Consider the following 57,671-nt stretch of genomic DNA (forward strand, 5'->3'; position numbering starts at 1 on the left):
GCGCGTCTGCCCAGATCGTCTCGATGCGAGCGACATCGGCGCGCACGTCGTCGGAAACCTCAAGGGCCTGCTTCTTTCGGCGGACGTTCATCGGGCAGGCGCTGCGCAAGGCGCGAAAGCCCGACAGCATCTCGCAGGCATAACTGCGCGCCCGCGCGCGGTCCTGTTGGTCTGCCGGCCACAGGCCAGCCTCCGGAAACAGCTCGGCGGCATATTCGATGATCGCCAGCGACTCCCAGATCCTGACATCACCGTGCACGAGGAGCGGCACACGTCCGGTTGGCGAGATTTCCCGCAGCTTCGGATTCCCGGCGGCAAAATCGAAGGGAATGACGACGTCCTCGAAAGGGATGCCGCAGGCCTCGAACGCCAGCCAGGGCCGCAACGACCAGGACGAATAGTTCTTGTTGCCGACGTAAAGGGTAAGTCCGGTCATTCAATTTCCTCGATTGCTGGTCGTTCCGAGAAAACGATAAGCTCCTCGAAATGGTTCATGTCCTCGAACGAGCAGAAGGCTGGGGGATCGAGTTCGACCACGGACGCTCGCTCCCTGAGATAGGCCAATTGCTCCATCAGCATCTCCTGCCATCGCGGAAGCACCGCATCGTCGAGCCAGTCGATGATATAGGCAAAGGTGATGTGGAACGCGTAGTCGTCATGGTCCGGGTGGCGATATCCGAACACCTCGGCCAGGGCATCGCGCCAGGCCCTGAGCCGCAACCGATCAGCGGCGCTATCACCCTCGAGCACGAGACCGACCGGCGTGACGCCCGTAATGCGCGCCCGGAACGGCTCCCGTGGCCAAAAATGCTTCAGCCGTGCACGGTAGTGCTCAGTCATGACGTCGATTGGCGTGTCGAGGGCCATATCGCCCGGCCAGTAGGGCAGCCGACGCCGATACTCGATGATGCCCTGGAAGATCGTCATGTGCAGGCTGGAAGGATGGGTGAAAGCAAACTGCCCGGCCTCGGGCATCGCCATCAAACGCTCGCGCACTGCCAGCAGAGAGGCTTGCGAAGGTGTTCCTGCCGTGACGTGGCAGACCACCGTGTTGCCCGGCTCCCGCAGAAAGCGACCATCCGTGGTGTAGCGGGTTCCGAGATGCTTTGGCGGGGCATGGTCCGCATTGCGGCCAAAGGCGAGAAGCGAGGGGGATATCGAGGACATGAAGCGATCGGGCCTTTCGAGTGGAGAGAGGCCCAGATGGCAGAACTCTACAACGTCAGGATGACATCCGCCGGCAGTGGCTTCCAATGAAAAGGCCTGATCTCAATCATAAAGGCAGGTGATGTATCCGCCCGATCGGCTGGCCCGTCGCTCGATCAGCGATGCCAGGCGCTTCAGTCCGCGCCCCGGTTTTCCGGCGTTGCGCTCTTTCGGGTTGGGCAGCGACACCGCGAGAAGCGCGGCCTGGCGCCTCGAAAGCTTGGCGGCGGAAACACCGAAATGGTGGCGGGCAGCGGCCTCGATGCCGTAGATGCCATCGCCCCATTCGGCGACATTCAGGTAGATTTCCATCATTCGCCGTTTGCTCCAGACGAAGTCGGCAACGATGGCGAGCGGCAGTTCCATCCCCTTGCGCACGAAGGAGCGGCCGTTCCAGAGGAAGAGGTTCTTCACCGTCTGCATCGGGATGGTGCTGGCACCGCGCGTCGATTCTCCGTCGAGCGCGTCCTCGACCACGCCGCGCATCTGCCCCCAGTCGACGCCGTCGTGGATGCAGAACTGGCCATCCTCCGACATCATCACGGATTGCACCAGCACCGGCGCGATCTGGTCGAACTCGACCCACTGCCGATCATAGCCACGCAAAAGCACGAGGTCGCGCAGCATCAGCGTCGAAACCGGGCGAATGAAATCGATGAGATAGAGCGCAATCAGCGCATAGGGCAGAAGCAACAGGCCAAGAACGGCGAGAACGATGCGACGGCGATGCATGCGCCACGTCCAACGGAGGGACGACCAGCGACTGGCGGGCATATCGCCCTCCTCACGCGCCTCGGGAACGATGTCCACGGCCTGACTGTCCACCTCTCTGTCCATCCGTTTCTCTTAGTGCATGGGTTGGCAAAGTTGAACGGGCTTTCTGGCAAAAGGCAAGGCACTCACAGCTCTGTCCTCGACAAAGCGCACCGCCGCGACACGAAAGCCCGTTGAAAGCGCCTTTCGCCCATGCCAAAGAGCGCTCATGAGACAGGAAACACCGACCTTCGAGACCCAACTGAAACGCAACGCGCTTGCGATCGAGACACTGCTCGGACGCCTTTTGGGTTTGAGCATTGAATCCGACGAGATCGGGCGCCCGGAAAATCTGCTCGGTGCGATGCGTCACGGCGTGCTCAATGGCGGCAAGCGGCTGCGGCCGTTTCTGGTGATCGAATGCGCCAGCCTCTTGGGCGGCAGCTTCGATGCGGCGCTCCGTGTCGGTGCGGCGCTCGAATGCGTCCACTGCTACTCTCTGGTCCATGACGACCTGCCGGCGATGGACGACGACGACATCCGGCGCGGTCAGCCGACCGTGCACAAGGCTTTCGATGAGGCCACCGCCATTCTCGCCGGCGACAGCCTGCTGACCTTCGCCTTCGACATCATCGCATCGCCCGAAACGCCGCTTGCCGATGCGCAGAAGACCGCGCTCGTGCTTGCGTTGGCGCGCGCTGCCGGCCATGGCGGCATGGCGGGTGGGCAGGCGCTCGACCTTGCGGCGGAGAAATCCGCTCCCGATGAAGCCGGCATCGTCACCCTGCAGGCGATGAAGACCGGCGCGCTTCTGCGTTTTGCCTGCGAGGCTGGCGCAATCGTCGCCGGCGCCAGCCCAAGCGACCGCCAGCGCCTGCGCAGCTTCGGCGAGAAGATCGGCCTCGCCTTTCAGCTTGCCGACGACCTGCTCGACCTGACGGCCGACGCAGAGACCATGGGCAAGGCAACCGGCAAGGACGCAGCGCGCGGCAAGGGCACGCTCGTCGCCCTCCACGGACAGGCCTGGGCCGAAAGCCGGCTGGAACAACTGGTGGCGGAGGCCGAAACGCTGCTCGAACCCTACGGCGAGCATTCGTCGATCCTAGCCGAAACCGCCCGTTTCATCGCCAATCGCAGGAATTGAACCGTGAGCAAATACTGGTCGCCCATCGTCTCGACGCTCAAGCCCTATGTGCCGGGCGAACAGCCGCGCATCGCCAACCTCGTCAAGCTCAACACCAACGAGAGCCCCTACGGCCCGTCGGACACGGTTCTGAGCGCGGTCACCGCGGCAGCCAACAGCGATCTCAGGCTTTATCCGGACCCACTTGCGCTTCGCCTGCGTGAAACGATCGCCGCACGGCACGGGCTCACCGCCGGCGAGGTTTTTGTCGGCAATGGCTCGGACGAGGTACTAGCGCATATCTTTGCCGGGCTCTTGAAGCACGACGCCCCGCTGCTCTACCCCGACATCTCCTACAGCTTCTACTCGACCTACGCCCGGCTGTTTGCGACCGATGCCGTCGAAGTGCCGCTCGACGCGCAGTTCCGCATCGACCTTGCCGACTACGACCGGCCCTGCGGCGCCATCATCCTGCCCAATCCCAATGCCCCGACCGGCATCGGCTTGCCGCTCGCCGAAATCGAGCGGCTTGTTGCCGCCCACCCGGATCAGCCCGTCGTCATCGACGAGGCCTATATCGACTTCGGCGGCCAGTCGGCGATCGCGCTGGTGCCGAAATACGAGAACCTGCTGGTCGTCCAGACCTTCTCCAAGTCCCGCGCGCTCGCCGGCCTGCGCGTTGGTTTCGCCATCGGCCAACGGCCGCTGATCGAGGCGCTGGAGCGGGTGAAGGACAGCTTCAACTCCTACCCGCTTGGCCGCCCGGCCCAGGCCGGAGCGACCGCTGCGATCGAGGACGAAGCCTGGTTCGAAACGACGCGCGAGAAGATCATGGCTTCGCGTCAGCGCCTCACCGATCAGCTCACCGAGCGCGGCTTCGAGGTCCTGCCGTCGGAGGCGAACTTCGTCTTCGCCCGTCATCCCGGCCATTCCGGCGAGACGCTGATGCAGGCGCTGCGCGAACGCGCCGTGCTGGTGCGCCATTTCGCCAAACCGCGGATTTCTGATTTCCTGCGCATCACCATCGGCACCGATGCCGAATGCGCCCGGCTGATCGAAGCACTCGACGACATTCTCTGAGACTTGGATCTGCCACTTGGCGGCGAAAGACACGTTCGCTAAGCTCCGGCGATCCACACTGGAGCGCTGTCCATGTTCGACCTTTCGCCTTACCTTTCGCAACTCGCAGTCGCCTGGACGGCCTATCTGATTGCGACCGCATCGCCAGGTCCGGCCGTACTGGCAATCATCACCACGTCGATCAGCCAGGGGCGCAAGGCCGGCCTTGCGCTTGCCTTCGGCGTGCTCTCGGGCAGCTACACCTGGGCCATGCTGACGGCATCCGGCCTGTCGGCGCTCATCAGTGCCTACGGGCAGGCGCTGATCGTCCTGAAGATCGCCGGCGCCTGCTACCTGTTCTGGCTCGCCTTTAACGCGCTGCGCGCCGCGATGCGCGGTCACACGCCAGCAACGGCGATGCCGGGCCAGCCACAGGCCTCGCTGAAGAAGCTCTATCTCAAGGGCCTCGGCATCCACCTGACCAATCCCAAGGCCATTTTCTCCTGGATCATGTTGGTCTCGCTCGGCATGCCCGCCGGCGCACCGACCGCCGTCACCGCTGCCTTCATCGGCGGATGCATGGTGCTCGGTCTCGTGACGTTCTGCGGCTTTGCGATCGTGTTCTCGCTACCGCCGGTGCACCGCGGCTATCTCAAGTCGCGACGCATCATCGAGAGCCTGATGGCAGGCTTCTTCGCTTTTGCGGGATTGAGGCTGCTGACGACGCGGCTTTGACCTATTCGGCCGCGGCCTGACCCTGGCCGTAACGCTTCTCGATGTAATCGGAAACCAGCGTCTCGAAATCGCCGGCGATGTTTGGGCCGCGCAGCGTCATCGCCTTCTGGCCGTCGATGAAGACGGGTGCGGCCGGCGTTTCGCCGGTACCGGGCAGCGATATGCCGATATCGGCATGTTTGCTTTCGCCGGGGCCGTTGACGATGCAGCCCATGACCGCGACCTTGAGGCCTTCGACCCCCGGATACTTCTCGCGCCAGACCGGCATGTTGCGGCGGATGTCGTCCTGGATCTTCTGGGCGAGTTCCTGAAACACCGTCGAGGTCGTGCGCCCGCATCCGGGACAAGCGGCAACAACAGGAATGAACTGGCGAAAGCCCATGACCTGCAGCAGTTCCTGCGCCACCTGCACCTCGCGGGTGCGGTCGCCGCCGGGCTCTGGCGTCAGCGAAATGCGGATCGTGTCGCCGATGCCCTGCTGCATGAGAATGCCGAGCGAGGCGGACGAGGCGACGATACCCTTGGTGCCCATGCCGGCTTCGGTAAGGCCGAGATGCAGGGCGTGGTCCGAACGCGCCGACAGCATGGCATAGACGGCGATCAGGTCCTGGACGCCAGAAACCTTGGCCGAGAGAATGATGCGGTTGCGAGCAAGGCCGATGTCTTCGGCAAGCTCGGCCGAAAGCAGCGCCGACTGCACGATCGTCTCGCGCGTCACTTGCTGGGCGGTCAGCGGAAAACCATTTGCCTGGTTCTCGTCCATCAGCCGCGTCAGCAGTTCCTGATCGAGCGAGCCCCAGTTGACGCCGATGCGCACCGGCTTGTCGTAGCGGATCGCCATCTCGACGATCTCGGCGAACTGCTTGTCCTTCTTGTCCTTGAAACCGACATTGCCAGGATTGATGCGGTACTTCGCCAGTGCCTCGGCGCAGGCCGGATGGTCGGCAAGCAGCTTGTGGCCGATATAGTGGAAATCGCCGACTAGCGGCACGTCGAGGCCGAGGCGCTCGAGCCGATCGCGGATCTTCGGCACGGCAGCCGCACTTTCGTCACGGTCGACGGTAATGCGCACCAGTTCCGAGCCGGCCTTGTGAAGCGCCGCCACCTGCGCCACCGTTCCGTCGATATCGGCGGTGTCGGTATTGGTCATCGACTGGACGACCACCGGCGCACCGCCGCCCACTATGACACCGCCGACATCGACGGCGACGGACGCGCGGCGGGGCTGCGGATCAAAATCGAAGGCGGCAGACATGAAGGCCTCTTGGTCCCCCAGGTCACGCCTCGTGACCTGGTCTCATCGTTTCAGCGCGGGATGCGGACGGAAAACCGCATGGGCTTTTCCCCGTCACGCTCCTGCTTTTCGTCCATCAGGTGGATGAGGAAAGCATCGTTGTCAACGGCGACATCATGCCCTGACGGCGATTTGATGGCAGGCGCCAACCTCACTGGCCCTTTCCGTGGTCCGCATGAACAGCATGATGCGACAGCATCAGCACCACGATGAACAGCACCGGCACCGAGGCGAAGATGATCGCAAAGCCGGTGTGCTCGGCGACGAAGCCGATCAGCGACGGCGCAAACAGCATGCCCGAATAGCCCATGAAGGTCGCGACCGACAGGCCGATGCCCGGCTGCAGGCCCGGCATGTTGCCGGCGGCCGAAAACGCGATCGGCACCATGTTGGAAATGCCGATGCCGGCGATCGCAAAACCGAGGATGGCGAGGTAGGCATTCGGCGCAAGGCCCGCGAGCACCATGCCGACAAGCGCTGTCACCGTGCAGATACGCAACGTGCGCTTGGCGCCGAAGCGATCGCGAACATGGTCGCCGGCAAAACGCATCGTCGCCATGGTCGCCGAGAAGGCGGCAAAACCGAAGCCCGACAGTTCGACGGAGGCGCCGAGTTCGTTGCGCAGGTAGAGAGCACCCCAATCGAGCACGGTTCCTTCCGGCACCATCGAAAACAGCGCCATGATGCCGATCAGCCAGGGAAGCGGCGTCATCGGCAGGCGCAGTTTCTCCTTGGTCGCCGTCGGATGCGGCTTGTCGGCAATGATCATCGGCCAGGCAATGGCGATGACCGCAAGCGAAAGCACCGTCACGACCATGACATGCGGCAGGACGCCGAAGCGCGCCATCAGGAAGCCGCCGATGCCGGCACCGATCAGGCCGCCGAGGCTCCAATAGGCATGGCAGGAGGACATGATGGCGCGGCGCATCGATTTTTCGACCTCGACCGCATTGGCGTTCATCGCCACGTCCATCGCGCCGACGAAGCCGCCGAGCAGGAACATGCCGACGGCTGCCGCCCAGACATTCGGCAGCAGCGTCAGAAGCAGAAGCAGTGGCGACAGCAGGATGGCGGTGACCTTGACGACCTTCTGCGAGCCGACCCGGGCTATGAAGCCGCCGGCAATCGGCATCAGCACCAGCGAGCCGATGCCGAACATCAGGATGAGCAGGCCGAGTACGCTTTCGCTGATACCCAGACGATCCTTGAATTCGGGGATTTTGGGGGCCCAGCTTCCCGTGACGAAACCGTTCATCAGGAACAGCAGCGACACGGCAAGCCGGTTGCGGGTCATGTAACCCTGCCGAACGGCGGTGGAAGCGGAACGTTGGTCCATGGATCTATGCCTCTATGCCGGAAGCCGCCGGCTCAAATGGTGATTTCGATCAGATTGCCGTCGGGGTCGCGAAGCACCGCCTCATAGAAGCCGTCGCCCGTCCACCGCGCCGGCGATACCAGGATGCCCTCAGCCTCGGCCCGGGCCGCCATCGCTTCGACCGCCGCTTCGCTGCCGAGCGACAGGGCGACATGCGCCAGTCCCGTGCGCTCGACGCCCTCAGGCTCGGCCGGAGCCACCCAGGGCCCTTCCATGATCTCGATCGCCGGCCCGTCGCCCAGGCTCAGAAAACGGGAGCGAAATCCCGGTCGGCGCCGGCTCTCATAGACCTCACCGACACTGGCGCCCAAAAAACTCGACCAGAAGGTCGCGACTGCCTCCAGATCCCTGGTCCAAAGAGCCACATGGGCGATGCTCATCGGTCGCTTGCCTCCGCCATGACAATGGTCGTTCCTGATGTTTCGAAGGTGGCAACGTGGTGCGCGGGCGCGTCGGCCTCCAGCACCAGCGTCGTAACTTGGTCTATGCCGACGACCGCATGGGACGCGGCCGTGCCGAGCTTGTCGTTGGTGACGGCCACGAGCAGCGCGCGACTGCGCGATGCAACCAGCCGCTTGAACTCGGCATCCTCGAAATAGATTGCCGTCAGGCCGGCAGCGGCATCGGCGCCGCAGGTGCCGAGAATGCAAAGATCGGGCCGCAGCTGCTCGACATCCCGTTGCGCCCGCGCGCCGACGGCGGCACCGACGGCACGGTTGAGCGGACCGCCGACGAGAATGAGGTCGATGCCCGGTTTCTCCATCAGCGCGGCTGCGATCAACGGCGTGTTGGTAACGATCGTCGCCTTCAAGTCCGGATCGATCAGCTGGGCGATCGCCAGATTGGCCGAGCCGGCGTCGAGGAACACCGTGCTGTCAGCCACGATGAAGCCGACTGCAGCGCGCGCAAGCGCAGCCTTGCGTTCCGGCGCCATGGCTACGCGCTGGCTCAAGGATAGTGAACTCGGCGCAAGCGGCAACGCGCCGCCATAGACACGCTCGCACAGGCCGGCTGCCGCCATCTCGCGCAAGTCGCGCCGGATCGTGTCTTCGGAGACCCGGAACTCGGCGGCAAGGTCGGCGGCAAGCACCCGGCCGTCGGCCTTCAACCGTTCCTGGATCAGTGTTTTTCGTTCGCGAAGAAGAAGTTCCGTGGACATTTCGCCAACCGTGCATAAACGTGCATGAATCGATGTAAATGTGCATAGCGAATTTTGAAAGCGATTTCAACCGCGATCCGGCGACAAAATCGAAAACGGCCAGATTTGGCGACAAGCGCGCATTTTGGATGACAATTCTCCCGATCCGGGGAAAAATCTTCATCAAAACGCTCAGGAATTGGAGTTTTATGCGCTCAAGCCGCGGATTTTTTGTGCGATTCTCCACTCAATCCGGACGACGGGCCGGAACACAAAAGATGGAAAGACACGATGAAACTCCTCCCCACGCTCTTCGCCGCCGCCCTCCTGCAGGTTGCCGCCCTCGTGCCCGCACAGGCCGGTGAGAACCTCGACCAGATCAAGTCCGCCGGCGTCCTGAAGATCGGCACCGAAGGCACCTACGCGCCCTTCACCTACCACGACAAATCCGGCGCGCTCGTCGGCTTCGACGTCGAGATCGGCCAGGCGGTTGCCGAGAAGCTGGGCGTCAAGGCCGAGTTCCTGGAAGGCAAGTGGGATGGACTGATCGCGGGCCTCGATGCCAACCGCTACGACGCGGTCATCAACCAGGTCGGCATCACCGAGGAGCGCAAGAAGAAGTACGACTTCTCCGAGCCCTATATCGCCTCCAAGGCCGTACTGATCGTCAAGGGCGACGATGCCGAGATCAAGGGCTTTGCCGATCTCAAGGGCAAGAAGTCCGCTCAGTCGCTGACGAGCAACTTCGGCAAGCTGGCGCAGGCTTCCGGCGCCGAGCTGGTCGGCACCGACGGCTTCGACCAGTCGATCCAGCTCGTGCTCACCGGCCGCGCCGACGCGACCATCAACGACAGCCTCTCCTTCCTCGACTTCAAGAAGCAGAAGCCGGACGCCAACGTGAAGATCGCCGCCGAACAGGCAGACGCCGACTATTCCGGCATCATCATCCGCAAGGGCGAGCCGGAACTTCTCGAAGCCGTCAACAAGGCGCTGGTCGACATCAAGGCCGACGGCACCTACGAGAAGATCTCGCAGAAGTACTTCGGCGCCGACGTCTCGAAGTAACAGCCGTCTGAGATGAAGGCCGGCTTCTCCCCCGGCCTTTCTCGCTACAACGCCGCGCGTCAGACATGACGCGCAAAGGACGCTGTAACACTTCAAACTTGCGGCATAACCCCCGCCTTAAACCGATTTCGATTTAAGGCGTCATGCAGTATGAAAAGCGATCCGCTCCGGCCGCCGGAGCGGATCGCGCTTTTTCGAAAGGCCTGCCCCTTGCCCACCTGGCTCCAACTCATGCTGGATTCGCTGCCGTCCCTGCTGTGGGCCGGGCTGACATTCACCATCCCGCTGACGCTGCTGTCGTTCATTCTCGGCCTGGCGCTGGGGCTGGCGACGGCGATCGCCCGTCTGTTCGGGCCGGCGCCGGTCGTCGCGGTCGCCCGGTTTTATGTCTGGGTCATCCGCGGCACGCCGTTGCTCGTCCAGCTCTTCGTGATCTTTTATGGCCTGCCGAGCATGGGCATCCTGCTCGACGCTTTCCCGGCAGCGCTGATCGGCTTCACGCTCAATGTCGGCGCCTACACCTCGGAAATCATTCGCGCAGTGATCTCGTCCGTGCCGCGCGGCCAATGGGAAGCCGCCTACTCCATCGGCATGAGCTGGAGCCAGGCGATGCGGCGCACGATCCTGCCGCAGGCCGCACGCGTTGCCGTGCCGCCGCTGTCGAACACCTTCATTTCGCTGGTGAAGGACACCTCACTTGCCGCGGCGATCACCGTGCCCGAGCTTTTCCAGACGGCGCAGCGCATCGTTGCCACCACTTACGAGCCGCTGATCCTCTATATCGAGGCGGCCCTGATCTATCTTGCCATGAGTTCAGTGCTCTCCGCCCTGCAAGTGCGGCTGGAGCGCCGTTTCGCCCGCTACGGCGGCTTCCTGGAGGCCCGGACATGATCGAGCTTTCCCACATCGAAAAACGCTTCGGCGACAATCTCGTGCTGAGGGACATCTCCGTGACGCTGGCGGAAGGCACGGTGACCGCGCTGGTCGGCCCCTCCGGTGGCGGCAAGAGCACGCTGCTGCGCTGCATCAACCTCTTGGAGATACCGACATCGGGCTCGATCCGGCTCGGCGACGAGAAGTTGGACTTCCTGCCCGGGCGCAAGACCGGCTGGCAGGCGATCCAGCGCCTGCGCCGCCAGACCGGCATGGTGTTCCAGAATTTTCAGCTTTTCCCGCACCAGACCGCCCTTGGCAATGTCATGGAAGGCCTTGTCACCGTCTTGAAATGGCCGGCCGACAGGGCGCGCGCACGCGCCATGGAGCTGCTTGAAAAGGTCGGCATGGCCCACAAGGCGGACGCCTGGCCGGCAACGCTCTCCGGCGGCCAGCAGCAGCGTGTGGCGATCGCCCGCGCACTGGCGCCGTCGCCACGCGTCCTTCTCTGCGACGAGCCGACCTCGGCGCTCGATCCGGAACTGGCCGAAGAAGTGGTCGAAGTGCTGAGCCGGCTCGCCCGCGAAGGCACAACCATGGTGATGGCGACGCATGACCTCCGGCTCGCCTCCCGCGTCGCCGACAAGGTGGTCTTCCTCGACGGCGGCGTAATCGTCGAAAGCGGCGCCCCTAAAGCGATCTTCTCGGCGCCCGAGCGCGAACGCACCAAGAAGTTCATCGCCTCGCTGAGCGCGCCGCACAGCTACGACATCTGAGCGGTGTTCAGGGGGCCTCTTCGCTGCGGCCGCTGCGGGGCACGGCAGAGATGGAGGGCAAGTTCTCCCCTGTCACTCTCCGCCGCTCTTTTCGTCATCTCGCGCCCTCTTCTCTGTCGTCATCCTCGGGCTTGATCCGAGGACCCACGCCCCAGGCGAAAACCTTCATCGCGCTCTGAGAAGCATTGAATGATGGCAGCGTACATCTGCGGACTCATCGGATCCGCGGGTCAAGCCCGAGGATGACGGAAAAGCGGATGTCGGGGGAGCGGTTATCCTTCCCAATAAAAAACGGCCGGATTCGCATCCGGCCGTTTGCATCAAAGGGTTCTCTACAATCAGGCGCCAAAGACGATCAGCAGGTCCTTGGCATCGATCTGGTCGCCGGCACGCACCAGAACTTCGGCAATCGTGCCGTCCTTCTCCGCGTGCAGGGCGGTTTCCATCTTCATCGCTTCGATCGACAGCAGCACGTCGCCGGCCTTGACCGCCTGGCCCGCGTGCACCGCGACCGTCGAGATCACACCCGGCATCGGCGCGCCGAGCTGCGTGGCGTTACCGGCCTCGGCCTTGCGGCGAATGGCGCTGGAAGCGCCGCGGTTGCGATCGGGAACCTTGATCGGGCGCGGCTGGCCGTTGAGTTCGAAGAACACCTTGACCATGCCCTTCTCATCGATCTCGCCCTGGGTCTGGTTGAGGATGACGAGCGTCTTGCCCTTTTCGAGGTCGGCGAACAGCTCCTCGCCCGGCGCCATACCGTAGAAATAGGCCGGCGTCGGCAGCACGCTGACGGGACCATAGGTTTCGGCCGCCAGCGCGTAGTCGGTGAAGACCTTGGGATACATCAGGTAGGAGGCGAACTCGTAGTCGTTGACCTCGCGCTCCAACTTCTCTTCGATGACTTTACGCTCCGCATCGAGGTCGGCGGCTTCAAGCAGCGAACCGGGGCGCACCACATAGGCCTTCTCACCCTTCAGCGCCTTCTTCTGCAGGCCTTCGGGCCAGCCGCCCGGGGGCTGGCCGAGATCGCCCTTCAGCATCGACACGACCGATTCCGGGAAGGCGATGTCCTTGGCAGGGTTCTCGACATCGGCAACGGTCAGGTCCTGGCTGACCATCATCAGCGCCATGTCGCCGACCACCTTCGAGGACGGCGTCACCTTGACGATATCGCCGAACATCTGGTTGGCGTCGGCATAGGCCTGCGCCACCTCGTGCCAGCGGGTTTCGAGACCAAGCGAACGGGCCTGCTCCTTGAGGTTGGTGAACTGGCCGCCCGGCATTTCGTGCAGATAGACTTCCGATGCCGGTCCCTTGAGATCGCTTTCGAAGGCGGCGTACTGGTGGCGCACCGCTTCCCAATAGAACGAGATGCGGCGGATCCACTCGGGATCGAGACCCGGATCGCGCTCGGAGCCGCGCAAGGCTTCGACGATCGAACCGAGGCAGGGCTGCGAGGTGTTGCCGGAGAGCGAATCCATCGCCGCATCGACGACGTCGACACCGGCGTCGACGGCCGCCAGCACGGTTGCAGCGGCAATGCCCGATGTGTCGTGGGTGTGGAAGTGGATCGGCAGATCGGTCGCCTCACGCAGCGCCTTGAACAGCACGCGCGCTGCAGCCGGCTTCAATAGGCCGGCCATGTCCTTGACCGCGATGATGTGCGCGCCGGCTTTTTCAAGCTCGGCAGCAAGCGCCGTGTAATACTTGAGGTCGTATTTCGGTCGGGCGGCATTGAGGATATCGCCGGTATAGCAGATCGCCGCTTCGCAGATCTTGTTCTCTTCGGCGACCGCCTCCATCGACACGCGCATGTTGTCGACCCAGTTGAGGCAATCGAACACGCGGAAGACGTCGATGCCGCCCCGCGCCGCCTGACGCACGAAGTATTTGACGACATTGTCAGGGTAGTTCTTGTAGCCGACGCCGTTGGCGCCGCGCAAAAGCATCTGCAAGAGCAGGTTTGGCGCATCCTCGCGGATGCGTGCCAGCCGGTCCCACGGGTCCTCGGTGAGGAAGCGCATCGAAACATCGAAGGTCGCGCCCCCCCAGCATTCGAGCGAGAACAGGTTGGGCAGGGCCCGCGCATAGGTGCCGGCGACACGGGCGATGTCGTAGGTGCGCATGCGGGTGGCCAGCAGCGACTGGTGGCCGTCACGCATCGTCGTGTCGGTGACAAGCACCTGGGGCTGCGCCCGCACCCATTCGGCGAATTTCTTCGGGCCGAGCTGGTCGAGCATCTGCTTGGTGCCCGGCTTGATCTCGCCGCCGATGAAAGGCACGACGGGAGCGGCGATCTCGTCCGACGGGCGCGGACGACCCTTGGCCTCCGGATGACCGTTGACGGTGACGTCGGCCAGGTAGGTCAGGAGCTTGGTCGCGCGGTCCTGACGGCGCACCTGCTGGAAAAGCTCCGGCGTCGTGTCGATGAAGCGCGTGGTGTAGGTGTTGTCGTGGAATTTCGGGTGGCTGATGATCGCTTCGAGGAAGGTCAGGTTCGTCGCCACGCCGCGGATGCGGAATTCGCGCAGCGCCCGGATCATCCGCTGGATCGCCTCGTCGGGGTTCGGCGCCCAGGCAGTCACCTTTTCGAGCAGCGGATCGTAGTAGCGGGTGATGACCGCGCCCGAATAGGCCGTGCCGCCATCAAGCCGGATGCCGAAGCCGGTTGCACCGCGATAGGCGGTGATGCGGCCATAGTCAGGAATGAAGTTCTGCTCCGGATCTTCCGTGGTGATGCGGCACTGCAGCGCGTGGCCGTTGAGGCGGATGTTGTCCTGCGAGGGCACGCCCGATTCCGGCGTGCCGATGGCATAACCGTCGAGAATGTGGATTTGCGCCTTGACGATGTCGATGCCGGTGACGACCTCGGTCACCGTGTGCTCGACCTGGATGCGCGGGTTGACCTCGATGAAGTAGAATTTGCCGCTGTCTGCATCCATCAGATATTCGACGGTACCGGCGCCGATATAGTTCGTCGCCTCGGCAATGCGCTTGGAATAGGCGGCAAGCTCTTCGCGCTGGCTGGCGCTGAGATAGGGCGCCGGCGCACGCTCGACGACCTTCTGGTTGCGCCGCTGGATGGAGCAGTCGCGCTCGAACAGATGCACGACGTTGCCGTGGGTATCGCCGAGCACCTGGCTTTCGACGTGTCGGGCGCGCTCGACCAGCTTTTCGAGGTAGACCTCGTCCTTGCCGAATGCGGCCTTGGCTTCGCGCTTGGCTTCCGTCACCTCGCGGGCGAGATCCTTCGGATCGCGGATCGCGCGCATGCCGCGCCCGCCGCCGCCCCAGGAGGCCTTGAGCATCACGGGATAGCCGATCGCCTCGGCCATCTTCGCCACTTCCGCCATGTCTTCGGGAAGCGGTTCGGTTGCCGGCACGACCGGTACGCCGATCGAGATCGCCAGGTTGCGCGCGGCGACCTTGTTGCCGAGCTGGCGCATGGTTTCCGGCTTCGGGCCGATGAAGGTGATGCCCGCCTCCGCACAGGCCTCGGCGAATTCCGGGCTTTCGGACAGGAGGCCGTAGCCCGGGTGGATGGCGTCGGCGCCGGAAAGCTTGGCGACGCGGATCACCTCCTCGATCGACAGATAACTCTCGATCGGCCCGAGATCCCGCGACAGATGCGGGCCGCGCCCGACCTGATAACTTTCGTCCGCCTTGAACCGGTGCAGCGCCAGTTTGTCCTCTTCAGCCCATATCGCGACCGTTTTCAGACCTAGTTCATTGGCCGCGCGAAACACGCGGATTGCAATTTCGGAACGGTTGGCAACAAGGATCTTAGAGATGGGCAAGTCGGACTCCTCAAGACTTGAAACGCGGGAAATGCTGCACCCGCGAAATGAAGTATTAGCGGGTCGCGGAATGAAGCGCAATTTCAGAGTCGAACGGAAATCCGAGAGAAAAGGATCAGGAAATAAGCCCCAGACGGAAGGCGATCGCCACGACGTGGTGACGGTTCTTGCCCTTCAGTTTCTCCTGGATGCCATTCATGTACCAATCGACCGTGTGACTGGAGATGTCGAGCACCTTGCTGATGTCGTTCGAGGTCATGCCGTCGGCGAGATAGTTGAGCGCTTCCATTTCGCGTCGCGTCATCTGCACTTCGACACGCGATGCGAGTTCGGCCGAAATCTCCGGGTCGGTCAGTTCCAGCAGCTTCCAGAACAGACGCTTCGCAATCTGATCGAACAGGCTGACCTCGATGGGGCTGAGATCAACGACGCGGCCGCCGACCGTAAGATTGCCCAGCAGGCCGCGGCGGCCATGCACCGGAAAGATGTAACCGTCATAGAGACCGTGGTTGCGGGCCTCGATCATCATGCTTTCCATGCGCTTGCGATGCGGGTCGGAGCGGAAGGCAAACAGCGTGTCGCGCCAGCGGAAACCGCGCTGGGCATGGCCGAGGTAGCGGATGGTCGGATCGATCACCACATACTTCTTGCGGATGTAGATTTGCGGCCAGCCTTCCGGCCAGCGACCGGCGAGCAGCAGCCTCAACGGGTTTTCGTGAGGCTTCGGCTGCCGGACGACGCCGTAGAAGTCGAAGCCGCAGCGGTCGAGCAACCGTTCGAATTCCGGGACGATTTCTTCGCGTGTCTTCATCTCTTCGATCAGCGCAAGAAATTGCACAAGCAGCGTGATATTCATGGATCACCTTCCAGGTAGAACACGTGTGCGAGGGCCGGAAACCGGACATGAATGAACCGTTCAGGGGCCATTCATGTTGCACCCGCGATAATTCGACATACCACGCCCGGTCTTGTGCGAAAATCGCGAGAAATCGGAATTGGACGGAAAAGATAGCAGACTATGAATACTCTCGCCAAGCCCGACGAAGGGCAAACGGGGTTTTGCTGTCGAAACCGCCTCAAGCTCTTGATTTCGCTCAGATATCGCTAATGACCGTCCCAGAGCGGCCTTGACGGCCGGCAAATTGGGCCTCTTGCCCGACTGCCGGAAGTGTTGAGGCGTGACGCATTTGCCGCCCGAATGTTTGGTGCGGCGCAAAATCCGGTACCCGGAAGGGGTGAGACAGTGTCATTGTTCCAAGTGTATGCAAGAGCGCTTCAGTATCTTGCGGTTCACAAGTTCCGTGTCTCGGCGATCGTGCTCGCCAACGTCGTGCTCGCCGTCATCACGATTGCGGAGCCGATCCTGTTTGGTCGCATCATAGACGCCATTTCCTCCAAAGGCGAAGTAACGCCGATGCTGCTGATGTGGGCAGGCCTGGGTGTCTTCAACACCGTCGCCTTCGTCCTCGTCGCCCGCGAAGCGGATCGGCTGGCCCATGGCCGCCGCGCCACGCTGCTGACGGAAGCCTTCGGCCGCATCGTTTCGATGCCGCTCTCCTGGCACAGCCAGCGCGGCACGTCGAACGCTCTGCATACGCTGCTTCGCGCCTGCGAAACGCTGTTCGGTCTCTGGCTCGAATTCATGCGCCAGCACCTGGCAACGGCCGTTGCACTCGTCCTGCTCATTCCGACCGCCTTTGCGATGGATGTGCGCCTGTCGCTGGTGCTCGTCGTCCTCGGCGTCTCCTATGTCCTGGTCAGCAAGGCAGTGATGAGCCGTACCAAGGAGGGCCAGGCCTCGGTCGAGAACCACTACCACACGGTTTTCTCCCACGTCTCCGACGCCATCAGCAACGTATCGGTCGTTCATAGCTACAACCGCATCGAAGCCGAAACGCGCGAACTGAAGAAGTTCACCGAACGCCTGATCTCCGCCCAGTTCCCGGTCCTGGACTGGTGGGCGCTGGCAAGTGCGCTCAACCGCGTCGCCTCGACCATCTCGATGATGACGATCCTCGTCATCGGTACCGTGCTCGTCCAGCGCGGCGAACTTGGCGTCGGCGAAGTCATCGCCTTCATCGGCTTTGCCAACCTGCTGATTGGCCGTCTCGACCAGATGAAGGCCTTCGTCACGCAGATCTTCGAAGCCCGCGCCAAGCTTGAAGACTTCTTCCAGCTCGAAGACTCGGTGCGCGAACGCGAAGAGCCGGCCGGCGCGATGGACCTGGGTGCGGTCAAGGGCGAAGTGGAATTCCGCGACGTGTCCTTCGACTTCGCCAACACCACGCAGGGCGTGCGCAACGTGTCCTTCACGGCCAAGGCCGGCCAGACGATCGCGATCGTCGGCCCGACCGGCGCCGGCAAGACCACGCTCGTCAACCTGCTGCAGCGCGTTCACGAACCGCGTGATGGCCAGATTCTGATCGACGGCGTCGATATCGCCAAGGTAACGCGCAAGTCGCTGCGCCGCTCGATCGCCACCGTCTTCCAGGACGCTGGCCTGATGAACCGCTCGATCTGCGAGAATATCCGGCTTGGCCGTGACGACGCGTCCCTCGACGAAGTGATGGCCGCCGCCGAAGCGGCTGCCGCCAGCGACTTCATCGAAAGCCGCAACAGTGGCTACGACACCGTCGTCGGCGAACGCGGCAACCGCTTGTCGGGCGGCGAGCGCCAGCGCGTTGCGATCGCCCGCGCAATCCTCAAGAACGCACCGATCCTGGTGCTCGACGAGGCGACAAGCGCGCTCGACGTCGAGACCGAGGCTCGGGTGAAGGATGCGATCGACGCGCTCCGCAAGGACCGCACCACCTTCATCATCGCCCACCGCCTGTCGACGGTGCGCGAGGCCGATCTGGTGATCTTCATGGATCAGGGCCGGATCGTCGAGATGGGCGGCTTCAACGAGCTCAGCCAGAGCAACGGCCGCTTCGCCGCCCTGCTTCGCGCCAGCGGCATACTCACGGACGAAGACGTCCGCATGAGCCACACGGCGGCCTGAGCCGACGCCCTATAGATCATGCAATGCCAAAAGCCCCGGATCGTCTCCGGGGCTTTTTTCGTTCATGTCGCGCACATCGACTTGGCACTTGCAACTCCATTCACGCGGTGATCAGCGTACGCTGAAAGCCGCTGCAACCAGTCGCAATGGGCGTCTCGCAGTCTCGCTATGATCGGCCGACGCTTCTATCTGTCGCAAGACGCGGCCAACATCCTTGTAAGGGGAAGGTCCCAATTGACCATTTTGTTCGATGGCGTGGTGATGGCCGATTACCATCAGTTCTATCTCGCAGACACGTCCCGCGCCGCCGACCTCCCATCAAGCTGGAGAGGCGAGGCCTTCAATGTCCGACTGCTTGCAGGCGGCGGCGCGCTGGTCGTCCTGGCCGTTCGAAACATGGATGTTGCGCTTGTGGTGGAGCTTCGCGAACACATGCCGGAGGTCGACGTCGAAAAAACGGATCATGGGCGAAATCGTCATAGCCGGGCTAACTGACTATCTTCCGCAGGCTGCACGTGTTCGCGTTCCTGCAGGGTCTCTGGATGCCATGGTCGTATCGACTGGACTTCGCACCCTGAGCGAAGACAGCCTCGATGGTGATGATCGTTACACCGTCTATCTTTGGCCCTGCTCGGCAGGCGGGATTACCGTCCTTCGCCAATGGCAAGGCGATTGAATTTATGGAAGCGCACAAGCTCCCGAATTCCCTTCGGCCCGGCCGGCCCTCCGGCATTTGGATTGGTAGCGCAATCGTGACCCAAACCTCTCGCCGTGGTCTGGTTTCGATCACACCGCTCGCATCGGCTTGGTGCTGACGATGCCCCTCAACCATTCCAGATAGTAGCCGTAGACGAAGTGCAGGCCGATACCGACGATCACGAAGAGTGTGCCGGCGATCGGGTTCCGGCCGGTCACGAACAGCAGCACCTGGCCGGCCATCGCCAGGATGGTGCCGAAGATGAAGATCGGCAGGGAGTGGCGGCCGACCATTGCCAGCGGGTGGTCGGCATCGAGCCGGGCGAGGCGATTGACGGCGGGAATGACCGCCACGAGATAGGCAATCGCGAGGACATGCGTCAGCCGCGTCAGTGACAGGAAGGTCTTGTCGAAACCGGTCAGTACCGCCGGAAGGCCGAAGGACAGGTCGATGTTCCACCAGGAGAACAGAACCCACAGCGCCGAAACGACGAGATAGATCGCGGCGATCGCGATCAGCAGCGGCCTGCGCGGCAGGACTGCGCCCTGGCGGATCGCAGTCATCGAGACGATGCCGATGACAAAGAGGAACTGCCAGGACCACGGATTGAGAAACCAGTAGCCCTCGTCGAGGAAGTTGGAGGGCACCAGCTTGAACACCCCGGCCACAAGCCAGAGCAGCGCGGAAAATGTCAGCAGCAGCCGGCTGCTGATACCGTTCAGCCAGAGGATGCCGGGCAGCATCAGGAACAGCACGGCATACATCGACAGGATGTTGTTGTAGCCGAGCTGGTGCCCGAGCAGGACCATCGCGACGATGCCTTGCTCGGTCTGCTCGACGAAGGGGCGGATGTTGATCTCGCTGATCAGGTCCTGCCTGCCGAAATAGAGCGCGCCGCCGGCAAAGATCGCCAGTGTGACGATACTGGTCATGATATGGGCGACATAGAGCGCCAGCGCCCGCCGCCAGATCTTGAGCGTCAGCGCCAGGCGTGCGCCGGACACGAACTTGCCGCCATAGGCAAGGCCGACCGAGAGGCCGGAGATCAGGACGAAGGCCTCGGCCGAATCCGAAAAGCCGAAGTTCTTATGGGTCAGATATTCGAGATATTGCCCGGGAACATGGTTGACGAAGATCGTCAGAAGGCAGAGCGCCCTCAACACGTCGAGGCGCGTGTCGCGCTCCTTGGGAACCATGCGGGCGGATATCGTCGGGTTCGAGCCGCCCCCAAATGTGTTTTGCAGCATGCGGTCTAGTATCCGGGATCTGGCGCCCCTGCCCCACCCCTGTTGAAACGGGCGCCGGATATGCGCGAGCCTCAAGGGCAAGCGCATGTTCCGACGCCGTCGATCGATGCACGAGCCCGTCAGGGTCGTGCCGCCGGTAAATCTGCAAGAAAAAACCGGCCTTGCCCGTTCGGGTGCAAAGCCGGTTTCGACGTTCATTCAATACCGGCAGTTACAGCAAAATGCCTTCATGCGCGTTTTTTGTGACACTATTATTGATGCTGACGATCGGTTCGCGACTTTTCGCATCGCGCTTGACCGAAATGCGATGCTTCGTCCCGTTCAGCGTCACTTCAGCCGAGTAGCCGTCCCAGGCCTCGGGCAGCACCGGCCGGATGACCAGCTTTTCGCCTTGCCGGCGGATGCCGAGAATACCCTCGACGCCGGCGCGGTAGAGCCAGCCGGCCGACCCGGTATACCAGGTCCAGCCACCGCGTCCGGCGAGCGCTCCTTCGCCATAGATATCGGCCGCAACCACATAGGGCTCGACCCGGTAGTGATCCGCGTCTTCGCGGCTGAGGGCATGCGACACGGGGTTGAGCATCTGGAAGACGCGCCAGGCTTCCTCGGCCCTTCCCTGCTCGGCAAAGGCCAGCGCCACCCAGGTCGCCGCATGGGTATATTGGCCGCCGTTTTCACGCACGCCGGGCGGATAGGCCTTGATATAGCCCGGGTCCTGCCTGGTTCTTTCAAGCGGCGGCGTGAACAGCCGGACGATGCGGCGATCCGGATCGACGAGTTCAGCCATGACCGCATCCATCGCATGCTGCGACCGCTGTTCGTCGCCCTCGCCCGAAAGCACGCTCCAGGACTGGCCGATCGAATCGATCCGGCATTCGTCGCTTTCGCTCGAGCCGAGCGGCGCGCCATCGTCGTAATAGCCGCGACGGTAATAGTCGCCATCCCAGCCGGCTTCATCGAGCACGTTTTTCAAGGTGACGAGATGCGTTTCCCAATGGCCGACGCGCGCCTTGTCCTTGCGCTCGCGGGCAAAGGGCAGGAAGCCGCGCAACGTGCCCGCCAGGAACCAGCCGAGCCAGACGCTGGTGCCGCGGCCGGCAATGCCGACGCGGTTCATGCCGTCGTTCCAGTCGCCGCCAAGAATGAGCGGCAGGCCATTTTCGCCGCTGCGCTTGATCGCGAGATCGAGTGCGCGAGCGCAATGCTCGTAGACGTCGGTGATCTCGTCGGAGATCTCCGGCTTGTAGAAGCTGTCGTGCTGCCCTTCCTCGAGCGCCGGGCCGGTGATGAAGGCGATCTTCTCGCCGAGAATGTCGGCAGACCCGGTCACCTCGCAGTAGTGCGTCACGGCATGGGCGAGCCAGACGACATCGTCCGAGATCATCGTGCGCACGCCGGCGCCGGTGCCCGGCAGCCACCAATGCTGCACGTCGCCTTCGACGAACTGCCGCGCAGCCGCGTTGAGGATCTGTGCTCGTGCCAGTTCCGGCCGATGGATCAGGAACGCCAGCGTATCCTGCAGCTGGTCGCGGAACCCGAAGGCGCCACTCGCCTGGTAGAAGGCCGAGCGTGCCATGATCCGGCAACCGAGGCTCTGATAGGGCAGCCAGTTGTTGATCATGGTGTTGAAGGCCGCATCCGGCGTGTCCACCTTCACGATGTCGGTGAACTCGGTCCAGAAGGACTTGGCCGCATCCATGACAGTGTCGAACGCGGTCTGGCGCAACTCGCCGAGAACCGAGCGCATCTGCTCGTCGTTGTCGGCGTCGCCGAGGATGAAGGTGAGCTGCTTTTCGGCACCGGGCTCGATCACCAGATCGGTCGCGAGCGCCGCGCAGGCATCGCCGTCAACATCGACCGAGCCGGAGAGCTCGGCGCCGGCGAGAACCCCCTGCGGCACCAGAATGCCGCCGATCCGCCCGAGGAACTCGCGACGGCTTGCCGTGTGGCTCACGCCTTCACCGCCCTCGACCGCAAAGAAGGCCGACCGACCGGCATAGTCGATGCTGTAGGGGTTGGTCGCCACCAGCGCATCGGAGGCTTCGTCCCATTTCGACAGGACGAAGGGCGCCATGCGGGCACGGTTGTTGCCGAGTACCCATTCGGCAAAGCCGTAGATCTTGAGCTGGCGGGCAGCCGTGGAGCGGTTGCGGATCGAAATGCGGACGAGCTTCGCCGGCAAGGTCCGGTGCACCGTGTGGGCTGCCTCGATATCGAGATCGTCCTGGGTGCTGCGGAAGGTCGAGTAGCCAAGTCCGTGGCGCGTCTCGAAGACGACCGAACGGCTGCGCGACAGGGCGGCATAGGGCGTCAGCACCGAGCCGTTCGCCATGTCACGGATGAAGATCGCTTCTCCCGGCCGGTTGACGACCACATCATTGGCCCACGGCGTCAGCTGGTAATCGCGCGAGTTGCGGCTCCAGGTGAAGGCCGCACCTTCGGCCGAAACATGGAAGCCGAACTGCTCGTTGGAGATGACGTTGATCCACGGCTGCGGTGTCGCCTCGCCGCCGCGCAGGCGCACGACGTATTCGCGCCCGCCTTTGGCAAAGCCGCCGTAGCCGTTCCAGAAGTCGAGACCGTCGCCGACGATATCCGCATCGACGGCGTCCGCCGGCTGCTGCGGGGCGGCAAGCAAGGGGAACTTGCTTTCGCTGCCCTTCACCGGTGGCGTCGAATAGAGCGAATTGGCACGGGCGATCTGGTCGGAGATCGTGCCGTTACGGGCATGGAAGACGGCGCGGGAGGCCGACAAAAGCGTCGACCAGGTCTCCGCTTCCATCAGGTCGCGGCGCACCGAGAAGATGTGCTGGCGCGGCCCGTCGGAGAGGCCCCGGAGCCTCAGGTTCTCGCACATCGAATCGAGCGCGTGCTGCATGTCCTGGGCATAGGACGAGGCGCGTTCGTTGATGATCACCAGGTCGGCGGTGATGCCGCGTGCGCGCAGATACTCCTGTGCTCTGAGGGCCTCACGGGCAATGCCGAGGTCGCCGTCGTCGTTGATGCGCAGGCAGAAGATCGGGAAGTCGCCCGAGATCGCCAGCGGCCAGAGCGTCGACTGCGACGCGAGCCCCGCCTGAACCGTCGCGGTATCGGCGCGCAGGTGCATGTCGGGGTAGACGAGGTAGCGCCCGAGCATCTGGAAGCTGGCGGCCTCCTGCGAGGTGACGCCGACATGGCGCATCTGCACCTGGCTGCGCGTCCAGGCATGGATCAGCTCGTGATTGAAGGTTTCCGTGTGCCTGTAGCGGTCGATGGCACGGTCGACGGCCTCGCGGTTCGGCGCAGCGATCGTCCAGAAGACGACGCTGACCTTCTTGCCGGCCGGAACACGCACGACGCGACGCAGCGACATGATCGGGTCGAGGGTGAAACCATCGGTTCCCGAAAGCACGGCGTCGGTGTCGAAGGCGGCAGCCTCGGCGAGGGTGCGCCCCTGGCCGATGAAGCGGCGACGGTCGGTCTCCGCCTCGGTCGGACGGTCGCTACCGGCATTGTCGGTGACGAGATGCGCCACTTCCATGTCCGGGTCGCCGGAACTGCGCTTGTTGCGGCTGACATGGATGACGTCGCCGCGCCGGCTGATTTCGGTGCGCAGGAACATCTTGGAGAAGGCGGGATGCGCACTGTCGGCCTCGTCGGTCGACAGCACCGGTTCGGCGTAGGACGTCACCTCGATGAAGCGGTCCTGCGTTCCCGTGTTGAGCAGGATGACGCGGCGGCCTTCCGCATCGTGCTCGGTGGCAACGATGCACTCCACTTCGCTGGTGAGGTCGCCGACGGTCTTGACGAATTCGGCCTTGTCGTCGCCGAACCGGGTCAGAAGCTTTTCGCCGACGGCACGCCGCGGCTCGGCTGTCGCCGACCACCAGTCGCCGGTGGTCGTGTCGCGCAGGAAGATGAACGTACCCGTGCGGTCTTCGACCGGGTCCGGCTTCCAGCGGGTGACCGACTGGCCGTTCCAGCGAGCGTAACCGGCACCGGTTGCCGTCAGCATGACGGCATAATGGCCGTTGGACAGGAACACGGTTTCGCGGTCCTGGGCGAGCGGGTTTTCGATGATCCGGACTTCCGGACGCAACAGGTCGTCCTGGCCCTTGCCGAGCGATTCCGGCTCGCGCTTGGCGTTCATGATCGGAATGTCGCGCGGCGCCTTTTCCTGCAGCAACAGTTCGGCCGCCTCTATCACCGGATCGGCGTGGAACCATTCGCGCAGCCTGCCGGTGAAGACGACGTTGGCAACTGCCGCGATCGACATACCATGGTGGTGGGCATAGTAGTTGCGCACGACCGCGCATTTCTGCCCCTCGGGCACGCGCGTCGGCGTGAAGTCGACCGCATCGTGGAAGCCGTAGACGCCGAGCGCGCCGACCTCACGCAGGCGACCGAGATTGGCGAGCGCCGCCTTCGGATCATACATGCAGGCGAGAATGGAGGCGTAGGGCGCAATGACGGCGTTCTGCCCAAGACCGCGCTTGAGGCCAAGCGTCGGCACACCAAAGTTGGTGTACTGATAGGTCAGTTCATGGTCGCGCGCATTGAAGGCCGCTTCGGAGATACCCCACGGCGTGCCGAGACGGCGGCCGTGATTGATCTGTTCCTTGACCACCAGATTGTTGGTCTGGTTGAGGATGCCGCCTTGCCGCTCCTGCATGACCAGCGGCGGCATCAGATATTCGAACATCGAACCGGACCAGGAGATCAGCGCGCCACGCGCGCCGATCGGCACGATCGGGCGGCCGAGCTTGTACCAGTGCTCGGTCGGCAGATCGCCCTTGGCGATGGCGAACAGGCTTGTCAGACGGGCTTCAGACGCCAGAAGATCGTAGCAGGCCTCGTCGAGCTCGTTGGCATTGACGCGGAAGCCGATCGACAGCAGACGCCGCTCCGGCCGGAACAGGAAGCCGAAATCCATCGAGAAGGCGATGTCGCGGGCGCGATCCTTCAGAACCACCAGCCGCTGGCGCAGCGCTTCGATGGCGCCGAGATCGAACACGCCGTCGGCAATATGCGCTTCGCAGGTGGCGACGAGCGAGTTCGCCCACTTCGTCACTTCGTTGCTCTGGCCCGTGCGCACCTCATGATCGAGGTTCACGGTCAGCTTGTGCATGTCGCGCGCCAAAACGGCGAGGTTGATCACGCGGATCGACGCGAATTCATGCTCGCGCTTGACGGCAGCCAGAGCATTCTGGAAGCCGACGATACGTTCCTCGATCAGGCGGCGCAGCGGGCGAACGGTCTTGCGGTCGTCAGGCAGATCCTTCAGCACCTCGGCGAGGATGGCGACCACGTCGCCAATGCCATCGAGACTGCCCTGGACATGCGCCGACGGCGCTTCCGCCCATTCCCGGCACATGGACGACACGGCGATCAGGTGGCCGGCAAGGTTGCCGCTGTCGACCGACGAGATGTAGCGCGGCTCCATCGTTTCCAGCGTGTTGGTGCGATACCAGTTGAACAGATGGCCGCGATATTTCGGCATCCGGTCGATGGTGACGATCGTCTGCTCCAGGCGGTTGATCGTTTCTTCGAAGCCGATCCAGCCGAAGTCGCGTGCCGACATCACCGAGAGCAGGTAGACGCCGATATTGGTCGGCGAGGTGCGCTCAGCCAAAATCGGCTGCGGCGTTTCCTGAAAATTGTCGGGCGGCAGGAAGTTCTGCTCGGCGGTCACGAAGGTCTCGAAATACCGCCAGGTGCGCCGCGCGATCAGGCGCATTTCCTCGATCGCCTCGTCGGAAACGACAAGCTGGTCCTCGGTTTCGGCCGATTGGCTGACGAACCACGCGACAGCGGGAGAAAGCGCCCAGAGCAGGGCAAAGGGAATGCCGATGAAGGGCAGGCCGGTATCGGAAATCGCCGCAAGCGCCAGCGACAGCGCTGACAGCGCCGGCGCGATCCACATTGCGCGGTAATAGTCGCCGATGCTTCCATGGCCGGCACTTTGCACCTGGGCGGCGGTGCGCCATTCCAGCATCAGCTTGCGGCTGACGAAGGTACGGTAGAGCGAGCGCACGATCGCGTCGCCCATCATCGCCGCGCCATGGGCGATGAAGACGATGCGCAGCGCAACCTGGGCATTGGCGGCGCGAACTTCGGTCAGCACCGCATGAAGGTGGGCACGCGCGACGATGTCGTTGCGGCGCGGCAGGAGCCCGTTGATCAGCGACAGCGTCGGAGCGACGAACAAGCTGAAGATCAGCACGATCTGCCAGATCAGCGCTTCGGTCGGCTGCATGTAGTACCAGCCCATGACGGAGGCGACGAGCCAGGCGCAGGGGATCAGCGAGCGGCGCAGGTTGTCGTACATCTTCCACCGGCCGAGCATCGACAAGCCGTTCGACGGGTTGAAGATATAGGGCAACAGCTGCCAGTCGCCGCGGGCCCAGCGATGCTGGCGCGACATCTCGACCTCGTAGCGGGTCGGGAAATCCTCGACCAGCTCGACGTCCGTCACCAGCGCGCAACGCACATAGGAGCCTTCGAGCAGGTCGTGGCTGAGAACGGCATTTTCCTCGATCCGGCCCTTGAGGGCCGCCTCGAAGGCGTCGACGTGATAGAGGCCCTTGCCGGTGAAGCTGCCTTCGCCGGCGATGTCCTGATAGACGTCGGAAACGGTGAAGACGTAGGGGTCGATGCCGCGGTTGGCCGAGAAGATGCGCTGGAACGCCGAGGCTTCGCTTCCGGTGGTCAGCGACGGCGTCACGCGCGGCTGCAACAGGCTGTAGCCGGCAATCACCTTCTGCGTTTCCGGGTCGACGATCGGACGGTTGATCGGGTGGTACATCTTGCCGACGAGCTTCGTCACCGCGTCGCGCATCAGGCGCGTATCGGCGTCGAGCGTCATAACATACTGGACGTTCTCCGGCACGGTGTTGGCGCCCTGGAGGAACGAGGTGTCGCGATCGCCGCGCAGCAGCATGTTCAACTCATGCAGCTTGCCGCGCTTGCGCTCCCAACCCATCCACACGCCTTCCGCCTCGTTGAAGAGGCGGCGGCGGTGCAGGAGGAAGAAGCGCGTCCTGCCGTCATAGGCATAACGCGCCGAAAGCTCGGCAACCTCGCGCCGGGCATAATCGAGAACGTCGGTATCGGCCGGGGTTTCCTCAGACTTGCTGTCAATCCAGTCGCTGAGCAGCGCGAAATAGATCTCGCCGCGCGGATTGGCGAGGTAGTGAACTTCGAGATTGCGCACGAGCTCATCGACATGGTCGCGCTTGGAGATCAGGCAGGGCACGACGACGAGCGTGCGGGCATATTCCGGAACGCCGTCCAGGAACTCGTAGCCGACCAGACGCGACGGTTTGACGAACAGCGTGACGAGGGTGTTGAACAGACCCATGGCGCCTTCGGACGCCGGCAGCGCGAACAGCAGAAGCATGATCAGCTTCGCGCCGTTCGGAATATCCATCGGGCTGACAAAGGCATAGACGGCGATCATCGCCAGGATGGTCAGGAGAATATTCGGTCCGGCGATCGCAAACCAGTCGAGCTTGCGGCTGAGGCGGATGATGCTCTGCAGCACCGACGGACGGTAGCCGATCTTCTGCTCGAGTGCCTTGCGCTGCTTGCCGACAAGGAAGGAGCCGACGTTCGGTTCGTGAAGCTGCGGCTCGACGGCAGCCGCCGCTTCCGCTTCCTTCACCATTTCGATGGCGATCTGGGTGACTTCGTATTCGCTGTGGCCGGAGCGGCGCGCCAGCTTTTCGATCGTATCGCGGTATTTGTTGCGCGAGCCGAATTCAAGCGCGGCGTAATCGGAGCCATCGCGCAGCGCCGCATCGATCTTGCTGACGCTTTCGAACCAGACGGCCCAGTCGGTATCGTCGATCTCGCGCAGGCTGCGGATGATGTTGCTCATCGTCGCATTGCCCGACGACAGGCGGTTCTGTTCTGCAACCAGCGCATCCTCGACGTCGCTGCCGCGTTTTTCGAGCTGTTCCTCGATCCAGGCGATCACCGAACCTGAAGTCTGCGAGCCATCGCGCATGCGGTAGAGCAGTTGGGCAACGAAGGTGTTGTCAGCCGCAAGCGCCTCGGATTCCGCAAGCAGCGCCCGGCTCTTCTCCGGATCATTGTGACGGATGATCTGGTCGGCGAGGTCGTTCGCCTTGCGCCGCATGCCGCGCGAACGCTCGACGCGGATGGCGATGCGCCGCAGATTCTCGATGAGAACGAAGCGCAGGATCGAAGGCAGAGCCCACAATTCGCCGATCTTGAAGGTGTCGTGCTTCTGGAAGCCCTCGACCATCGCGGTGATGCTTTCCCGCGAGACCGTGCTGTGCGTATGGGCGACATAGAGCCAGGCGAGCGCCATCGTGCGCGGAATGACGGTCCCGGAGACGGACAGCGTCGGCAGCTGGCGATAGAACTTGCGCGGGAAGTCGCGGCGGACTTCCTGGATTGCTTCCTCGACCACGTGGTGGTTGTCGAGCAGCCATTCTGCGGCCGGCGTAATCGACGCCCCCGCTTCGACGTCGGCCGCCGTCACCCGATACACCCTCAGGATTTCGTTTTCATTCTCGCGATGGCGCGGACGAAACTCGAACGGGAAAAAGCCCGGCAGGGACGGTGCGCCCTTGAGCGCAAGGGTCTCGCCGCTTTGCCGCAGATCCTCCATCGAGAAAAAGGTCGAACGGATCGAATCGTTGTAATCGATCTGTTTCGCTTCCGGTTCGCGAGAAGAGGAGGTCGGCGTGCTATGAAGGGGCATGGGTGCTGGTTCTGAATCCAACCGGGGTTGATCGGCCCGGCTCTCGTTGTTCCGGGTTGGCTGCGGTCCTGAGGTTCCAGGCTTGGCCGGCGCGTTGCTAGACACGGTCATGTGTCCTCCCATCCGCCGTCATTTTCCGGCAAACCGGAAGCTGGCGGAAACTGGCACCGCCCTTGAACTGGGCATAAGAGAAAGCAAAGCCGGCGGCGCATTGGTTTTCAAGGCCGCGTGATGCATGAAAGTGGCATTTTTTAGCCGTGGTGCCAACAGCTTGCAAGGATCGACCGTACAAGTTCGGACGAATTGCGCACACTCTCATCGGGCGAAAACGGAATAGTCCGCGCGCGCCTATGGCAGCCTCAAATCTATGTATCAATTTTGCCCTTTCCCGGCGCATCTCTGGGTAGCAGTCCGTCGCGAAACGCCGACGGCGTTAGGAAGGTTCCGGCCATCGGTCGAAACATGTTCGAGGATGGGAAACCTACCCGACCTGTTCGGTGATCCATTCGCGGAAGGCGAGACTGATCGGGTTTTCGAGTTTACCTTCCGGAACCGCGAGATAATAACTGTTCTCCGTCTGCATCGGCCGGTCGAGAATGATGCGCAATGTTCCCGCAGCCAGCTCCTGCTCGATCAGATAGCGGGGCAGCAAGGCGAAACCGAGACCAGCCGTCGCCGCCTCGATCACCATCGAGAACTGATCGAAGCGGTTGCCGCGATAAGCACCCCGGCCATCCATGCCGTTCGCCTCGAACCATTGCGCCCAGAGCTTGGGCCGCGTCGCCAGATGCAGCAGCGGCCCGCCGACAATATCCTCCAGGGTCGAAACCGGATTGGCCGCAAGCAGGGTCGGGCTTGCCGCCGGCACGATGATCTCGCTGCAGAGATAGCTGCAGGTCGCATGCGCCCACACCGGCTGGCCATAGTGAATGGCGATATCGAAATTCTGCTCGTCGAAATCGAAGGGTGCCGACCGCGATGCGATGTTGACCACCGTATCCGGGTGCTGGCGCAGAAAATCGGGCAGGCGCGGCACCAGCCAGCGACTGCCGAAGGTCGGCAACGACGCGATCGACAGCGTCGAGTCGGCGCGTGCCGAGGCCATAGCCCGAACCATCAGCTCTTCGGTCTGGTTGAGCAGGCGGCGAACCTCCGGCAGGAACTTCTGCCCGGCCTCGGAGAGAATGACCCGCTGGCGCACCCGCTCGAACAAAAGCACGCCGAGCTGGTTTTCCAGATCCTTGATCTGACGGCTGACGGCACTCTGGGTCAGATTGAGTTCTGCGGCTGCCTGCGTGAAGCTGCCGTGCCGCGCCGCGCATTCGAAAGCCTGCAGCGTCGTAACGTCAGGAACCAGTCTGCGGCTTAACTTCATTCCAGCCTCGCATCAACATAGTCACAAGCAGCGCGATCAATGGCCGCTTCCTTCGAATATGATCCGAAATGAGAATGACCTTGTCCTTCACCCATAGCGCGAGGCGAGCCACAGTGAAAGAGAATAGTTTCGTATCCGCCGATGATATCCGTTCGGCCTTTTCCGCAGCCATGTCGGTCATGTACCGCGAGGAAGTGCCGGCCTACGGCACGCTGATGGAGCTGGTCGCCAAGGTCAACGACGATACGCTCAGTGCCGACCCGGCGCTGAAAGAGCGTCTCGATGCGACGGATTCGCTCGATCGCATTTCCGAGGAGCGCCACGGCGCGATCCGTCTCGGCACGCCTGCCGAACTTTCGATGATGCGCCGAGTCTTTGCGGTCATGGGCATGTACCCGGTTGGCTACTACGATCTTTCGACGGCCGGCGTGCCGGTGCACTCGACCGCCTTCCGCCCCGTTGGCGAAACCGCTCTGAAGCGCAATCCCTTCCGCGTCTTCACCTCGCTTCTCCGTCTGGACCTGATCGCCGACGAGAGCCTGCGCGCTGAATCGGACGTCATCCTTGCCGAGCGCCGGATCTTTACGCCTGTCGCTGTCGAGCTGGCTGAAAAAGCCGAGCGTGACGGCGGCCTCGACAAGTCCGACGCCGAGCGTTTCGTCTCAGAAGTGCTGGAGACCTTCCGCTGGCACGACAAGGCCAATGTCAGCGCCGACATGTACAAGCGCCTGCATGACGCTCACCGGCTGATCGCCGACGTCGTGTCGTTCAAGGGCCCGCATATCAACCATCTGACGCCGCGCACGCTCGATATCGACCAGGTTCAGACCCTGATGCCGGAATACGGCATCGCGCCGAAGGCCGTCGTCGAAGGACCTCCGACCCGCAAATGCCCGATTTTGCTTCGCCAGACCTCGTTCAAGGCGCTGGAAGAGGCGGTCTCCTTCCGCGACGGCGATGGTGACTGGAAGGCCGGCTCGCACACCGCCCGCTTCGGCGAGATCGAGCAGCGCGGCATTGCGCTCACCCCCAAGGGCCGCGCGCTCTACGACGAGCTTCTGGAAGCATCGCGCAAGATCGTGCGCCCGGCGGCTGACGGCTCCAACGCCCGCGAATACGAAGCAGCCCTTGCCAAGGCCTTCGAAAGCTTCCCCGACACCTGGGCAGGCATGCGCGAAGCCGGCCTCGGCTATTTCAGCTATTCGCTGACCGAGAAGGGCCTGAAGACCAGGATTTCCGCCCGCCGCGATCTCGACACGCTGATTGCCGACGGCCTCGTGCAGTTCGACGCCATCGTTTACGAAGACTTCCTGCCGGTCAGTGCCGCAGGCATCTTCCAGTCCAATCTCGGCGATGGGGCGCAGCAGGATTTTGTTGCAAGCCCGAACCAGAAGCGCTTCGAGATCGATCTCGGCGCCACCGTGCTCAACGAGTTCGATCACTATGCCGGCATCGAACAGGCATCGATCGAAAGCTGCCTGCGGGCCTTGACCGCAGCCATCGCTGCGGAATGATACGTTCACGATGATCGAACAGGTACACATCGACGCGCTGACCGGCATCCTTGGCGACAAGGGTGTGGTCACGCGCGCTGAAGACAGGCAAGCCTACGAGACCGGCGCCCGCTACGATCGCGGCCGGGCTTCGGTCGTTCTGCGGCCGGCAACGACAGCGGAAACCTCGGCAACCGTTGCCTATTGCGTGCGCCATGGCATCGCCTTGATCCCGCAATCGGGCAATACGGGGCTTGTCTCCGGTTCGACTCCGGACACATCCGGCGACGAGGCGATCCTCAGCCTTGACCGCCTGACGAAAGCCTTCGAGCTCGATCTCGACAACCGCTCGGTGCACGTCGATGCCGGGCTCCGGCTTTCCGATCTCAACCGCCGGCTGGAGGAACACGGCCTGTTTTTCCCGATCGACCTCGGCGCCGATCCGCGGATCGGCGGCATGATCGCCACCAACACCGGCGGCTCGCGCTTCCTGAAATACGGCGACGTTCGCCGCAACACGCTGGGCCTCACAGTGGTTCTCGCTGATGAAGACGGTACCGTGCTCGATCTTCAATGCGACCTGCGCAAGAACAACACCGGCGTCGACTGGAAGCAGGTCTTCGTTGGTACATCCGGCGCCTTCGGTATCGTCACCGAATGCGTGCTCAACCTGGAGCGCCTGCCGCAGCAGACGGCGACCGCACTGCTGGTGCCGGCAAGCGGCGCCCATGTGATGCCGCTGCTGCGCGCCATGGAAGAGCGGCTCGGAGCCTATCTATCGGCCTTCGAGGGCATGTCGAGCAACGCCGTCAAGGCGGCATTCGCGCATGTGCCGTCGCTAAAGAACCCTTTCCAGGGTGGACATGTGCCGGATTACGTCATCCTCGCCGAGATCAGCCGCACCTGGGCCCCACGCGACGGCGAACAATCGCTCGACGCCGTGCTCGAAACGGTGCTGGCCGAGATCTGGGAGATGGAGACGGCACCGCTTGCCGACGCCTTCGTCGGTCCGCCGCATGAAATATGGGCGCTGCGCCACGCGCTTTCGGAGGGCGTGAAGCACCTGGGCAAGCTGATCGCCTTCGACGTTTCCTTCCGCCGGGGTGACATCATGGCCTTCTGCGACCATATGAAGGCCGAAATGCCGAACAGGTTTCCCGGTGTCACCGTCTGCGACTTCGGCCATATCGGCGATGGTGGAGTGCACTTCAATCTCGTGGTGGCGAAGAATAGCCCGCTTCTCAGCGAGCCGACATTCGAGCAGCGTTTGAGAGAATGGGTTTTCGCCGTGGCCGTCGAGGAGTATCACGGCAGTTTCAGCGCGGAACATGCGATTGGCCGCCGCAACCAGGCCTATTACGACCTTTATACAACCGACAAACTCAAGGACATGGCCGCGGGCCTGAAGACGCTCACCTCGCCGGGGAAACTCGGCAGCGTGCGCTTCGGATAGACCAGGGCAGGAAAACGGGAGTCAGACCATGAACATTGCAACGAAGAAGATCGACGTCACCAAGGAAGCAGCAGCGCTGCTCGAAAAGATGGGCGTCGCCAAGGAACTCTATACCGGCGGCGACATGCCGTCGTTCAGCCCGGTCACGGGCGAGCAGATCGCCAGCCTGAAGACGGTTTCGGCCGCGGAGGCTGCCGCCAAGATCGACAAGGCCCATGAAGCCTTCAAGGCCTGGCGCCTCGTCCCGGCACCGAAGCGCGGCGAACTGATCCGCCTGCTCGGCGAAGAACTGCGCACCTTCAAGGCCGACCTCGGCCGCCTGGTTTCGATCGAAGCCGGCAAGATCACCTCCGAAGGCCTCGGCGAAGTCCAGGAAATGATCGACATCTGCGATTTCGCAGTCGGCCTGTCCCGCCAGCTCTACGGCCTCACGATCGCCACCGAGCGTCCCGGCCACCGCATGATGGAAACCTGGCACCCGCTCGGCGTCGTCGGCGTCATCTCCGCCTTCAACTTCCCGGTTGCCGTCTGGTCGTGGAACACGGCGCTGGCGCTCGTCTGCGGCAACTCCGTCGTCTGGAAGCCGTCGGAAAAGACTCCGCTCACCGCCCTTGCATCGCAGGCTATCTTCGAACGCGCCCTTGCCCGCTTCGGCGATGCGCCGGAAGGCCTGTCGCAGGTTTTGATCGGCGACCGTACCGTCGGTGAAGTCCTCGTCGACAACCCGAAGGTTCCGCTGGTTTCGGCCACCGGCTCGACCCGCATGGGTCGCGACGTCGGCCCGCGCCTTGCCAAGCGTTTTGCCCGCGCCATCCTCGAACTCGGCGGCAACAATGCCGGTATCGTCTGCCCGTCGGCCGATCTCGACATGGCGCTGCGCGCCATCGCCTTCGGCGCCATGGGCACCGCCGGCCAGCGTTGCACCACCATGCGCCGCCTGTTCGTCCATGAAAGCGTCTACGACCAGCTCGTTCCACGGCTGAAGAAGGCCTATGGTTCGGTCTCGGTCGGCAATCCGCTGGAAACCACCGCACTCGTTGGCCCGCTGGTCGACAAGGCGGCTTTCGATGGCATGCAGAAGGCGATCGACGAAGCCAAGACCCATGGCGGCACTGTCACGGGTGGCGAGCGCGTCGAGCTCGGCTATGCCAACGGCTACTATGCCAAGCCCGCTCTGGTCGAAATGCCCAAGCAGGCTGGCCCGGTTCTGGAAGAAACCTTCGCGCCGATCCTCTACGTCATGAAGTATAGCGACTTCGACGCCGTTGTTGCCGACCACAATGCAGTTGCAGCCGGCCTGTCCTCGTCGATCTTCACCCGCGACATGCAGGAATCCGAACGGTTCCTGGCCGTCGACGGCTCGGATTGCGGCATTGCCAACGTCAACATCGGCACCTCCGGTGCTGAAATCGGCGGCGCCTTCGGTGGCGAAAAGGAAACCGGCGGCGGCCGCGAATCGGGCTCCGATTCGTGGAAGGCCTACATGCGCCGTGCCACCAACACGGTGAACTACTCGAAGGCTCTGCCGCTGGCGCAGGGCGTTTCCTTCGACATCGAGTAGGACCAGGCGATGACCATCAACGCTACGGTCAAGGAGGCGGGCTTCAAGCCCGCCTCGCGGATCTCCTCGATCGGGGTCTCCGAAATCCTCAAGATCGGCGCCCGCGCGCAAGCCATGAAGCGCGAAGGCAAGCCGGTCATCATTCTGGGCGCCGGCGAGCCGGATTTCGACACGCCTGACTACGTCAAGCAGGCCGCCTGCGAGGCGATCCAGCGCGGCGAGACCAAATACACCGCGCTCGACGGCACGCCGGAACTGAAGAAGGCGATCCGCGAAAAGTTCCAGCGCGAGAACGGCCTCGCCTACGAGCAGGACGAAATCACGGTTGCCACCGGCGCCAAGCAGATCCTGTTCAACGCCATGATGGCGACGATCGATGCCGGCGACGAAGTCGTCATCCCGACGCCCTACTGGACCTCCTATTCGGATATCGTCCAGATCTGCGAAGGCAAGCCGGTGCTGATCCCCTGCGACGCGGCCTCGGGCTTCCGCCTGACCGCCGACAAGCTCGAAGCAGCGATCACGCCGAAGACGCGCTGGGTGCTCCTCAACTCGCCGTCGAACCCTTCGGGCGCCGCCTACAGCGCTGACGACTACCGGCCGCTTCTGGACGTGCTGCTGCGGCATCCGCATGTGTGGCTGCTGGTCGATGACATGTACGAGCACATCGTCTATGACGGCTTCCGCTTCGTCACCCCGGCCCAGCTGGAGCCTCGCCTGAAAGACCGCACCCTGACGGTCAACGGCGTCTCCAAGGCCTATGCCATGACCGGCTGGCGCATCGGCTATGCCGGTGGTCCGCGCGACCTGATCAAGGCGATGGCCGTCGTCCAGAGCCAGGCGACTTCCTGCCCTTCGTCCGTCAGCCAGGCCGCTTCGGTGGCAGCCCTGACCGGCCCGCAGGATTTCCTCAAGGAGCGCACGGCCAGCTTCCAGCGCCGCCGCGATCTGGTCGTCAACGGCCTCAACGCCATCGGCGGTCTCGACTGCCGGGTTCCGGAAGGTGCCTTCTACACCTTCTCCGGCTGCGCCGGCATGCTCGGCAAGGTCACGCCTTCGGGCAAGACGATCGAGACGGACACGGACTTCTGCGCCTACCTGCTCGACGATGCCCACGTGGCCGTCGTTCCGGGCTCGGCTTTCGGTCTGTCGCCGTTCTTCCGCATCTCCTATGCGACGTCGGAAGCGGAACTCAAGGAAGCACTTACGCGCATCGCCGACGGCTGCGCGCGGCTTTCGTAACACAGAAGTAACCCCTCACCCTAACCCTCTCCCCGCCTGCGGGGAGAGGGCACGCCGTAGAGCGTGCAGCTCCGGCCCTCTCCCACTTGCGGAGCAGGTCTTCCTATCCGCGCCGGCTCGCGGGAAAAAATGCGTTCCGACAAAGTTCGAGAGGGATGGCGGAGCGCGCCGCATGTCCCTTCGCCCCGCCTGCGGGGAGAAGGTCGCGGCAGCGGGATGAGGGGCATCCTCGCACTCCACCTGGGCTGATTGATTATAATGCGACCCTGCCCCCTCAAAACGTCGGCGGCGTACAGGCGCTGATCACCTCGCAAGGCACCGGCCCGACACAGCGAAACCGGTGCGGCCGCCGGCTTTCGAAATAATACGCATCTCCCGGCCCCAGGATCCGCCGCTCATCGTCAACGGTCACCTCGATGCGCCCCGACAGCACGATGCCGCCCTCCTCGCCGTCATGCACCAACGGCACTTTTCCGGTGTCCGCGCCCGGCTGATAACATTCCTTCAGGATCTGCAGGCTGCGGCCGAAGAGGTTTTCGCCGATCTGGCGATAGGAGATCGGGCCCTTGCCAATCTCGACCAGTTCCTCTGCCGCATAGAACGCCTTGCGCGGCCGCTCCGGCTCGAAGGAAAAGAACTCCGCAAGTCCGATCGGAATGCCGTCGAGAATGCGCTTCAGTGCGCCGACCGATGGGTTGGAGGCGTTCGATTCGATCAGCGAGATCGTCGAGTTGGTCACTCCCGCCCGCTTGGCCAGTTCACGCTGCGAAAGATTGTGCATCAGCCTGAGGTGACGAAGCCGGTTTCCGATGTCGACGCTCATGGGTGTCTATCCAGGTGTTCAGGTTGTTCGAAATACCGCAATTTTGCGAATTCTATCCTATAAAATTCAATGGCTTGAAGGACATCAGAAAAGGACTTGTTTGGCAATTCAAATCATGGCGTCAATCGCCGAACCTTGAGGAGGATGCCATGAACCAGCACACCAAACCCAATGCTCCCGTACTCGACAGCTACTGGATGCCCTTTACCGCCAACCGGCAGTTCAAGGCGGCACCGCGCCTGCTCGCCTCCGCCGAGGGCATGCACTACACCAGCACCGATGGCCGCACGATCCTCGACGGGACTGCCGGCCTTTGGTGCGTCAATGCCGGCCACGGCCGCCGGCAGATCGCGTCTGCCGTCGAGCGCCAGCTGTCGACGATGGATTTCGCACCGTCCTTCCAAATGGGCCATCCGATCGCCTTCGATTTTGCCGAACGCCTCGCCGAGATTGCGCCGGGGCCGGAAGGCCAGAAACTCGACCGTGTGTTCTTCACCGGCTCCGGCTCTGAATCGGTCGACACCGCACTGAAGATGGCGATCGCCTACCAGCGCGCGATCGGCCAGGGCACCCGCACGCGCCTGATCGGCCGCGAACGCGGCTATCACGGCGTCGGCTTCGGCGGCATTTCGGTCGGCGGCATCCTCAACAACCGCCGCGTCTTCCCGCAGCTTCCCGGTTCCGACCATCTGCGCCACACCCACGATCCGGCGAAGAATGCCTTCGTCAAGGGCCAGCCGGAACATGGCGCCGAGCTAGCCGACGATCTCGAGCGGCTGGTGGCGCTGCACGGCGCCGAGACGATCGCCGCCTGCATTGTCGAGCCGGTCGCCGGTTCGACCGGCGTGCTCATCCCGCCGAAGGGCTATCTCGAGCGGCTGCGCGCCATCTGCGACAAACATGGCATCCTGCTGATCTTCGACGAAGTCATCACCGGCTTCGGTCGCCTTGGCGCCGCCTTCGCCACCGATTTCTTCGGCGTGACGCCGGATCTGGTGACGGCGGCCAAGGGGCTTACCAACGGCGCCATCCCGATGGGTGCGGTCTTTGCCAGCCGCAAGGTGCACGACGCGTTGATGCACGGTCCGGAAAACGCGATCGAGCTCTTCCACGGCTATACTTACTCTGGCCACCCGGCCGCCTGCGCCGCCGGCATCGCCACGCTCGACATCTACCGCGACGAGGGCCTGATGACCCGCGCCGCCGAGTTGCAGGACGCCTGGCATGACGCCATGCATTCGCTGAACGGCCTGCCTGGTGTCATCGACATCCGCACCATCGGCCTGATCGCCGGTATCGAACTGCAGTCGCGCGACGGTGCTGTCGGCGCCCGCGCCTATGACGTCTTCGTCGATTGCTTCGAAAAGGGGCTGCTGATCCGCGTCACCGGCGACATCATCGCCTTCTCGCCGCCGCTGATCGCCGAAGAAAAGCACTTCGGCGAAATCGTCTCGATCCTCGGCGATGCGCTGAAGCGCGCCAAGTAACTCAAAACGACGCTGCCGCCGAGATCTTCGGCGGCGGTGTCGCAAGCCCGTCTTACGTGAGAATCCGGCTAATCGATTTAGCTAAAGCGCCGTGCGTTCGTCCGAATGCACGGCGCTTTAGTGTTTTGATTCTAGAGCATCGTATCCGCCTTCAGAGGTTCCACCTGAAAGCCGGATGCTCTAGCGGATGAGCAACGCCCGGAAGTCATTGACGTTGGTTCCGGTCGGACCGGGCACGAAAAGGTCGCCGCTCGCTGAGAAGGCCGACCAGGCGTCATGGCGCGCCAGATGCGCGCGCGGATCGGCGCCGGCAGCCCGCATGCGACTTACGCTGCCGCCATCGGCAAAGGCGCCGGCATTGTCTTCCGAACCATCAATGCCGTCCGTATCGGCGGCGAGCGCATCGATCCCCGGCACACCGTCGATATCGAGCGACAGCGACAGCAGCAATTCGCTGTTGCGCCCGCCTCTGCCGTAATCCTTGCCTGATATCGTCACCGTCGTTTCACCGCCGGACAGGAGCACGACCGGCTTTTCGAAGGGGCGGTTCTTCAGCGCGACCTCACGCGCGAGTGCCGCATGCATGCGGCCGATATCGCGTGCTTCGCCTTCGATCGCATCCGAAAGAATGCACGCCTCGACGCCCAGTTCCTGCGCCTTCCTGGCAGCAGCCTCCAGCGAGACGCTCGCCGACGCAATCACATGGCACGCGTGCCGGCGGAAGACCGGATCGGACGGATCAGGCGCCCGAGCGGCGTCGGATCGCAGGTGGGCCATCACGCCATCGGGAAGAGCCATGCGATAGCGGCCGACGATCTCCAGCGCCTCATCCGCCGTCGAGCCGTCCGGCACCGTCGGGCCGGAGGCAACGAAGGCGGGGTTGTCGCCGGGAACGTCGGACACGACGAGGGTGACCAGACGCGCCGGGCCTGCCGCTGCCGCCAGGCGTCCGCCCTTGATGCGCGACACATGCTTGCGCACGACGTTCATCGCAGAAATCGGCGCGCCAGATGCCAACAAGGCTTTGTTGACGGCGATCTCGTCCGCAAGCGTCAAACCATCGGGCGGCGCCGGCAGCAGTGCAGACCCGCCGCCGGAGATCAGCGCGACGACCAGATCATCAGCGCTCAGACCTCCCACCAGCTTGAGCAGCGCTTCCGATGCCCGGAGACCGGCCTCGTCCGGCACCGGATGGGCGGACTGCAGCACGCGAATGCGCTCGCAGCGTTCGATCGGGCCGTGGCGCGCAACGACGATGCCGGTCAGCGGATGATCCCACAGTTTCTCGAAGGCTGCGGCCATCTGGCTTGCGGCCTTGCCTGCCCCGACGACGATCGTTCGTCCCTTCGGCTTTTCTGGCAAATGCGCGCGGATCGCCTCATAGGGGTCGGCAGCACGCACGGCCGCTTCGAAAAGGGTGGTGAGAAAGGGGCGCGCTTCGAAGACCGCCATCGTCTTCAGCCCGGGATTTCGAGGTCATAGACGAAAATGCCGTCGACGCCGCCTTGTGCGGCCGCAACGATCTTTGCGCCGGTCTGCTGGTGCTCCGGGTCGTCAAGATAGGCGTCGCGCGCAGCAGCATCGGCGAAGTCGACGATGAAGCCTTCCGAATACCCCTTGTCCATGCCGACTTCCGGGCTGACATTGGCGCCGGCATAGGTTGCCAGAAGCCCGGGAAGCCGGCTTTTCAGCGCCGCGATCTCGGCGAAGATCGAGGCTTTTTCATCCGCCGAAATTTCAGGGCGGAAGCGGATGAAGACACAGTGACGGATCATGATTTTCCTCAGCGGATATCGGCGCGGGCACGCGGCCGGGCATCGTTTCGTTCATGGGCGAAGATCGCCGGCGGCAGGGGCTGACGCTCGCGAATGATGTCGGCGCCCTTTTCGCCCATCATGATCGTCGGTCCGTTGGTGTTGCAAGAGGGAACGCGCGGCATGACCGAACTGTCGCAGACGCGAAGGCCCTCCAGTCCACGCACCTTCAGATCGAGATCGACGACGGCCATGGCGTCAGTACCCATCTTGCAGGTGCCGACGGGGTGATGATCGGTCTTGGCATTGGCGCAGCCATAGTCGAAGAACTGCTCGTCGGAGACGACAGTGTTGCCGGGCAAACGTTCCGCCAGGACGAAGGGCTTGAGTGCTGCCTGCTGCATGATTTCGCGGGCGATCTTCAGGCCCTCGATCGACATCTTGCGGTCGTGCGGGTCGTCCCAATAGTTCGGATCGATCAGCGGGGCAGCCGCCGGATCAGCAGTGGAAAGCCTGACGGTGCCGCGCGAGCGCGGATGCAGATAGGCGGAATTGAGCGTCACGCCGGCGTTCTTCAGTCGCGCGACGCCGGCCTCAATGCCGGAGCCGAGGCCGAGATGGAACTGGATATCCGGCGAGCGCGCATCCGCATCGGCGTACCAGAAGCCGCCGGTCTCAAACAGGCTCGATGCCACCGGGCCGGAGCGGAAAAGCACATATTGCAGGCCGGCCCAGAGCGTCCGGTGCAGCTTCGCGACGTTGTCGTAGGTATGGTCGCCGGTGCATTCGGAAATGACGAAGAGATCAAGGTGATCCTGCAGGTTGCCACCGACGCCGAGCAGGTCGTGCTTTACCGGCACGCCCACCGACTTCAGATGATCCGCAGGCCCGATACCCGACTGCAGCAGCAGCTTCGGCGAACCGATGGCCCCGGAGGAGACCAGCACCTCCCGCTCCGCCCGGATCGTTTCGCGTCCCTTCGCTGTTACCACCTCGACGCCGACGGCACGGGTACCCTCAAGCACGATCCGGGCGACGCGCGCGCCGGTACGGACGGTAAGGTTTCGGCGGTCCTTGATCGGCGAGAGGTAGGCGAGCGACGCGCTCGAGCGGCGGCGGTTGCGCTGCGTCAGCTGGTAGAAGCCGACGCCCGCCTGCTGGCGGCCGTTGAAATCGTGATTGTAGGGAATGCCGAGTTCCTGGCCGGCGCGGATATAGGCGTCGCAGATCGGCAAGGTCGAAACCGGCATCGAGACGCCGAGCGGACCGCCATAGGCATGATAGTCGTCGGCGAAGCGCTGGTTGTCTTCGGCGCGCTTGAAATAGGGAAGAACGCTGCGGTAATCCCAGCCGGCGCAACCGTCTTCGGAGGCCCAGAGGTCGTAGTCGGCGGCATTACCGCGGGTGTAGAGCTGGGCATTGATCGACGAGCCGCCGCCGATGACCTTGGCCTGGGTGTAGCGCAGCACCCTGCCCATCATGTGCTTCTGCGGCACCGTCTCCCAGCCCCAGCTGGCGACGCCCTTGGTCATCTTGGCAAAGCCGGCCGGCATGTGGAATAGCGGGTTCCAGTCGCCGCCGCCCGCCTCCAGCAACAGGACGCGGACCGAAGGATCCTCGGAGAGGCGGTTGGCGAGAACGCAGCCGGCAGGCCCGGCACCGGTGATGATATAGTCGTATGTCATTGCCTGTCTTCCTCCACGGCACGGAATTTGGAACGATCCAAATTTCCGACGTGATAAACTCAAACCGCGCTCGCCCTTGCGAGCCCCTGACTGCCCTGCACTTTTCCTAGAGTCGTCCGATCGACAGGCCGCCATCTGCCTGGATGACCGAGCCGGTGGCGAAGGCGAATTTCCCGCTGGCAAGCCCGGCGGCGATGTTGCCGATGTCTTCCGGCTCGCCCCAGCGCTTCATCGGCACCAGGCCGCCGTCGATCAAGGCATCGTATTTCGCCGAAACGCCGGCGGTCATGTCGGAGCGGATGATGCCCGGCCGGATTTCGAAGACGGAAATGCCGGTATCGGCGAGCCGCAAGGCAAGCCCCTGGCTGAAGGCGGCAAGGCCGGCCTTGGTCATGCAATAGTCGAGCCGTTCGGTCGAACTCATGCTTGCCGAAACCGAGGTGATGTTGATGATCGAGCGCGGTGTCGCGTCGGGACCATCTGTAAGCATCGAGCGCAGCACGGCTTGCGTAAAGAACACCGTGCCGCGCAGATTGGTGGCGACGATCGTGTCGAAATTCTCCGGCAGCAGATCGAGAAAATCACCGCGCGCGACGGAGGCGATGCCGGCATTGTTGACGAGGCAGCGGATCGGGCCAAGCGCCTGGCGGATGCCGGCCACGGTTGCGGGATGCGCACCGACATCGGCGAGATTGGCCTCGAGGTAGATGGCTCGGCCGCCCTGTGTCGACAGCTCGGACAGTGTGGCTTGCGTCGTCTGGTCTGCTGCACCAAGGCCAGTCAGCGCGATGTCGAAACCGTCACGCGCCAGCGCACGGGCAACGCCGAGCCCGATGCCGCGCCGACCGCCGGTAACAACAGCCACGGGACGCGTTGATGTCGTCATGCGCTCAGCTCCTTCGCAACGATATGGTCGGCGACGCGCAGCGCCTGCGCCGCCACGGTCAGCGCCGGGTTGACCGCGGCAGAGGTCGGCAGGAAGCCGGCATCGACGACAAAGAGGTTCGGATGATCGAAGGCGCGGCAATGGACATCAAGCGGCGCTTGCCGAGGATCGGTGCCGATCCGGACCGTGCCGCACTGGTGCGACGGCGTGCGCTTGTCGAAGGCCTGGGAAAGCACGAGCGGATAGCCTGCAGCCTTGAAGTGCGCGCGCATCTTCGCCTCAAGCCCGGAAAGCGCCTCCATGTTCGAGCGTCGCCACTGCATGATGATGCCCTTGCCGTCGACCATGATGCGGCTTTCCGGGTTCGGCAGGTCCTCGGTCATCAGGTACCAGTCGACCGCATGACCGGCCATGAAGTCGAATGCGAAGCGCGGCGCCCAGACCGGCGCGTTGGCCTTGAGGATGTCACCGTTGATCTTGCCGAGCAGTTGGACATTGCCGAGTGGCAAACCGTCCCTGCCGCCGGTCAGGTAATAATCGTTCAGCATCAGCGTCTTCTGGTAGATGCTGTCATTGCGCCGGAACGGATTGATCGCCAGCATGGCGCTGCAATTGTGGTTCATGAAGTTGCGGCCGACCTGGTCGGAAGCGTTGGCGAGCCCCTTGCCGTCGCCGGAGCGCAGCAGGATGGCGGCCGAGTTGATCGCGCCCGCCGACAGGATCACCAGTTTGGGCGAAAGGCGCTTCTTCTCGCCCCTATGGGTGTAATGGATCGCCTCGATCCGGCCACCCGGACCTGCTTCCAGCGTGTCGACATGCGCAGAGGTGATCAGCTCGATATTGGGGTCCTTCAGCGCGTTGGCGAGCGATGCGGTCTCGGCATCCCTCTTGCCCTCGCCGGTGTTGGGAAACCCGTCCCATGGCGTGCGTCCGCCGGAAAGCCACGTGTCGATATCGACACCGAGCGGCAATGTCGCCGGATTGAGCCCCTGCGCCTTCAGTTCGGCGCGCGCGCGGGCAATGGCCGGCTCGTCCGGCACTGGACCGTGAGGATAGGGCGAGCCGTGGAACGGCTCCGTCGGGTCCTGACCCAATTCGCCGCGCACTTCGAACAATTGCTCGGCTTTGCCGTACCACGGCTCCAGCTCTTCATAGGGAAAGGGCCAGGCCGGCGAAACGCCGCCAAGATGTTGCATCTCGGTGAAATCCTCAGCACGGTAGCGCAACAGCACCGCGCCGAAGAGTTTGGAATTGCCGCCGACGAAATAGAAATTTCCCGGATTGAACTCCGTGCCATCAGCTTCGCGCCACATCTCCTTGGGCCGGAAATGGCCCTTGACGAAGATCGAGCTGTAGCTGCGCGCTTCCGGTGTGTCCGGCAGACGCTCGCCGCGCTCGAGTATGGCTATGCGAGCACCGGAGCCGGCGAGCCCGGCAGCAATGGTCGACCCACCAATCCCCGACCCTATGATGACGATATCCGGCTCTTTCGGCATGGCTCAGGTCACGCGATCCGTTGCTGCGTCTGAGGATCGAAGAACACCGCCTTGTCGAGATTGAAAGCGAGCTGCGACGTCTGGCCGGGCGCGATGCGCGCATCGGCACGCAGGCGGGCGACGACTTCCTTGCCGCCGAGACGGGTCACCGCGAAGGTGTCCGAGCCCGCGGGCTCGACCACCTCGATCAGGCATTCGCCCTCGACGATCGCCTTGGCATTGCGGTCGGCACCATCAGGATCGGTCAGCGCTTCCGGACGAATGCCGAAGACGACGTCCTTGCCGGCATAGCCAGAGAGAGCGCCGCTGGCATGGGGCACCGTCAGCTTCATCGGTTCGGCGTTCGGGCGCGCCAGCGTGACGGCGACATCGGCGCCGTTCTTTTCGATGCGCGCGGTCAACAGGTTCATGGCCGGCGAGCCCATGAAGTCGGCGACGAACATGTTGGCCGGGTTGTTGTAGATCTCGGCCGGCGTTCCGAACTGCTGCAGCACGCCGTCCTTCAAAACCGCGATCTTCGTTGCCAGCGTCATCGCCTCGATCTGGTCGTGCGTAACGTAGACGATCGTCGTCTTCATCCGGTGGTGCAGGCGCTTGATCTCGGTACGCATGTCGACGCGCAGCTTGGCGTCGAGGTTCGACAATGGTTCGTCGAAGAGAAAGACCTGCGGATTGCGTACGAGCGCGCGGCCCATGGCGACGCGCTGGCGCTGGCCGCCGGAGAGCTGGCTCGGCTTACGGTCGAGCAGATGGCCGATCTGCAGCATGTCGGCGACCTGCTTGATCGCCTTCTCGCGTTCGTCCTTCGGCACGCCACGGATTTCCATGCCGAAGGCGATGTTGCCGGCAACCGTCATGTTCGGATAGAGCGCGTAGGACTGGAACACCATGGCGATGTCGCGCTTCGACGGATGCAGATCGGCGACCGACCGCCCGTTGATGGCGATCTCCCCCGACGTGATCGGCTCGAGACCGGCAATGGTGTTGAGCAGAGTGGACTTGCCGCAGCCGGACGGACCGACGAGCACGAGAAACCCGCCCTCGTCGATCTCCAGATTGATGTCCTTCAGGATCTCGAGCGAGCCGTAGGATTTGCGCAGGTTGCTGATTTTGAGGAAAGACATGGGCTTATCCTTTCACGGCGCCGGACATCAGCCCGCGGACGAAGTAGCGGCCGGACACGATGTAGACGATGAGCGTTGGCAGGGCGGCGAGGATCGCGCCTGCGAAGTGAACGTTGTATTCCTTGACCCCGGTCGACGACGAAACGAGATTGTTGAGCGCCACCGTCATCGGCGTCGAGGACGCACCGGAGAAGGATGCCCCGAACAGGAAGTCGTTCCAGATATTGGTGAACTGCCAGATGACCGAGACGACGATGATCGGGCCGGACGAGGGCAGCAGGATCCGCCAGAAGATCTGGAAGAAGCTGGCGCCGTCGATCTGCGCCGCACGCACGAGTTCCGTCGGGAAGGCTTCATAATAATTGCGGAAATAGAGCGTGGTGAAGCCGAGACCGTAGATCACGTGGACGAAGATCAGCCCCCAGATCGATCCGGCTAGGCCGATGATGCCGAGCACGCGCGCCATCGGGATCAGCACGATCTGGAACGGGATGAAGCACGACAGAAGCAGCATGCCGAAGAAGATGTTGGCACCGGGGAAACGCCACTTGGTCAGCACGTAGCCATTGAGCGCACCGATCATCGTCGAAATCGCGACGGCGGGCACCACCATCAGGATGGAGTTGATGAAGAACGGCTTCAGGCCTGTCGGCTGAACCCCGATCTGCGCCGTCGACCAGGCGGAAAGCCACGGTTCCAGCGTCAGGGTCTGCGGCAGGTTGAGCATGCCACCCTGGCGGATCTCATCGAGCGGCTTCAGCGAGTTGACCAGCATCACGTAGAGTGGCAGCAGCGAATAGAGCGCGAAAACGATCAGCGCCGTGTAGATCAGCGCCCGCGTCAGGCGGTTGTGCGAGATGACATTGTCTGGGCTGGGGGCGCTCATGGGCGTTTTCCTCCGCGGATTTCGGAGTAGAGATAGGGAACGATGATGGAGAAGATCATCACCAGCATGATGATGGCCGACGAGGCGCCGATGCCCATCTGGTTGCGGGTGAAGGTATAGGAATACATGAAGGTCGCCGGCAGTTCGGTCGCCTGGCCCGGCCCGCCGCCGGTGAGAGCGATGATCAGGTCGTAGGCCTTGATCGCCAGATGCGCGAGAACGACGAAGGCAGAGAGAAAGACCGGCCGCATCAAGGGAATGATGATCCGGCGATAGATCGTCGATGTCGGTGCGCCATCGATCTGCGCCGCCTTGATGATCTCGTTGTCGACGCCGCGCAGGCCGGCGAGGAACATTGCCATGATAAAGCCGGTCGATTGCCAGACGGCGGCGATCACCACGCAATAGATCGCGTAGTTACGGTCCTTGATCCAGTTGAACGAGAAGCTCTCCCAGCCCCAGAGGTGCATGGTGTTTTCAAGCCCGATGCCGGGATCGAGAAACCACTTCCAGGCCGTGCCGGTCACGATGAACGACAGCGCCATCGGATAGAGGTAGATCGGCCGCAGGAAACCTTCCGCCCGGATCTTCTGGTCGAGCAGGATCGCAAGTCCAAGCCCCAGCACCGAGCAGATGGCGATGTAGAGCGAGGCGAAGATCGCCAGGTTGCTCACCGCCCGCCACCAGTGCGGCAGGGCCCAGAGCTTCTGATAATTGCTGAAACCGACGAAATTGTAGGACGGCAGCATCTTGCTGTCCGTCATCGACAGGAAGCCGGTATAGGCGATGAAGCCATAAACAAAGATCAGGACGATAACGAAGCTCGGGGCGAGGACCAGCTTCGGTATCAGGTCCTGCAATCGACTGCGGTTATCCATGAACGTTCACCACTTCTGGCGCTCAGCCGTCGGGAAACTCCCTGGTATCGGCATCCGCGCAGGTTCTTTGTATCAAACCGCCCCCCTTGCGTCCGCGATGGACGCGGCGCTTCGAAGACGCTTGCATGTCAGAATGGGTGCCCGGGACGCTTGCTCGCGTCCCGGACCGGGCCTAGCCCGTTACTTCGCAGCCGCGACGGCGGCGACGAGTTCCTTGACGGCCTCATCGGAGGTCAGTTCACCGTTGAACTCGCGCGTCACGACGTCGTAGATCGCGTTCTTGACGGCAGCCGGATTGGCATGGCCATGCGCCATGGAGCCGAAAAGCGTGCCGTTGGTGTTGGCTTCGGCGAGATCCTTGATGCCCTTCTTGCCGCAAGCGTCGAAGTCGGTATCCGGAACGTCGGTGCGGGCCGGAACCGAACCCTTGACGACGTTGAAGGCCGACTGGAAGGTCGGGCTTTCAATCGCCGACGCCATCTGCAACTGAGCAGGAATCTTGTCGTCGGCAACCTTGAACATCGCGAACTGGTCGGAGTTGAAGGTGACCGAGCCTTGCGTACCCGGGTAGCGCATGCAGACGAAATCGGTGCCCGGCACCTTCTTCGCCTTCAGGAACTCGCCCTTGGCCCAGTCGCCCATGAACTGCATGCCGGCCTTGTTCTCGATGACCATTGCCGAGGCGAGGTTCCAGTCACGACCGGAGAAGTTGTCGTCGACATAGGAGCGCAGCTTCGTCATGCGATCGAAGGCTTCCTTCATCTTGTCGCCGCCGAGCGCTGCCGGATCGAGATCGATGAAGGCCTGCTTGTAGAAGTCGGTACCGAGCGAGAGCACGACGGCGTCGAAGATCGTCGCGTCCTGCCACGGCTGGCCGCCATGGGCGATCGGCGTGAGGCCCTGAGCCTTGAAGTTGTCGAGAAGGGCGATGAGCTCGTCCCAGTTCGTCGGCTCCTTGCCGCCGGCCTTGTCCAGCGCAGCCTTGTTGATCCAGACCCAGTTGGTCGAGTGGACGTTGACCGGAGCAGCGATCCAGTGGCCGTCATACTTCGAGAACTGCTGCAGGGCCGTCGGGATGACCTTGTCCCAGCCTTCCTTGGCAGCGGTTTCGTCCAGGTTGCCGAGCGCGCCTTCCTTGGCCCAGTCGAGAATGTCGAAACCGAGCATCTGCACCGCGGTCGGAGCGTTGCCCGAGGTGACGCGGGCGCGAAGCACGGTCATGGCTTCCGTGCCGCCGCCGCCGGCGACCGGCATGTCGGTCCAGGAAATACCCTTGCCTTCGAGGTCCTTCTTCAGAACGTCGAGCGCGGCAGCTTCACCGCCAGATGTCCACCAGTGAAGCACTTCCACGTTTTCTGCTGCGCGCGCGGCGGTGGCCGCCATCATCAGCGCCACAACAGCCGTCGTCGTCATCAACTTGCGCATCGTTATCCTCCCGTTTGCAAGTTATCGAAGCGGAACCTCCTCCCGCCTCGGATATCGCACCGCCTAAGGCAGCGGCTGGCCAATTTAAAACGTTATAAATTCAGCAAGTCAAGCATTCCACACGCGTGCGTTTCTTCACCTCAAGAAGCAGTTGAATTTGCTGAATTATATACGACAGTTGGCATTTCGCAGCGCAGCAATCCATGCCGCGTCGCGAGATTTAAAACGTTTTCATGATTCGATTGCCTAAGCGTTCGTGCCACGTTACAAAAGCCGCTCTTGCCCGCCTTGAGGATGACTAGCATTGGCCGATCCCCCCAAGTCCGCCCGTTCCGAAGACATTGGCTCGCCCGCCCGACGCGGCAAGCCGACCCTTCGCACGATCGCCGAGATCACCGGGCTTGCGGTCACCACCGTTTCGCGCGCCCTTGCCGAAGCGCCGCAAATCTCCGCCGACACCCGCAAGCGGGTTCGCGAGGTGGCGATCGAAATCGGCTATTCGCCCGATCGCGCCGCCCAGCGCCTGAAGACCGGCCGCACCAACGTCATTGCCGTCCTGCTCGACCCGCACGAGGAAATCCTCGGCTACGGCACCTCGATCATGAGCGGCATCTCCAAGGCGCTGCAGGGCACGTCCTACCATGTGATCGTCATGCCGAACTTCCTCAACACGACCAATGTCGAGGCGGTCAACTACATCACCCGCAACAGCATGGCGGACGGCCTGATCTTCTCGCGCACCGAACCGCTCGATCCGCGCGTCATGCTGCTTTCGGAGATCGGTTTTCCGTTCGTGACCCACGGACGCACCGAGCTTTCGACGCCGCACGCCTATGTCGACTATGACAACTTCACCTTCTCCTATCAGGCCACCCGTCGGTTGATCGCCAAGGGGCGCCGCAAGCCGGCACTGATCAGCGGCCCGGCCGGCTTCACCTTCGCCGGGCATCTGCAGCACGGTTTCATGACCGCCGTGCGCGAGGCGGGCTGCGCCTACGAAATCCTCTCCGGCATCGATCTCGACAGTCCCGCCGGTGACATTCGCGACCGTGTGCGCCAGCGTTGCGGCGAGCCCGATCCGCCCGACAGTTTCATGTGCGGCGGTGAAGTCTGCGCTCTCGCCACCATCACCGGCATGAGCGATTGCGGCCTGACGCTCGGCAACGAATACGACATCGTCGCCAAGCAGACGTCGCACCTTTTGGGCGCAATCCAGCCTCAAGTCGAGACGATCTACGAGGACCTGACGGCCACGGGCGAGGACATGGGCCGCGTGCTGCTCCAGCGTATCGGCGGCGAAACCGATGTCGACAAGGTGCAGTTGCTGCTCGCTCCGCAGATCCCCTCCAACTGGTCGATATCGGGCTGAGCCGCGCGACGACGACCGGGCGGCGGCGTGCCGTGACGCCCCTTCCCGTTTCGTTGTTGCGATCCCTGCCCTCATCGTCCGTCTCCTCACATCCCCGGAGTTAGCGCGGCATCCACCAGCCGGTGCGCGCGCCGATGTGCATGTTGAGCGTCTTGGTTTCGGTGTAGTCCTCGACCGCATGCCGGCCGAGTTCGCGGCCGAGGCCGGACTGGCGATAACCACCGAACGGCAGCTCGGAAGCCCCATCCATGAAGGTGTTCATCCAGACCGTGCCGGCGCGCACGCGGCGGCCGATGGTCAGGCAGGTGTCAAAGTCGCGGCTCCAGACACCGGCCGACAGACCGTAGTCAATGGAGTTGGCAATACGAATGGCTTCGTCAGTGGTCTCGAAGGTCAGCACCGACAGCACCGGACCGAAAACCTCCTCGCGGGCAACAGCCATGTCGGGCCGGACCTGCGAAAGAATGGTCGGCGCCATGAACTGGCCCATGCCGAGATCGAGTGCCTCACCGCCATGGGCGACGGCGGCGCCGTCCTTCGATGCGGCAGAAACATAGCCGGCAATCTTTTCCAGATGCTGTGGCGTGATGATCGCACCGACCTGGGTTTCCGGATCGAGCGGATCGCCGACCTTGACCTTGGCCGCGAGCGCTGCAATCCTAGCCGTCACCTCCTCGGCGATATCGCGGTGAAGGATCAGCCGTGAGCCGGCATTGCAGCATTCGCCGGCATTGAAGTACGCGCCGAACACGGCCGCATCGATGAATTCGTCGAGGTTGGCGTCGGGGAAGACAATCTGCGGGTTCTTGCCGCCGAGTTCGAGCGACACCTTCTTCAAGGTCTGTGCGGCATTGGCCATCGTCAGACGGCCGACCCCGGTCGAGCCGGTGAAGGAGATCATGTCGACATCTCCGTGCGTCGTCATCGGTGCGCCGACCTCGGGACCGGTGCCGGTGATGATATTGACGACACCGGCCGGCACGCCCGCCGCTTCGAGAATTTCGCCGAGCACGAGCGTCGAGGCGGAGGTAAGTTCCGAAGGCTTGACCACCGCGGTGCAGCCGGCAGCAAGCGCAAAAGGCAGCTTCTGGCTGACGATCAGGAACGGGAAGTTCCACGGCGTGATGATCGAAACGACGCCGATCGCCTCGCGTAAGACCACACCGAGCGTGCCATCGCCAAGCGCATTGTAGCTTTCGCCGTGAAGATCGCGGGCAAGGGCGGCAGCATAACGCCAGATATCGGCAGCGCCGCCGAGCTCGCCCTTGGCCTGACTGATCGGCTTTCCCGATTCGATGGCATCGAGGAAGGCAAGCTCGTCGGCGCGCGCGGCAATCATGTCGGCCGCCTTGAGCAGGATCAGCGACCGCTCGGACGCGGTCATGCGCGGCCAGGGGCCGTCGTCGAAAGCGCGACGGGCAGCAGAAATCGCCCGCTCGGCATCGATGGTCGCTGCCGCCTGATAGCGGCTGACGACGACGCCGTGGCCGGGTGCGACACGCTCGATCGTGCGTCCATCGGCGCTGTCGACCCATTTGCCGTCGATCAGCATCTGGAACGTGCGAACCTTGTGATCGCCAAGTGCCTTGGGCCTCACCAGAACCGTCATTACCATTCTCCCTTGAACTGGGCTTCGCGCTTTTCGGAAAAGGCTGCGACGCCTTCCCTGAGGTCGCCGGTCTTCGCGACGAGGATGGATCCCAGCGCTTCGACCGCAGCACCTTTGTCCTCGCCGTTCGCCGAAGCGATCATCAGCTTTGAAATTTCGAGTGCGGCCGGGCCGCGCTTGGCGACGCGGGCTGCGTAGTCGCGTGCTGCCTGCATAACCGTTCCGGTCTCGACGACCGCATCGACCAGGCCTTCGGCCTTCGCCGTCTCGGCCGTGAACATCTCGCCGCCGAGCACCATGCGCCGGACGATCTGCACGCCGAAACGGACGACAAGGCGCTGCGTGCCCGACCAGCCGGGCACCATGCCGAGGCTTGTTTCCGGCAGGCCGATCTTGATCTGGCTTTCGGCGATCCGGATGTCGGCCGCAGCGGCCAGTTCCAGGCCGCCGCCGAGCGCATGGCCGTTGAGCGCTGCGATGACGGGCATTCTCAATGTCGCCAGCCGCTCGAAGACGCGATGGCCGAAGCGCACCCAGTCATGACCGAAGGCTGCGGCATCCATACCGCCCCAGGCCTTGATGTCGCCGCCAGCAGAAAAAGCCTTGCCCTCACCCGTCAGGATCAGCACGCGCACTTCGCGCATCGTCTCGACCGTATCGCAGGCCGCGGCAAGCGCCTTCAGCATGTCGATGTCGAAGGCATTGAGCTTGTCCGGACGGGCGACGGTCATCGTCGCAATCGCACCGTCGACAGCGATCCGGATGCGGTCCTCAGACATGGACGCCTCCGGCAAGCGTACGGGCAGCCTTGACCGGCAAGGTCAGGCCGATCGGCGCCTCGCGGAAGAGTGCTGCATCCATCGTCTTCAAACGATCGGACACAATCAGCGGAAACTCGGACTGATCGAGAATATGTGCCTGCAGGTCGACGCCCGGCGCGATCTCGGTCAGCATCACGCCTTCCGGCGTCAGCTTCATCACGCAGCGCTCGGTGACATAGGTGATGTCCTGCCCCTGCTCGATGCCGCGGCGGCCGGAGAAGGTGACGTGTTCGACCTCGTTGACGAGTTTCTTGAGCTTGCCTTCCTTCTCGATCACCAGCTTGCCATCGGCGACGGCAAGCTTCGCCGCGGCGTTGAACATGCCGGAAAAGACGATCTTCTTCGCCCGGGCGGTGATGTCGACGAAGCCGCCGGCACCAGCCGTCACATGCGGCCGGAAGGAGAGCTTCGAGACATTGACGGAACCGTTACGGTCGATTTCGAGGAAGGAGAGCAGCGAGGCATCGAAGCCCGCTCCCTGGAAATAGGTGAACTGATACGGCGATGGCATGAAGGCGTCGGCGTTGGAAGCACAGCCGAAGGCGAAATCGAGGAGCGGCACGCCACCGACGGCCCCCTGTTCGATCACCCAGGTGACGGCACCGTGCAAGCCCTCCTCGAGCAGGATGCGCGGCACATTGGCCGAAATGCCGAAGCCGAGATTGACGGCGCTGCCCGCCTGCAGTTCCTGCGCCACCCGGCGGGCGATCACCTTCTGGATGTTGAATTCCGGCACGCGGAAGCTGTCGAGCGGGCGGAAGATCTCGCCGGAGATGGCCGGATCATAGAGCGTCTGCGTCGTCTGCTTCTGGTCGGGATCGACGACGACATAATCGACGAGCACACCGGGCACCCGCACGTCGTGCGGCTTCAACGAGCCTTCCTTGGTGATGCGCTTGACCTGGGCAATGACGATGCCGCCGTTGTTGCGCGCGGCCAGCGCCTGGTCGAGACCGCCGAGATAGGCGCCCTCGTGCTCATAGGTGAGATTGCCGCGCTCGTCCGCCGTCGTCGCGCGAATGATTGCGACCTGAGGAGCAATCGCCTTGAAATAGAGCCAGTCCTCGCCTTCGAAGGCGATTTTCTTGACCACCGGTTCGGTTGCGGCGGACGCATTCATGGCGCAGCCTTCGCGCGACGGATCGACAAAAGTGTCGAGCCCGACCTTGGTCATCACGCCGGGGCGCTTCGCCGCCGCCTCGCGGTGCATGTCGAAGAGGATACCGGAGGGAACGTTGTAAGCCGCAACCTCGTCGGCGCCGATCATCTGCCAGATCAGGGGCGGCTCGGCGCTCGACGGGCCGGAGGGGTAGGAGCCACCGATAATCTTCTTCAGAAGTCCCTTCTTGGCGATGTAATCGACGCCCTTGATGCCGCTCATGTCGCCGGCGGCGATCGGGTGCAGCGTCGTCAGGTCACGGGGATGGCCGGTCGCATCGAAGCGCTCGCCGATCGCCTTCAGCATCAGGTCCGGGCAGCCGAGGCCACTTGAGGAGGAGACCGAAACGACGGCATCATCCGGGATCAACGCGGCGGCTTCAACGGGTGAAATATGCTTGCTCATCGACATCAACTCAAAGTCCCGTTTCGATCGCAACCGCCTGGCCGGTCGCTGCTGCCTTGACGACGGCAAGGCCGGTTGCGAGCGACCAGACACCGTCCTCGCCGGTTGCCGCGGGCTGGCCGTGGCCTTCGATCGCTGCATGAAACGCCGCAAGGGCTGTTTCGTAGAGATTGCCCGGATCGAGCGGCAGCAGGCTTTCGCCCTCGCCATTGCGCAAGGTGACCGTGCCGACCGGTTTCTGCGTCATGACGTTGCGGCCGATCAGCGACCCTTCCGTGCCGTGGACTTCGAACCCGGTCTCGGCGAACTTGGTGGTGAAGGCGTCGTGGAACTGGGCAATGACGCCCGACTGGAAGCGCAACACGCCCATGACGCCATCCTCCAGCCCCTCCTTGGCCATGCCGGCGCTATGGCTGATCGCCACTGCCTCGGCCGGATCGTCGTTGAGGACGAAACGCAGGGTGTCGGCGTCGTGCACGGTGATGTCGAGAATGACGCCGCCGCCGGCTTCCGGCCGCTCCAGCCGCCAGCCCTGCAGATGCGGCGGCAGATAGACCGCGTGGAAGACCCGCGCCGCAATCGGCCGGCCGATCCGGCCTTCGGCGATGGCGTCTCGCATCGCCCGGTGGGCGGCGGCGTTGCGCAGGTGATGGTTGGTGCCAAGCACCACGCTGGCTTCGCGCGCAGCGACAACCATTTCGCGCGCATCCTCCAGCGTCATCGCCAGCGGCTTTTCGCACAGCACGTGCTTGCCGGCGCGAATGGCCGCCAGCGTCTGCTCGCGATGCAGCTCGTTGGTGGTCGAGACATAGACGGCTTTGACATCAGGATCACCGACCAGCTCCTCGACCGACGTCACTGACTTGCCGATGCCGTTTTCCGTGGCATAGAGAGCCCCGCGCTCGGAGCTGGTGCTCATCACCGAAACCACCTCGCCACCCGCCGCACGAATTGCGCCGATCACCCATTCACGCGCGATCGTGCTCGCGCCGATCAGACCCCACCCAATCATGACAATGCCTCCCTCGTTCTCCGCTCGATCGCGGCACCACAGCTCTGGCGAACGACGAGACGCACCGAACCGATGATCGATTCCGCCTCCGCCTTGCCCGCATTGATCTGCTTCAGCAGCAATTCGGCTGCCCTCTGCCCCATGCCTTGCGGATCGACGGACACGGTCGTCAGTGCCGGTACCGCCGTCTTCGCCTCGATCACATCGTCGAAGCCGATGACGGCAAAGTCGGCGCCCGGTTCCAGCCGCCGCGCCCGCAGGCCGTCGCAGACGCCGAAGGCGACCGCATCGTTGAAGCAGAGCGCTGCCGTCGGCCGGTCGGAGAGCATCATCGCCTGCTCGATGGCGGTGACGCCGCCGGCGCGCGATGGCGCCGAGCCGATGACAAGCGCCTCGGCCGCATCAAGCCCAGCCTCGAGCAAGGCATCGCGGTAGCCGCGCATGCGCGCCTCGAAAACAGCGGTATCAGGGAAACCGCCGAGGAAAGCGATGCGCCGATGACCGCGCTCGACCAAGTGGCGCACAGCCGCCATGGCACCGGCATGATTGTCTGACGTGAGCGAGGAAACACCGGCCCCGGCAATATCGCGAACGACAAGCACGACGGGAATGCCGCTATCGACCAAAGGCGCCAGATCGGCCGCCTCGGTACCGCGCGCCGGCGAGATGATCAGCCCGGAGACGCCGTGCTCGCGCATGGATGCCACGACCTCGCGCTGGCGCTCGATCTTTTCACTTGTATTGGCGAGAAACTGAACGAAGCCGGCCGACTGCACGACGGCATCGACACCGACCGCCAACTCCGCAAAGAAGCTGTTGGTCAGGTCATTGACGACAATGCCGATGATCTTGGACTTCGATTGGCGCAGGTTGGCCGCGCTGCGATTGTAGACATAGCCAAGCTCGCGAATTGTGGCATTGACCTTGGCGCGCGTCACTTCGTTGACCAACGGGCTACCCTGGAGGACGAGCGACACGGTCGACTTCGACACGCCGGCGGCGCGTGCGATATCGACAACTGTTACCCGTTCCTTGACCAAAGCATCCTCGCAAACGTGGCTTATTTTTTCCATTCATAATTGGAACGTTCCAAATCAGTCAAGAGGAAAGCGATCACTTTTTTGATTCTGGCGATGCCGAAGCGGAGAGAACGCAATTTGATCGATCGCAGAATCAGCGAGGTGAGAGCGTGGAAGTATTCACATATAATCTGTTATTACATTGACTTACACCAAACGTGACGTACCCCGTTCGCCCTTGATGCCAAGCCCGACAAACGAACGTCGATATTTGCCGCTTGAAATTTGGAACGATCTAAATTATTCGAATGCAACGATCCGAGGAGGAGAAGAAAGCCGATGACAAGCCTGACGCTGCCGCGCCATGACGGTTCACTTGAGCGATACAGCCTGGCGGGCACCCCGATCGAGCAGCCAAAGACCGCGCCGACCTTCAATCGCATCGCCTATGCGGCTGCCCATGTCGTGTCGGATCCGCTTCGCGATGCCGATCCCTGGGGCAATGCCGCCATCGACTGGGACCAGACATTGGCCTTCCGCCATCATCTCTGGGGCCTGGGCTTCAAGATCGCCGAAGCGATGGACACCGCCCAGCGCGGCATGGGGCTGGCCTGGCCGGGCGCACAGGAGCTGATCCGCCGCTCGCTTGCCGAGGCACGAAACGTGCCGGGGGCCGATCTTGCCTGCGGCGCCGGCACCGATCACCTGCTGCCGGCCGACGCACGCTCGCTCGACGACGTGATTGCCGCCTATGAGGAACAGATCGGCTTTGTCGAAGGTGAGGGCGGACGCGCCATCATGATGGCAAGCCGCGCGCTTGCCCGCGTCGCCCGCTCGCCCGACGATTACCGCCACGTCTACGGCCATATCCTGCGCCAGACGAAGGACAAGGTGGTGCTGCACTGGCTCGGCGACATGTTCGATCCGCAACTGAGGGGTTATTGGGGATCAGACGATTTTAAACAGGCGCTCGACGCGGTGCTGTCGATCATCGAGGCCAACCGCGAAAAGGTCGAAGGCATCAAGATCTCGTTGCTCGACAACGCCAAGGAAGTCGCCTTGCGCAACCGTCTGCCGGAGGGCGTGCTCTGCTTCACCGGCGATGACTTCAACTATGCGGAGCTGATCGAGGGCGATGGCGCGAAATACAGCCACGCGCTGCTTGGCATCTTCGATGCGGTCGCCCCCTCCGCCTCCAAGGCGCTTGCGGCCCTGGCCGCGGGTGATGTCGCCACCTTCCGCGGCGTCATCGAGCCGACAGTGCCGCTATCGCGCAAGATCTTCGAGGCGCCGACGCAGTACTACAAGGCAGGCGTCGTCTTTCTCGCCTGGCTGAACGGCCACCAGAGCCATTTCACCATGCCTTCAGGCATGCAGTCTGCGCGCGGCGTGCTGCACTACGCCGATATCTTCCGGCTTGCCGACAAGGCCAACGTGCTCGATCGACCGGAGTTGGCAGTGAAGCGGATGCAGAGCTTTCTCGCGACCCTCGGCGTGGAACAGGCCGACTGAAACGAAAAACGGCGCCCGTAAAGGGCGCCGTCCATGACCGGGGCAGGGACCCTGGCGGATGGCTTCAGAACGTCGCTGTCAGGCTCATCCAGAAGCGCCGGCCTTCCATGACAGTGTTGAAGTCGGTCTGCTCGACGGTCTTGTCCAAGAGGTTGTAAACGGCCGCGTTCAGCGTCAGGCCTTCGCCGAGCGCATATTTCGTGCCGATGTCGACGGTGGTGTAGGCGTCGTATTTCCGGCCCTGCTGGCCATTGATCGTCACCGGTTTGCCGTTGGTGCCGATACGCGCGCCGGCGGCGATCTCCTCGCCATGATAGTTGACCGAGGCCCAGGCTTCCAAACCCT

Annotated in this window: 43 protein-coding genes (2 of these 43 only partly in view); 15 read left to right on the forward strand and 28 right to left on the reverse strand. The window is 63.2% G+C overall.

Translation table 11 applies throughout. The features are described from left to right. The 3 genes from ABIE33_RS08300 to mtgA form a co-directional block, all read right to left on the reverse strand. On the reverse strand, positions 1-436 hold the 5' portion of the coding sequence (locus ABIE33_RS08300; protein ID WP_429123768.1) for a glutathione S-transferase family protein. 212 nt of this gene lie to the left of the window's left edge; 436 of the gene's 648 nt are visible here — the first part of the coding sequence; its start codon is at positions 434-436; the stop codon falls past the left edge of the window. Then, positions 433-1,167 (reverse strand): DUF1868 domain-containing protein, encoded by a 735-nt coding sequence (locus ABIE33_RS08305; protein ID WP_429123770.1) that lies wholly within the window; start codon positions 1,165-1,167, stop codon positions 433-435. Before ABIE33_RS08305 ends, ABIE33_RS08300 begins: the two co-directional genes overlap by 4 nt. A 102-nt stretch (positions 1,168-1,269) precedes the next feature. Next, the gene (gene mtgA, locus ABIE33_RS08310) at positions 1,270-2,016 is read right to left on the reverse strand and encodes a monofunctional biosynthetic peptidoglycan transglycosylase (RefSeq protein ID WP_429124047.1); all 747 of its coding nucleotides are present in this window, start codon (positions 2,014-2,016) and stop codon (positions 1,270-1,272) included. A 172-nt stretch (positions 2,017-2,188) separates the two neighbouring features. Here mtgA and ABIE33_RS08315 point away from each other — a divergent pair, with 172 nt between their 5' ends. From ABIE33_RS08315 to ABIE33_RS08325, 3 genes are all read left to right on the forward strand, one after another. Continuing rightward, entirely contained in the window at positions 2,189-3,103 is a 915-nt protein-coding gene (locus ABIE33_RS08315) for a polyprenyl synthetase family protein (protein WP_429123772.1), read from the forward strand. 3 nt (positions 3,104-3,106) lie between these two features. Next, a complete protein-coding gene (hisC, locus tag ABIE33_RS08320) occupies positions 3,107-4,162 on the forward strand; it encodes a histidinol-phosphate transaminase (protein WP_429123774.1) in 1,056 nt (351 codons plus the stop codon). A 72-nt stretch (positions 4,163-4,234) separates the two neighbouring features. Beyond that, positions 4,235-4,876, forward strand: a complete 642-nt coding sequence (locus ABIE33_RS08325) for a LysE family translocator (protein WP_429123776.1) — start codon at positions 4,235-4,237, stop codon at positions 4,874-4,876. 1 nt (position 4,877) lies between these two features. Here the strand turns inward: ABIE33_RS08325 and ispG are convergent, their stop codons facing one another. The 4 genes from ispG to ABIE33_RS08345 all read right to left on the reverse strand — a co-directional run bounded on the left by ispG (position 4,878) and on the right by ABIE33_RS08345 (position 8,704). Continuing rightward, positions 4,878-6,131, reverse strand: coding sequence for a flavodoxin-dependent (E)-4-hydroxy-3-methylbut-2-enyl-diphosphate synthase (gene ispG / locus ABIE33_RS08330; RefSeq protein WP_429123778.1), 1,254 nt, complete (start codon positions 6,129-6,131; stop codon positions 4,878-4,880). A 190-nt stretch (positions 6,132-6,321) separates the two neighbouring features. Beyond that, on the reverse strand, positions 6,322-7,506 hold the full coding sequence (locus ABIE33_RS08335; protein ID WP_429123780.1) for an MFS transporter: 1,185 nt from the start codon (positions 7,504-7,506) through the stop codon (positions 6,322-6,324). A gap of 32 nt (positions 7,507-7,538) precedes the next feature. Continuing rightward, positions 7,539-7,925: a VOC family protein gene (locus ABIE33_RS08340; protein WP_429123782.1), complete on the reverse strand. Its 387-nt coding sequence runs from the start codon at positions 7,923-7,925 to the stop codon at positions 7,539-7,541. Further along, entirely contained in the window at positions 7,922-8,704 is a 783-nt protein-coding gene (locus tag ABIE33_RS08345) for a DeoR/GlpR family DNA-binding transcription regulator (protein WP_429123784.1), read from the reverse strand. The genes ABIE33_RS08340 and ABIE33_RS08345 overlap by 4 nt, the downstream gene beginning before the upstream one ends. A 270-nt stretch (positions 8,705-8,974) precedes the next feature. Here ABIE33_RS08345 and ABIE33_RS08350 point away from each other — a divergent pair, with 270 nt between their 5' ends. From ABIE33_RS08350 to ABIE33_RS08360, 3 genes are all read left to right on the forward strand, one after another. Then, entirely contained in the window at positions 8,975-9,748 is a 774-nt protein-coding gene (locus ABIE33_RS08350; RefSeq protein WP_429123786.1) for an amino acid ABC transporter substrate-binding protein, read from the forward strand. Positions 9,749-9,958: 210 nt separating this feature from the next. Next, complete coding sequence (locus ABIE33_RS08355) at positions 9,959-10,639, forward strand: amino acid ABC transporter permease (protein WP_025425236.1); 681 nt, start codon at positions 9,959-9,961, stop codon at positions 10,637-10,639. Next, positions 10,636-11,397: an amino acid ABC transporter ATP-binding protein gene (locus ABIE33_RS08360; protein ID WP_429123788.1), complete on the forward strand. Its 762-nt coding sequence runs from the start codon at positions 10,636-10,638 to the stop codon at positions 11,395-11,397. The genes ABIE33_RS08355 and ABIE33_RS08360 overlap by 4 nt, the downstream gene beginning before the upstream one ends. Positions 11,398-11,735: 338 nt before the next feature. Here the strand turns inward: ABIE33_RS08360 and pyc are convergent, their stop codons facing one another. Together pyc and ABIE33_RS08370 are read right to left on the reverse strand one after the other, a co-directional pair. Then, positions 11,736-15,194, reverse strand: a complete 3,459-nt coding sequence (pyc, locus tag ABIE33_RS08365) for a pyruvate carboxylase (RefSeq protein WP_429123790.1) — start codon at positions 15,192-15,194, stop codon at positions 11,736-11,738. Positions 15,195-15,309: 115 nt separating this feature from the next. Beyond that, the gene (locus ABIE33_RS08370; protein ID WP_429123792.1) at positions 15,310-16,050 is read right to left on the reverse strand and encodes a helix-turn-helix transcriptional regulator; all 741 of its coding nucleotides are present in this window, start codon (positions 16,048-16,050) and stop codon (positions 15,310-15,312) included. 387 nt (positions 16,051-16,437) lie between these two features. Between ABIE33_RS08370 and ABIE33_RS08375 the strand changes: the two genes are divergently transcribed. Together ABIE33_RS08375 and ABIE33_RS08380 are read left to right on the forward strand one after the other, a co-directional pair. Then, complete coding sequence (locus tag ABIE33_RS08375; RefSeq protein ID WP_429123794.1) at positions 16,438-18,195, forward strand: glucan ABC transporter ATP-binding protein/ permease; 1,758 nt, start codon at positions 16,438-16,440, stop codon at positions 18,193-18,195. 168 nt (positions 18,196-18,363) lie between these two features. Continuing rightward, positions 18,364-18,690, forward strand: a complete 327-nt coding sequence (locus ABIE33_RS08380) for a hypothetical protein (protein ID WP_429123796.1) — start codon at positions 18,364-18,366, stop codon at positions 18,688-18,690. A 291-nt stretch (positions 18,691-18,981) separates the two neighbouring features. Here the strand turns inward: ABIE33_RS08380 and ABIE33_RS08385 are convergent, their stop codons facing one another. The 3 genes from ABIE33_RS08385 to ABIE33_RS08395 all read right to left on the reverse strand — a co-directional run bounded on the left by ABIE33_RS08385 (position 18,982) and on the right by ABIE33_RS08395 (position 30,227). Then, positions 18,982-20,139, reverse strand: a complete 1,158-nt coding sequence (locus ABIE33_RS08385; RefSeq protein WP_429123797.1) for an OpgC family protein — start codon at positions 20,137-20,139, stop codon at positions 18,982-18,984. Positions 20,140-20,350: 211 nt separating this feature from the next. Next, the gene (gene ndvB / locus ABIE33_RS08390; RefSeq protein ID WP_429123799.1) at positions 20,351-28,963 is read right to left on the reverse strand and encodes a cyclic beta-(1,2)-glucan synthase; all 8,613 of its coding nucleotides are present in this window, start codon (positions 28,961-28,963) and stop codon (positions 20,351-20,353) included. A 370-nt stretch (positions 28,964-29,333) separates the two neighbouring features. After that, positions 29,334-30,227: a LysR family transcriptional regulator gene (locus ABIE33_RS08395; protein ID WP_429123801.1), complete on the reverse strand. Its 894-nt coding sequence runs from the start codon at positions 30,225-30,227 to the stop codon at positions 29,334-29,336. 113 nt (positions 30,228-30,340) lie between these two features. On the opposite strand from ABIE33_RS08395, the gene hglS reads away from it, so the two are divergent. The 4 genes from hglS to ABIE33_RS08415 are packed head-to-tail and all read left to right on the forward strand — an operon-like array spanning position 30,341 to position 35,976. Next, on the forward strand, positions 30,341-31,741 hold the full coding sequence (gene hglS / locus ABIE33_RS08400; RefSeq protein ID WP_429123803.1) for a 2-oxoadipate dioxygenase/decarboxylase HglS: 1,401 nt from the start codon (positions 30,341-30,343) through the stop codon (positions 31,739-31,741). A 10-nt stretch (positions 31,742-31,751) separates the two neighbouring features. Then, positions 31,752-33,173: an FAD-binding oxidoreductase gene (locus tag ABIE33_RS08405; protein ID WP_429123805.1), complete on the forward strand. Its 1,422-nt coding sequence runs from the start codon at positions 31,752-31,754 to the stop codon at positions 33,171-33,173. A gap of 28 nt (positions 33,174-33,201) precedes the next feature. Beyond that, the gene (amaB, locus tag ABIE33_RS08410) at positions 33,202-34,734 is read left to right on the forward strand and encodes an L-piperidine-6-carboxylate dehydrogenase (protein ID WP_429123807.1); all 1,533 of its coding nucleotides are present in this window, start codon (positions 33,202-33,204) and stop codon (positions 34,732-34,734) included. Positions 34,735-34,743: 9 nt separating this feature from the next. Then, positions 34,744-35,976: a pyridoxal phosphate-dependent aminotransferase gene (locus ABIE33_RS08415; RefSeq protein ID WP_429123809.1), complete on the forward strand. Its 1,233-nt coding sequence runs from the start codon at positions 34,744-34,746 to the stop codon at positions 35,974-35,976. A gap of 274 nt (positions 35,977-36,250) precedes the next feature. Here the strand turns inward: ABIE33_RS08415 and ABIE33_RS08420 are convergent, their stop codons facing one another. Further along, positions 36,251-36,799, reverse strand: a complete 549-nt coding sequence (locus ABIE33_RS08420; RefSeq protein WP_065794728.1) for a cupin domain-containing protein — start codon at positions 36,797-36,799, stop codon at positions 36,251-36,253. 149 nt (positions 36,800-36,948) lie between these two features. Here ABIE33_RS08420 and ABIE33_RS08425 point away from each other — a divergent pair, with 149 nt between their 5' ends. After that, positions 36,949-38,286 carry an aspartate aminotransferase family protein gene (locus ABIE33_RS08425; RefSeq protein ID WP_429123810.1) on the forward strand — a complete coding sequence of 446 codons (1,338 nt, stop codon included), beginning with the start codon at positions 36,949-36,951 and terminating at the stop codon, positions 38,284-38,286. 180 nt (positions 38,287-38,466) lie between these two features. Here the strand turns inward: ABIE33_RS08425 and ABIE33_RS08430 are convergent, their stop codons facing one another. The 9 genes from ABIE33_RS08430 to ABIE33_RS08470 form a co-directional block, all read right to left on the reverse strand. Continuing rightward, positions 38,467-39,738: a glycerate kinase type-2 family protein gene (locus ABIE33_RS08430; RefSeq protein WP_429123812.1), complete on the reverse strand. Its 1,272-nt coding sequence runs from the start codon at positions 39,736-39,738 to the stop codon at positions 38,467-38,469. Between the two features lie 5 nt (positions 39,739-39,743). Beyond that, positions 39,744-40,061 (reverse strand): Dabb family protein, encoded by a 318-nt coding sequence (locus ABIE33_RS08435; protein WP_429123814.1) that lies wholly within the window; start codon positions 40,059-40,061, stop codon positions 39,744-39,746. An 8-nt stretch (positions 40,062-40,069) separates the two neighbouring features. Then, the gene (locus ABIE33_RS08440; protein WP_429123816.1) at positions 40,070-41,725 is read right to left on the reverse strand and encodes a GMC family oxidoreductase; all 1,656 of its coding nucleotides are present in this window, start codon (positions 41,723-41,725) and stop codon (positions 40,070-40,072) included. A 106-nt stretch (positions 41,726-41,831) separates the two neighbouring features. Beyond that, a complete protein-coding gene (locus ABIE33_RS08445) occupies positions 41,832-42,611 on the reverse strand; it encodes a 3-ketoacyl-ACP reductase (RefSeq protein WP_429123818.1) in 780 nt (259 codons plus the stop codon). Continuing rightward, entirely contained in the window at positions 42,608-44,107 is a 1,500-nt protein-coding gene (locus tag ABIE33_RS08450; protein ID WP_429123820.1) for an FAD-dependent oxidoreductase, read from the reverse strand. The genes ABIE33_RS08445 and ABIE33_RS08450 overlap by 4 nt, the downstream gene beginning before the upstream one ends. Before the next feature lie 8 nt (positions 44,108-44,115). After that, on the reverse strand, positions 44,116-45,231 hold the full coding sequence (locus tag ABIE33_RS08455; RefSeq protein ID WP_429123822.1) for an ABC transporter ATP-binding protein: 1,116 nt from the start codon (positions 45,229-45,231) through the stop codon (positions 44,116-44,118). A 4-nt stretch (positions 45,232-45,235) separates the two neighbouring features. After that, positions 45,236-46,117: a carbohydrate ABC transporter permease gene (locus ABIE33_RS08460; RefSeq protein WP_429123824.1), complete on the reverse strand. Its 882-nt coding sequence runs from the start codon at positions 46,115-46,117 to the stop codon at positions 45,236-45,238. Then, entirely contained in the window at positions 46,114-46,995 is an 882-nt protein-coding gene (locus ABIE33_RS08465; RefSeq protein WP_025425258.1) for a carbohydrate ABC transporter permease, read from the reverse strand. Before ABIE33_RS08465 ends, ABIE33_RS08460 begins: the two co-directional genes overlap by 4 nt. Positions 46,996-47,175: 180 nt before the next feature. Continuing rightward, positions 47,176-48,408 (reverse strand): ABC transporter substrate-binding protein, encoded by a 1,233-nt coding sequence (locus tag ABIE33_RS08470; RefSeq protein WP_429124048.1) that lies wholly within the window; start codon positions 48,406-48,408, stop codon positions 47,176-47,178. Between the two features lie 316 nt (positions 48,409-48,724). On the opposite strand from ABIE33_RS08470, the gene ABIE33_RS08475 reads away from it, so the two are divergent. Continuing rightward, a complete protein-coding gene (locus ABIE33_RS08475) occupies positions 48,725-49,789 on the forward strand; it encodes a LacI family transcriptional regulator (protein WP_429123826.1) in 1,065 nt (354 codons plus the stop codon). 100 nt (positions 49,790-49,889) lie between these two features. Here the strand turns inward: ABIE33_RS08475 and ABIE33_RS08480 are convergent, their stop codons facing one another. The 5 genes from ABIE33_RS08480 to ABIE33_RS08500 are packed head-to-tail and all read right to left on the reverse strand — an operon-like array spanning position 49,890 to position 55,835. Beyond that, on the reverse strand, positions 49,890-51,398 hold the full coding sequence (locus tag ABIE33_RS08480; RefSeq protein WP_429123828.1) for an aldehyde dehydrogenase family protein: 1,509 nt from the start codon (positions 51,396-51,398) through the stop codon (positions 49,890-49,892). Further along, a complete protein-coding gene (locus ABIE33_RS08485) occupies positions 51,398-52,177 on the reverse strand; it encodes an enoyl-CoA hydratase/isomerase family protein (protein ID WP_429123830.1) in 780 nt (259 codons plus the stop codon). Before ABIE33_RS08485 ends, ABIE33_RS08480 begins: the two co-directional genes overlap by 1 nt. After that, positions 52,170-53,789 carry an acyl CoA:acetate/3-ketoacid CoA transferase gene (locus ABIE33_RS08490; protein WP_429123832.1) on the reverse strand — a complete coding sequence of 540 codons (1,620 nt, stop codon included), beginning with the start codon at positions 53,787-53,789 and terminating at the stop codon, positions 52,170-52,172. Before ABIE33_RS08490 ends, ABIE33_RS08485 begins: the two co-directional genes overlap by 8 nt. 4 nt (positions 53,790-53,793) lie before the next feature. Further along, positions 53,794-54,795 carry a Gfo/Idh/MocA family protein gene (locus ABIE33_RS08495; protein WP_429123834.1) on the reverse strand — a complete coding sequence of 334 codons (1,002 nt, stop codon included), beginning with the start codon at positions 54,793-54,795 and terminating at the stop codon, positions 53,794-53,796. Then, positions 54,792-55,835, reverse strand: coding sequence for a LacI family DNA-binding transcriptional regulator (locus tag ABIE33_RS08500; protein ID WP_429124050.1), 1,044 nt, complete (start codon positions 55,833-55,835; stop codon positions 54,792-54,794). The genes ABIE33_RS08495 and ABIE33_RS08500 overlap by 4 nt, the downstream gene beginning before the upstream one ends. Positions 55,836-56,153: 318 nt before the next feature. Between ABIE33_RS08500 and ABIE33_RS08505 the strand changes: the two genes are divergently transcribed. Beyond that, on the forward strand, positions 56,154-57,326 hold the full coding sequence (locus ABIE33_RS08505) for a dihydrodipicolinate synthase family protein (protein WP_429123836.1): 1,173 nt from the start codon (positions 56,154-56,156) through the stop codon (positions 57,324-57,326). Between the two features lie 64 nt (positions 57,327-57,390). On the opposite strand, the gene ABIE33_RS08510 is transcribed toward ABIE33_RS08505, so the two are convergent. Further along, on the reverse strand, positions 57,391-57,671 hold the 3' end of the coding sequence (locus tag ABIE33_RS08510) for a TonB-dependent receptor domain-containing protein (protein WP_429123837.1). It continues 1,744 nt past the right edge of the window; 281 of the gene's 2,025 nt are visible here — the last part of the coding sequence; its start codon lies beyond the right edge, outside the window; it ends in the stop codon at positions 57,391-57,393.

This window comes from Ensifer sp. 4252 (assembly GCF_050434565.1).
Classification (GTDB): domain Bacteria; phylum Pseudomonadota; class Alphaproteobacteria; order Rhizobiales; family Rhizobiaceae; genus Ensifer.

Bases quoted from the DNA above. Each gene is read 5' to 3' on its own strand.
- ABIE33_RS08470 (WP_429124048.1), bottom strand. From the start codon at position 48,408: ATGACGACGACGGCTGTTGTGGCGCTGATGATGGCGGCCACCGCCGCG.
- ABIE33_RS08490 (WP_429123832.1), bottom strand. From the start codon at position 53,789: ATGTCGATGAGCAAGCATATTTCACCCGTTGAAGCCGCCGCGTTGATC.
- ABIE33_RS08405 (WP_429123805.1), top strand. From the start codon at position 31,752: ATGATCGAACAGGTACACATCGACGCGCTGACCGGCATCCTTGGCGAC.
- ABIE33_RS08360 (WP_429123788.1), top strand. From the start codon at position 10,636: ATGATCGAGCTTTCCCACATCGAAAAACGCTTCGGCGACAATCTCGTG.
- ABIE33_RS08440 (WP_429123816.1), bottom strand. From the start codon at position 41,725: ATGACATACGACTATATCATCACCGGTGCCGGGCCTGCCGGCTGCGTT.
- ABIE33_RS08345 (WP_429123784.1), bottom strand. From the start codon at position 8,704: ATGTCCACGGAACTTCTTCTTCGCGAACGAAAAACACTGATCCAGGAA.
- ABIE33_RS08505 (WP_429123836.1), top strand. From the start codon at position 56,154: ATGACAAGCCTGACGCTGCCGCGCCATGACGGTTCACTTGAGCGATAC.
- ABIE33_RS08305 (WP_429123770.1), bottom strand. From the start codon at position 1,167: ATGTCCTCGATATCCCCCTCGCTTCTCGCCTTTGGCCGCAATGCGGAC.
- ABIE33_RS08380 (WP_429123796.1), top strand. From the start codon at position 18,364: ATGATCGGCCGACGCTTCTATCTGTCGCAAGACGCGGCCAACATCCTT.
- ABIE33_RS08325 (WP_429123776.1), top strand. From the start codon at position 4,235: ATGTTCGACCTTTCGCCTTACCTTTCGCAACTCGCAGTCGCCTGGACG.
- ABIE33_RS08485 (WP_429123830.1), bottom strand. From the start codon at position 52,177: ATGTCTGAGGACCGCATCCGGATCGCTGTCGACGGTGCGATTGCGACG.
- ABIE33_RS08315 (WP_429123772.1), top strand. From the start codon at position 2,189: ATGAGACAGGAAACACCGACCTTCGAGACCCAACTGAAACGCAACGCG.
- ABIE33_RS08435 (WP_429123814.1), bottom strand. From the start codon at position 40,061: ATGATCCGTCACTGTGTCTTCATCCGCTTCCGCCCTGAAATTTCGGCG.
- ABIE33_RS08495 (WP_429123834.1), bottom strand. From the start codon at position 54,795: ATGATTGGGTGGGGTCTGATCGGCGCGAGCACGATCGCGCGTGAATGG.
- ndvB (WP_429123799.1), bottom strand. From the start codon at position 28,963: ATGACCGTGTCTAGCAACGCGCCGGCCAAGCCTGGAACCTCAGGACCG.
- ABIE33_RS08385 (WP_429123797.1), bottom strand. From the start codon at position 20,139: ATGCTGCAAAACACATTTGGGGGCGGCTCGAACCCGACGATATCCGCC.
- ABIE33_RS08465 (WP_025425258.1), bottom strand. From the start codon at position 46,995: ATGGATAACCGCAGTCGATTGCAGGACCTGATACCGAAGCTGGTCCTC.
- ABIE33_RS08425 (WP_429123810.1), top strand. From the start codon at position 36,949: ATGAACCAGCACACCAAACCCAATGCTCCCGTACTCGACAGCTACTGG.
- ABIE33_RS08480 (WP_429123828.1), bottom strand. From the start codon at position 51,398: ATGACGGTTCTGGTGAGGCCCAAGGCACTTGGCGATCACAAGGTTCGC.
- ABIE33_RS08455 (WP_429123822.1), bottom strand. From the start codon at position 45,231: ATGTCTTTCCTCAAAATCAGCAACCTGCGCAAATCCTACGGCTCGCTC.
- ABIE33_RS08340 (WP_429123782.1), bottom strand. From the start codon at position 7,925: ATGAGCATCGCCCATGTGGCTCTTTGGACCAGGGATCTGGAGGCAGTC.
- ABIE33_RS08395 (WP_429123801.1), bottom strand. From the start codon at position 30,227: ATGAAGTTAAGCCGCAGACTGGTTCCTGACGTTACGACGCTGCAGGCT.
- ABIE33_RS08445 (WP_429123818.1), bottom strand. From the start codon at position 42,611: ATGACGACATCAACGCGTCCCGTGGCTGTTGTTACCGGCGGTCGGCGC.
- ABIE33_RS08350 (WP_429123786.1), top strand. From the start codon at position 8,975: ATGAAACTCCTCCCCACGCTCTTCGCCGCCGCCCTCCTGCAGGTTGCC.
- ABIE33_RS08460 (WP_429123824.1), bottom strand. From the start codon at position 46,117: ATGAGCGCCCCCAGCCCAGACAATGTCATCTCGCACAACCGCCTGACG.
- ABIE33_RS08430 (WP_429123812.1), bottom strand. From the start codon at position 39,738: ATGGCGGTCTTCGAAGCGCGCCCCTTTCTCACCACCCTTTTCGAAGCG.
- amaB (WP_429123807.1), top strand. From the start codon at position 33,202: ATGAACATTGCAACGAAGAAGATCGACGTCACCAAGGAAGCAGCAGCG.
- ABIE33_RS08420 (WP_065794728.1), bottom strand. From the start codon at position 36,799: ATGAGCGTCGACATCGGAAACCGGCTTCGTCACCTCAGGCTGATGCAC.
- ABIE33_RS08370 (WP_429123792.1), bottom strand. From the start codon at position 16,050: ATGAATATCACGCTGCTTGTGCAATTTCTTGCGCTGATCGAAGAGATG.
- ABIE33_RS08335 (WP_429123780.1), bottom strand. From the start codon at position 7,506: ATGGACCAACGTTCCGCTTCCACCGCCGTTCGGCAGGGTTACATGACC.
- ABIE33_RS08450 (WP_429123820.1), bottom strand. From the start codon at position 44,107: ATGCCGAAAGAGCCGGATATCGTCATCATAGGGTCGGGGATTGGTGGG.
- ispG (WP_429123778.1), bottom strand. From the start codon at position 6,131: ATGTCTGCCGCCTTCGATTTTGATCCGCAGCCCCGCCGCGCGTCCGTC.
- ABIE33_RS08415 (WP_429123809.1), top strand. From the start codon at position 34,744: ATGACCATCAACGCTACGGTCAAGGAGGCGGGCTTCAAGCCCGCCTCG.